Here is a 56,272-nt window from a genome sequence, read left to right on the forward strand (position 1 = left end):
ACCCCGCCGCGCCCGCGCCGCGCTGCCCGGCGTACGGGGTCCTCCCGCAGGGCAGACCGGTCGGCCGACCGGTCTCCGGACCTGTTCCACAGAGCAGCCGTTCCGTCCTCGCTGAGGCGAGGGCGGCCGGCGCCCCCTCGGAGGATTCCCCATGACTCGCGCCACCACGGTGCGAGCGGTTCTGGCTGCCGCCGTACTGCTCGTCTCCGTGTACATCACCCTGACCATGTCACCCGCCCTCGGCCTCGATCTGCGGGGCGGCACCCGGATGGTGCTCCAGGCCAAGGACTCCGGCACCGCCGTCGCGGACCGGGAGAGCACCGACCGGACCCTGGAGGTGCTCCGCCAACGCATCGACTCCCTCGGTGTCGCCGAGCCGACGCTGACCCGCTCCGGCGAGACGCGCGTCATCGTCGAACTGCCCGATGTGCAGGACCCCCGCAAGGCCGCCGACGTACTCGGCAGAACCGCCCAGCTGACCTTCCACCCCGTGCGGGGACCGGGTACGCCGGAGGCGGACGGCGACAAGGGCGGGACGACGCTGCCCGACGAGCGGGGCCGCCCCCTCGCGCTAGGCCCCGCGGAACTCTCAGGGGCGGGCGTGAAGGACGCCACCGCCGTGTTCGACGCCCAGCAGGGCGCGGGCTGGACCGTGGACCTCGCCTTCCACAAGGACGCCGGCCGCGACTGGACCGGGCTCACCGCCCAGGCCGCCTGCCACCCCGCCCAGGACGACCGGCGCCGCGTGGCCATCGTCCTGGACCAGCGGGTGATCTCCTCGCCGCAGGTCGACCCCTCGGTCGGCTGCGACGACGGCATCCCGTCCGCGTCGACCCGCATCACCGGTTCCTTCTCGGCCGACGAGGCCCGCGAACTCGCGCTCCTCGTCAAGGGCGGCGCCCTGCCCGTCCCGGTGGAGATCGTCGAACAGCGGACCGTCGGCCCGACGCTCGGCGCCGAGGCCATCGACGCCGGCGCGGCCGCCGCCCTCATCGGGGCCTCGGCCACCGCACTGTTCATCACCTTCGTGTACCGGCTCTTCGGCGCGCTCGCCGCCGCTGCCCTCGCCGCGTACGGCGTCATCTCGTACGCCGCGCTCGTGGCCCTCGGTGTCACACTCACGCTTCCCGGGCTCGCCGGTTTCGTCCTCGCCATCGGGATGGCGGTCGACGCCAACGTCCTCGTCTTCGAGCGGGCCCGCGAGGAGTGCGCGGAGCGCCCGGGCCGTTCCCTGCGCTCCGCGCTCACCGCCGGATTCCGTAACGCCCGCAGCGCCGTCGCCGACTCGAACGTGACCACCCTCATCGCGGCGGGACTTCTCTTCCTCCTGGGCTCCGGACCCGTCAAGGGCTTCGGCGTCACACTCGCCATCGGCGTGCTCGTCTCGATGTTCTCCGCGCTCGTCATCGCCCGCGTACTCACCGAGACGGCCGCCCGTTCACGGTTCGTCAGCGACTACCGGGGTGTCAACGGCATCGCCAGGCCCGGACGCGTACGGACGTGGCTGACCCGCCGCGACCCCCGCCTGTTCGCCTCACCGCGCCGGTGGCTGTGGGTGTCCACCGCGCTGGTCGCCCTCGCCGTGCTCGGCATCGTCGTGCGCGGCGTCGGTCTCGGCGTCGAGTTCACCGGGGGCCGGCTCGTCGAGTACTCCACGAGCCGGCCCGTCGACGTGGAAACCGCCCGTACGGCCCTCGCCGCCGCCGGTTTCGGCGACGCCGAGGTCACCACCGCGGGCGCGGGCGACCTCTCCGTACGCACCGGAGAGCTCGACAACGACGGGGAGCACGCGCTCCGCGCGGCGCTGGCCGCCGAGGGAGGCGAGACGGCCAAGGTGCGCGACGAGCTGATCGGCCCCAGCCTCGGCGACGAACTGCGGCGCAACGCGCTGATCGCCCTCGCCGTCGCCGTGTGCGTGCAACTCGCCTACCTGGCCGTCCGGTTCCGCTGGACGTTCGCCGTGGCATCGGTCGGGGCGCTGGTCCACGACCTCGTCATTCTCATCGGCGCCTTCGCCTGGCTGGGGCGCACCGTCGACGGCATCTTCCTGGCGGCCCTGCTCACCGTGATCGGCTACTCCGTCAACGACTCGGTGGTGGTCTTCGACCGGGTACGCGAGCTGTGGGCCCGGAACCCGGGCGCGCCGCTCCCGAAGGTCGCCGACCGGGCCGTCCTGCAGACCGTCCCCAGAACCGTCAACACCGGCATGGGCGCGCTCTTCATCCTCACCGCGCTCGCCGTGCTGGGCGGCGACTCCCTGGCGGACTTCGCGCTCGCCCTGCTCATCGGCGTCTGCGTCGGTACCTACTCCTCGGTGCTCACCGCCGTGCCCCTCGCCCTCGTACTGGAAAGGAGCAGCAAGGCCCCGCCGCCGGTCCGCACGGCCGGGCGCCGGACGGCCCCGGCGGCGCGGCGCGGCCCGCTCGACAACGGAGCCAGGGTCTGACCCGGTCGCCGTGTCCATCGCGACAGGGGTCGCACGGGCACCGTAACGTCACGGGCACTGTTGATCCGCCCGTCGCCGGTAGGGAGCCGTGTCATGGCCGATGAGCCGCTGTCGCAGGAAGAGATCGAGGCGCGGCTGGGCGATCTGCCCGGCTGGGCGCTGGAGGGGGGCCGGATCACCCGCGCTTACCGGCTCCCCTCGCACTTCGCCGCCGCCGCCCTGACCCTCCACGTCGCGCGGATCCAGGAGGAGCTGGGCCACCACTCGGACCTCACGCTCGGCTACAACACGGTCGGGCTGTCCGTGAACACCCACTCCGCGGGCGGCGCCGTCACCGAGAAGGACCTGACACTGGCCATGCGGGTGGAGGCCATCGCTCCCGGACACGGCGCCCGGTGAATGCGGCGCCGCGCCCTGTGCCCCGCCTGGTCGTGGCTCAGGGCGCGGCGCCGAACCGGGGATGCGCGGCGAGCCACCCCGTACAGCCGGCGCCGCGCTCCACCGCCTCCGCGTAGGCCGCCCCGGCGTGCCCGCTCACCACGGAGGCCGCACGGCCGACGACCGGTGAACGCGGTTGCCGGCCCGGCGGGTGACGCCGGCTCAGCGGCGGACCGGCGATCGGCCGAGTCACGAGACCCGGCGCCACTGAGCGCGGGCTGCGCCGGCCCCAGGGAGGCAGCGGCCTTGGTGAGGCTTTCGGTGTCGGCGATCGCCCGTACGGCCCGCGGATGGGGTAACTCCAGCTCCATAAACGCACGTTATGGGCCCCGGCGACGCGGCGGCGATACGCGCGTCTCCTTTCTGCCCTGCGATGTCAGCCCCGTGTCCTAGAGTCATTCATGTGCTGGACTACAACATCGAGGCAGCGGTCTACGACACCACGCGCGGCGGAGTGCCCCGTGCCGAGGCCGCGGCCGACGCGGTCCTCGGCCTGATCCCGTCCACCGCCCGCACCCTGCTGGACATCGGCTGCGGTACGGGCCTCGTGACCGAGCGCATAGCGCTGGGCCGCCCCGGGCTCCGGGTGATCGGCGCCGACGCCTCGCCGGGCATGGCGCGGATGGCGCACCAGCGGATCGACGCGGTGACGCTCGCCGATGTACGACAGCTGCCGCTGGCCGACGCCGCGGTCGACGCCGTCACCGCCGTCTGGCTGCTGCATCTGCTGAGGCCCGCCTCAGCCGTGCGGGACGTGGTGGCGGAAGTGGCCCGGGTCCTGAGACCGGGCGGAGTCTTCGTCACCACCGTCGACAAGGACGCCGGGCACGACGTGGGAAGCGACATCGACGAGCTGTTCGCCCCGTACCTCACCTCACATCCGTCGGACGGTGCGGAGACCGTCGGCGGATACGGGGAGCGGTACGGGCTCGAACAGGTGGCGGAGGCCCGGTTCGTCGGCCATGGGCAGGGCCGTTCGCCGCTCACCACGGCGAGGGGTGTGCGCCAGGGGAAGTACGCCTCGCGGCTCGCCCTGCCGGGGAACGCGGCCGAACGGCTCGCGATGCGGCTCACCGGCCTGCCGGAACCGGACCGGCCGCGCCCCGACCCCGAGTACCGCCTGCTGGCCTTCCGCCGCGGCTGACCGCAGCGGAGGTGCCCGGCGGTCCCCGCCGCTCTCCCCTCACACCCGCCAGGCGCCGTCCTCGGCCGCCTCGCGCACGAACGTGCCGAAGTCCTTCGGTTCCCGGCCAAGGGCGCGCTTCACGCCGTCCGTCGTCATCGCGTTGTGCCCGTCCAGCAGCATCGTGAACAGCTCGGCCAGGAAGCCGGCTTCGGGGCCCGGCATGCCGTACCCCTCCAGTGCCGCCGCGTACTGCGGCCCGGACACCGGGACGTACCGCACCGCACGCCCCGTCGCCTCCGCGATCTCCGACGCCACCTCGTCGAAGGTCAGCAGCCGGGGGCCGGTCAGTTCGTGCACCCCCTCCCCGGGGCCGTCCCCCGTGAGTGCGGCGACGGCCACGTCCGCCAGGTCGTCGGCATCCACGAACGGCTCGGCGGTTGCTCCCGCGGGAAACACCAGCTCCCCGCCCAGCACCCCGTCCACCAGAGCGCCCTCGCTGAAGTTCTGCGCGAAGAACGCCGACCGCAGGACGGTGAGTTCCACGCCATGGGCCGCTCCGCGCAACGCCTCCTCCGCGACGACCGCCTGCGGCTCGCCCCGCCCGGAGAGCAGCACCACCCGTCGCACCCCGCTCTCCGCCGCGATCCGGCCGAAGGCCGCCATCGCCTCCGGGGCGCCGGGCGCCGCCAGGTCCGGGTAGTACGCGACGTACGCCGCGTCCGCGCCGCGCAGCGCCGCGCCCCAGCCCGACTCGTCCTCCCAGTCGAACGGCACACCGCCGCCGCGTGAGCCCGAGCGCACCGGGACTCCGAGAGCGGTGAGCCGCTCCACCACCCGGCGGCCGGTCTTGCCCGTGCCGCTCGTCACCAACACTGTGTCCTGCTTCGGGTTTTCCGTGTGCGTTGTCATGACTCAAGGTTCGCCGTGCGGCTCCGTCCGCACCATCCTCGACCGTCTCGCCCGCATGCGTGTGCGTCTACGCTGGCGCGCATGGACGCACTCGCCGGACTGCTGGACGGGCCGAGGGCCCGAGGCGCCTTCCTGCTCCGGATGGTCATGGAGCCGCCCTGGTCGGTACGGATCGAGGACCGGGCCCCGCTCTGCCTGATGTCCATGACCCGTGGCGAGGCATGGATCGTGCCCTCCGCCGGATCTGATCCCGTCCTGCTGCGCCCCGGCGACATCGCGATCGCCCGCGGCCCCAGGCCGTACACCGTCGCCGACGCCCCCGGCACCTCTGCGCGCTCGCGCATCGGCCCGGGCGGCGTCTGCACCACGCTGTACGGGGAGCCGCTCTCCGAGTCCATGCGTCTCGGGGTACGCACCTGGGGCAATGCCCCCGACGGGTCGGCGACGATGCTCATCGGCACCTACCTCCTCGAAGGCGAGATCAGCCGGCGGCTCCTCGACTCCGTGCCCGCCCTGCTCGTCCTGCCCGCTGACGCCAGGACCGGACCGCTGCTGCGCCTGCTCGACGACGAGATCTCCCAGGACGAGCCGGGCCAGAGCGTGGTCCTGGACCGGCTGCTCGACCTGCTGCTGATCGCCGGGCTGCGCACCTGGTTCGCCCGGCCCGGCGGCCGGGCCCCCGCCTGGTACGTCGCCATGGGCGATCCCGTCGTCGGACAGGCGCTGCGGCTCCTTCAGAACGATCCCGCCCGCCCCTGGACGGTCGCCGGACTCGCGGCCGCGACCGGGGTCTCCAGGGCGGCGCTGGCCCGCCGCTTCACCGAACTGGTCGGGGAGCCCCCGATGGCGTATCTGACCGGCTGGCGCTTCGCCGTCGCCGCCGATCTGCTGCGGGGCAGCGACGCCACGGTGGAGGCGGTGGCCCGGAAGGTCGGCTACAGCGGCTCCTTCGCGTTCAGTACCGCTTTCAAGCGCGTACGGGGCATGAGTCCGCAGGAGTACCGGGGGACGCCTGCCGAACCCCTGGACGCGCCGGCCGAACCCCTGGATGACGGCTTGCCGAACCGGCAACAAATTTCGCCGGATGCGTGATTCCCGTGCAGGGTGACGCCATGACCAAGCACACCGAGCACGGCCACGACGGACACCACGGACAGCCGCAGGGGCACGGCCATGCCGCACACGGCCACGGCCACGATGCCGGCGACTTCGACTGGGGCGTACTGGGACCCATGCTGGAGCAGGAAGGCGAGCTCAGCCTCGGACAGTACGGCGAAGCGGCCCGCTGGATCGCCGGTCTGCCGGCCGCTCCCGAGGTGCGCCGCGTCCTGGACATCGGCAGCGGCCCCGGCGTCATCACCTGCCTGCTCGCCGAGGTGTTCCCCGAAGCCGAGGTCATCGCGGTGGACGGCACCCCGGCTCTCCTGGAGCGCGCCCGGGCCCGCGCGGAGCGCCTCGGCCTGGGCGACCGGGTCCGGACCCTGCGCGCCGAACTTCCCGGCGATCTCGACAAGTTGGAGGAGGCCGACCTGATCTGGGCTGGCAACTCCCTGCACCACATGGGTGACCAGCGCGGTGTCCTGGCCGGCTTCGCCGGAGTGCTGCGCCCGGGCGGCGCCGTCGCCCTCGTCGAGGGAGGGCTGTCCACACGTCAGTTGCCGCGCGACATCGGCATCGGCAGGCCCGGTCTGGAGGCCCGCCTCGACGCGCTTTCGGCGGACTGGTTCGCGGACATGCGGGTGGCCCTGCCGGACGCCAAGCGGGAGACCGAGGACTGGAGCGCCCTGTTCGGCGCGGTCGGACTGGAGCCGCAGGGCACCCGCAGCTTCCTGCTCGACCTTCCGGCCCCGCTCTCCGCACGCGCCCGCGAGCACGTCGTGTCGAGTTTCGCCCGGCAGCGCGAGGCGCTCACCGACCGGCTGACGGCCGAGGACATCGTCGTACTCGACCGGCTGCTCGACCCGGCGGACCCTGCCGGACTGCACCGCCGCGACGACGTCTTCGTCCTCGCCGCCCGGACCGTCCACGTGGCAGGGCGGGGCCGGTGACGGCCGGTCAGGGACTCAGTGCCCGCCCCGGGGCTCTACGCAGCCGCCCTCCATGTAGGGACCGTGGGCCTCGACGCTCAGGGGCGGTCCCACGCCGCCGCTGACGCACGGGGCGCCGGGAACCGAGAGGCTGAAGCCGAGCGCGTGGCCGGAGCCGTATACCTGGGTCACTTCGGCCGGATAGCCCAGCCCTTCGAGGACGGCGCGCAGGTCCTGCTCGTTGGAGGGGACGGGCCCGCCGGTCTCGCGCAGGGCGTCGGTGATCCGGTCCGCGTGGGCGTCCCCACGGCACTGCTGTTCGGGACCGAGAGGCGCCTTCTGCTTGAAGGCGTGGTTCTCGCGGTAGCGGGCCGCCTCGGGGTTCTCGGGCTCCGTGGCGCCCTCCGTCGTCCGGTCGGCCGACGGGCTCGGCGCGACGTCCGCGCAACGCGCCGCCACGTCACGGAACTTCTTGTCATGCTGCGCGCGGACGGCCTCCGCCTGCCTCTTCCAGTCCTCCGCCGTGGACGGCCGGGCGCTGGAGGGCGAGGCGGTGCCTGACGGACCGTCGGCCGTGGTCACGCGCGGGGATTCGGTGCCGCAGCCGGTCAGCAGGAGCAGACCGGCCGCGACGGCCAGCGGTAGACGTCTCACGAAGGCACTCCATTCCCGTACGACAGGGGCCTGTCGATTGTGGGACGAGCGGATTGTCGTGGTCATGAGTACGCGTACTCATGACCACGCCCTGTCTACGCGCCGGGGTGCGGCACCGGCTCCAACTGCCACCACTGGCCCGGGGAGTCGGTGTCCTCCCACTGCTGGACGTTGGCCCCGTCCTCGGTGCTTCCTCCGGCCACCTCCAGGACGAGGCCGCTGATGAAGCTGACCAGGGTCACCGTGCCGGGCGCCTCCAGGTGCTGTTCGATCAGCCACTCCTGGGCGCCGAAGTTGTTGGCCCTCCACTGCTGGATGTTGGCACCGTTCTCCGTGGAGGCGTTGGCGACATCCAGCCGTTTGCCGCTGTGGGCGTTGACCAGATGATGCAGTGCCGCGCCGTCGTGCACGGGAGAGATCTGCCAGTGCTGCGAAGGAGACCCGTTCTCCTTGCCCTGCTGCACGTTGGCGCCGCCGCCCTTCGCCGCGCCGTACACCTCCAGCAGGAGGCCGCTGGCCACATTGCGCAGGCGGTACGTGCCCGCTTCGACGACGGGCGCGGTGTCGGCGCTCATGTTCCGTTCTCCTCAGGCGTGTTCGGACGCGGAAGCCAGTATCCACCGGGACCGGACGCACGACGCCGCCACCGGCCCACAGGGGCAGGTGGCGGCGTCGCTTCACCGGTTACCGGGAGGCTCAGGCGTCGTAGTGGAACTCCGCCGGGTCCGGGCCGAGGCGCTTGCCCTCGTCCAGGGCGGCGAACGCGGCCAGGTCGTCGGCGTCCAGCTCGAAGCCGAACACGTCAAGGTTCTCCACGATCCGCGACGGCGTCACGGACTTCGGGATCACCACGTTGCCCGTCTGGATGTGCCAGCGCAGCACCACCTGGGCGGGCGTCCGGCCGTGCTTCCGGGCGATCGCCACGACGGTCGGGACCTCCAGGAGGCCCTTGCCCTGACCCAGCGGCGACCACGCCTCGGTGGCGATGCCGTGCTGGGCGTGGAAGGCACGCAGCTCGGTCTGCTGGAGCTGCGGGTGCAGCTCGACCTGGTTGACCGCGGGGACCACGGAGGTCTCGGCGATCAGACGCTCCAGGTGCGCGGGCAGGAAGTTCGACACGCCGATGGCCTTGGCGCGGCCGTCCGCCTGGATCCTCTCCAGGGCCTTGTACGTGTCCACGTACGTGCCCTTGGACGGCAGCGGCCAGTGGATCAGATACAGGTCGACGTAGTCGAGGCCCAGCTTGTCGAGCGACGCGTCGAACGCGCGCAGCGTCTTGTCGTGGCCCTGCTCGCTGTTCCACAGCTTGGTGGTGACGAACAGCTCGTCACGCGCGACACCGGAGGCGGCGATCGCCTTGCCGGTGCCCACTTCGTTCTCGTAGATCGCGGCGGTGTCGATGCTCCGGTACCCGGACTCGATGGCCGTGGCCACCGCTTTCTCCGCCTCGTCGTCCGGCACCTGCCAGACACCGAAACCGAGCTGCGGCATGTCGACGCCGTTGTTGAGGGTGAGGGAGGGGACCTGGCTCACGAGCAGTCGATCCTTACGTCGTCGGGTGGTACTCCGAGAGTCAACGATCACGGAGGCGTACACATTCCCGCCCGCGTGCGCGGAAATGCGCGACCGGCCCGTGCGGTCAGGTGCTGTGCGACCGTCCTCGGCGAGCGGCTCAGTGATACAGCGCGTCGACCTCGGCCGCGTACGCCGTCTCGATCGCCTTCCGCTTCAGCTTCAGTGAGGGGGTGAGCAGCCCGCGCTCCTCGGTGAACTGGTGCGCCAGTATCCGGAACGTACGGATCGACTCCGCCTGGGACACCGCCGTGTTGGCGGCGACGACCGCGCGGCGGACCTCCATCTCCAGATCCGGGTCGCGCACCAGTTCGCTCGGGCTCAGCAACGGCCGGCCCTGCATGGCGAGCCAGTGCTCCACGGACTCCTGGTCCACGGTGACCAGCGCCGCGATGTACGGACGGTCGTTGCCCACGACGATGCACTGCGCCACCAGCGGATGCGCCCGCACCCGCTCCTCCAGACCGGCGGGCGACACGCTCTTGCCGCCCGAGGTCACCAGGATCTCCTTCTTCCGCCCGGTGATCGTCAGATAGCCGTCCTCGTCGAGCGCGCCGAGGTCGCCCGTGGCCAGCCAGCCGTCGCGGAGCGTCGCGTCGGTGGCCTTCGGGTCGCCCAGATAGCCGGAGAAGATGTTCGCGCCGTGCACCCACACCTCGCCGTCATCGGCGATGTGCACGGTCGTGCCGGGGATCGGCTGCCCGACCGTGCCGTACCGGGTGCGCTCCGGCGGGTTCGCGGTCGCCGCCGCGGTGGACTCGGTGAGGCCGTACCCCTCGTACACGAGCACGCCGGCCCCCGCGAAGAACAGGCCGAGCCTGCGGTCCATCCCGGAACCGCCCGACATCGCGTGCCGCACCCGGCCGCCCATCGCGTCGCGGACCTTCTTGTAGACGATCTTGTCGAAGAACTGGTGCTGCATCCGCAGCCCTGCGGAGGGACCCGGGCCGGTGCCGAACGCACGGTGCTCCATGGCCTCCGCGTACTTCACCGCGATCTCGACGGCCTTCTCGAACGGTCCGAGCCGCCCCTCCGCCTCGGCCTTGCGCCGGGCGCCGCTGAAGACCTTCTCGAAGATGTACGGGACCGCGAGGATGAACGTCGGGCGGAACGAGACCAGGTCCGGCATCAGGGCGCGCGCCGACAGCTCCGGCTGATGGCCCAGCTTCACCCGGCCCCGGAGCGCGGCGATCTCCACCATCCGGCCGAAGACGTGGGCCAGCGGGAGGAAGAGCAGGGTCGCGGCCTCGTCGCCCGGCTTGGAGTGGAACACCGGCTCCCACCGGCTGACCATGGTGTCCGACTCGAACATGAAGTTGGCGTGCGTGATCACGCAGCCCTTGGGGCGGCCCGTGGTGCCCGAGGTGTAGATCACCGTCGCCACCGATTCGGGCGTCACGGCACGGCGGTGCCGGTGCACGACCTCGTCGTCGATCTGCGCGCCCGCCGCGACCAGTTCGCCCACCGCGTCGGAGTCCAGCTGCCACAGCCGCTTCAGATGGGGCAGCCGGTCGACGACCGAGCCGATGGTCATCGCGTGGTCCTCGTGCTCGACCATGACGGCGGTGACCTCGGCGTCGTGGAGCATCCAGAGGACCTGTTCGGCCGATGACGTGGGGTAGACCGGCACGGACTGGGCCCCGACCGTCCACACCGCGAAGTCGAAGAGCGTCCACTCGTAGCGCGTACGGGACATCAGGGCGATGCGGTCCCCGAACCGGACACCGTGCGCGATCAACCCCTTGGCCAGGGCGAGCACCTCGTCGCGGAAGTTCGCGGCGGTGACATCGCGCCAGTGTCCGTCCGCGTCCTTGCGCCCCAGTGCGATCCGGTGCGGATCGTCCTCGGCGTTGTCGAACACGGCATCGGCGAGACCGCCGACGTGGGGGGCGGCCGCCATGGGCGGGACAGTGAATTCGCGCAATGAACTGCTCCTCGTGGCCTCCGCACAGCGCCGCGACGCTACCCCACCGGGCGCCGTCGCGGGAGAGTGTGAAGCCTCCGTAAAGCCTGGCATCTGCTCAGGTCAGCCGCTGAAATCCGGCCAGACGGGCAAGGCCCGGGCAGACTTCCGACCACGGCGTACGGGGCTCGCGCCGGAATCTGCACCGAATCTGTACACCGCGATCACTCCCACTCTGTACGGAGATGCGGCCTTTCCTCACCCGTGCCCAGGCCGTCAGGCGGATTCCCTGCCGCTGATCCCCCGGTGCAGCCGGTCGCCGGCCGCCAGGATCGCCGAGGCCAGCGCGTCCGCCGCTTCCTGTGCCCCGCCCCGGTTCCTGCCGTGCAGCAGGACGAAGTCCACGTCGCCGAGCTCCGGCAGCCCCGCCCTGGCCGGCACCGGCGCCAGTCCGGGCGGGATCAGCCCACGGGTGTGCGCCATGACGCCCAGTCCCGCGCGGGCCGCCGCGATCAGCCCGCTCAGGCTCGTGCTCGTACAGGACACCCGCCAGGACCGGCCGTGCTCCTCCAGGACCTCCAGGGCGCGGGCCCGGGTGATGCCGGGCGGCGGGAAGACGATCAGCGGCACCGGGCGCTCCGGGTCGATCCGCAGCTGCGGCGCGCCGATCCAGGTCAGCGCGTCCCGCCAGACCACCTCGCCGTGCGTGTCGCCGGTGCGCCGCTTGGCCAGCACCAGATCGAGCCGGCCCGCCTCCAACTGCTGGTGCAGGGTCCCCGACAGCTCGACGGTCAGTTCCAGTTCGACTTCCGGGTGGTCGCGGCGGAATGACTCCAGGATCTCCGGAAGCCTGGTGAGGACGAAGTCCTCGGACGCGCCGAACCGCAGCCTGCCGCGCAGCCGGGTGCCGGTGAAGAAGGCCGACGCCCGCTCGTGGGCCCGCAGGATCGACCGGGCGAAGCCGAGCATCGCCTCGCCGTCCTCGGTGAGATCGACGCTGTGGGTGTCCCGGGTGAACAGCTGGCGCCCGGTCGCGTCCTCCAGCCGCCGCACGTGCTGACTGACCGTGGACTGGCGGACGCCGAGCCTGCGGGCAGCCTGCGTGAAGCTCAGCGTCTGCGCGACGGCGAGGAACGTACGGAGCTGGACGGGGTCGTACATGGGCCCAGGTTATCGCGATCCGTGATCACAGTCAGAGCGGTATACCGGATTCCCGATTGCGCTGATCACGAGCACGATGGAGAGGGCACGACCTGACCGAGAGACACGTGGAGCACATGAGCCGCCGCACACCGAAACCGCCGTCCTGGCTGCCGATCGACCCGTACATCCTGGCGCTGATCGGCACGGTCGTGCTCGCGGCGCTGCTGCCCGCGTCCGGAACCGCCGCCGAGGTGGCGGGCGGGGCGTCCACCGGGGCGGTCGCCCTCCTCTTCTTCCTGTACGGAGCCCGGCTCTCCACCGTGGAAGCGCTCGAAGGACTGAAGCACTGGCGCCTCCACCTCACCGTCCTGGTCTGCACGTTCGTCGCGTTCCCGCTGCTCGGACTGGCCGGCGAGGGACTCGTGCCGTACGTGCTGACGCCCCAGCTCCAGGAGGGCCTGCTCTTCCTCTGTCTGGTCCCCTCGACGATCCAGTCCTCGATCGCCTTCACCTCGATCGCCCGCGGCAACGTGCCCGCGGCGATCTGCGCGGGCTCGTTCTCCAGCATCGCCGGGATCCTCCTCACCCCGCTGCTCGCCGCCCTGCTCATCGGGGGGAGCGGCGGGGGGTTCTCGGCCGACGCGCTGCTCAAGATCGTGCTCCAGCTGCTGGTGCCGTTCCTCGCCGGGCAGCTGCTGCGCCGGTGGATCGGCGGCTTCCTCGGCCGGCACAGGAAGGTCCTCGGATTCGTCGACCGCGGCTCGATCCTGCTGGTCGTCTACACGGCGTTCAGCGAGGGCATGGTCGCCGGCATCTGGCACCAGGTCACCCCGGCCCGCCTCGGCGCGCTGCTCGCCACCGAAGCGGTACTGCTCGCGCTGATGCTCACGCTGACCTGGTACGGCGCCAAGCGCCTCGGATTCGACCGGGGGGACCGGATCGCCATCCAGTTCGCCGGCTCCAAGAAGAGCCTGGCGGCCGGACTGCCGATGGCGAGCGTCCTGTTCGGCGCGCACGCGAGCCTCGCGGTACTGCCGCTGATGCTCTTCCACCAGATGCAGCTGATGGTCTGCGCGGTGATCGCGAAGCGGCGCTCACGCGATCCGCTGCCGAAGGACCGGGCGGTGTCGGAGGAGGCCGTCACGGTGGGGTGAGACCGACCACGCTGCCCGGGTAGGAACCATGGCCAGTGGCGACACCGCGTACGAGGACGACTTCCCGGAGTGACCCCACTGGGTGAGCGGGCGCGCGGGGAGGGTCCGGCCGGCGCAGGGGGCGCTCCCCGCCGGCCGGACCCCTGACCCGTGCAGCGGGCAGGACCGCGTCAGCCCTTGTCGGTCGTCGCCTCCAGGGCGATGCGGTGCTCACCCGCGTACACGTTCATGGACGGACCCCGGAGGAAACCGACCAGGGTCAGTCCGGTCTCGGCCGCCAGATCGACGGCCAGCGACGACGGCGCCGAGACGGCGGCGAGCATCGGGATGCCGGCCATCACCGCTTTCTGCGCCAGCTCGAACGACGCCCGCCCCGACACCAGCAGAATCGCCCGTGAGAGCGGCAGCCGGTGGTCGGTGAGGGCCCGGCCGACGAGCTTGTCGACGGCGTTGTGCCGGCCGACGTCCTCCCGGATGTCGAGCAGCTCGCCCTCCTCCGAGAACAACGCCGCCGCGTGCAGACCCCCGGTCCGGTCGAACACCCGCTGTGCCTCGCGCAACCGGTCGGGGAGGCCGGCGAGTAGTCCGGGCGTCACCCGGACCGGGGGAGTATCGGCGACGGGGTGACGCGTCGTGGTGCGGACGGCGTCGAGGCTCGCCTTGCCGCACAGACCGCACGACGACGTGGTGTAGACGTTGCGTTCGAGCGTGATGTCGGGGACCACGACGCCCGCCGCGAGTTTCACGTCGACCACGTTGTACGTGTTGACCCCGTCGGCCGTCGCCCCGGCGCAGTACACGATCGACCGCACCTCGGAGCCTTCACCGATGACGCCCTCGCTCACCAGGAAGCCCGCCGCCAGCGCGAAGTCGTCGCCGGGGGTGCGCATCGTGATGGCGAGCGGCTTGCCGTTCAGCCGGATCTCCAGCGGTTCCTCGGCGACCAGTGTGTCGGGGCGGGTGGAGACCGCTCCGTCCCGGATGCGGATGGTGCGGCGGCGCTCGGTGACCCGTCCCATGGCGCTTAAACCCGATTCTGTACGTGTTGGTAGCCGAAACGGCCCTTGATGCAGAGGTTGCCGCGGGTCCCCGGATTGTCGTGCGGCGAGGTGACCTTGACGATCTCATTGTCCTGCACATGGAGGGTGACGTTGCAGCCCACGCCGCAGTACGCGCAGACGGTGGTGGTCTCGGTCTGGGCCGGCTCGGGTGCCGGCCGCGCGCATGTCGAACTCGCTCTTGAAGGAGAGCGCCCCGGTGGGGCAGACCTCGATGCAGTTGCCGCAGTAGACGCACGCGGAATCGGTCAGCGGGGCGTCGTGCTCGGTGGAGATACGGGCGTCGAAACCGCAGGGTCGGGATGTGGTGAAGTCACCGCGCGGGCTGAGGACGCGTACACCGTCACGGCGCATGGCCGCGAGATGTGGTCCCCGGGCGATCAGATGGACCTCGGCGCCGGCGCGGTGGAGCGCGGCCCCGACATAGGCGCCGATGGCTCCGGCACCGACAACTGCGACTTTCACGGGGCTCTCCGTTCGGTGAGAGGACCGAGCGAGGGTGTCAAGTCGACAGAATATTGTCTACAGTATGCCTTCTGGAGGGTCAAGGCTGTTGTCAAGGCTCCAACCCCTGGCCCGGAATCCTGTGGGGTTACGTGTCCTCGTACCGGGCGGTAGCGACCAAGACTGGATGGTTCCTGCCATACGTAACGAGGGGAACCCGTACATGACCGGCTCACGTGTCGTGGCGCTCGGCCACTATCAGCCCGCCAAGGTGCTCACCAATGACGATCTGGCCGCCATGGTCGACACCAGCGACGAGTGGATCACCAGCCGGGTCGGCATCAAGACCCGCCACGTGGGGGGTCCCGACGAGCCGGTGGACGAGATGGCCGCACACGCGGGAGCCAAGGCACTGGCCGCGGCCGGCCTGCAGCCCTCGGACATCGATATGGTCCTCGTGGCCACGTCCACGGCCATAGACCGCTCGCCGAGCATGTCCGCACGGGTCGCGGCGCGGCTCGGTATGGGCTCGCCCGCGGTGATGGACATCAACGTGGTCTGTTCCGGCTTCACGCACGCCCTTGCGACCGCGGATCACGCGATCAGGGCCGAGGCCGCCACCCGGGTCCTCGTCATCGGCGCCGACAAGATGGCCGACATCGCCGACTGGACCGACCGCACCACCTGCGTCCTGCTCGGCGACGGGGCGGGCGCGGCGGTCGTCGTCGCGGATTCCGGGACGACTGACCGGCCAGGGATCGGCCCGGTCCTCTGGGGCTCGGTGCCGGAGATGGGCAACGCCGTACGCATCGAGGGCACGCCCCCGCGCTTCGCCCAGGAGGGGCAGTCCGTCTACCGCTGGGCCACCACGCAGCTGCCGCCGATTGCCCGCAAGGTGTGCGAAAAGGCAGGAATCGCCCCCGAGGACCTCGCCGCGGTAGTGCTGCATCAAGCCAATTTGAGGATCATCGAACCGGTCGCGAAGAAGATCGGTGCGGTCAACGCGATCATCGCCCGGGATGTGGTGGATTCAGGCAACACGTCCGCCGCTTCCATCCCGATGGCACTGTCCAAGCTGGTGGAGCGCGGGGAGATCGAGAGCGGTGCTCCGGTACTGCTTTTCGGCTTCGGTGGCAATCTCTCGTACGCCGGTCAAGTGATCAGCTGCCCCTGACCCGCATTGTGCTCGGTAGACTGTAGACGATAAGCAATTGCTCGTCGCCTGGAGGGGGACCGCGATGTTGTCCACAGGACTGCCGCAAGGGGCCGTGCCGAAGCTGGAACGGCCCGGTCCGCTGCGCGAGCGCGTCTACGAGGCGCTGCTCGAACTGATCACCACGCGAGCGCTGCGACCCGGCCAGCACCTGGTCGAGAGCGAACTCGCGGGGCATCTCGGGGTGTCCAGGCAGCCGGTGCGCGAAGCGCTCCAGCGGCTGAACACCGAGGGCTGGGTCGACCTGCGCCCCGCGCAGGGTGCCTTCGTCCACGAGCCGACCGAGCAGGAGGCGGATCAACTGCTGTCGGTCCGTACGCTCCTGGAGGCCGAGGCGGCCAGACTCGCCGCCGCCAACTCGGGCACGGCCGGCATCGCGGTGCTCGAAGAGCTCTGCGCCAAGGGCGAGCAGGCCGCGGCCGACGACGACGTGGACCTGGCGGTCGCCACCAACGCCGCCTTCCACGCCAAGGTCATGGAGCTGGCCGGCAACGTCGTGCTCGCCGAACTGGCCGGTCAGGTGGACCGCAGGGTCCGCTGGTACTACACGCCGGTGGCCCGTCAGCGCGGTACCCAGTCGTGGATCGAGCACCGCGCGCTGATCGCGGCGATCTCCTCGCGGGACGAGCGGCGGGCCACGGAGGTCATGCGCGCGCACACGGAGCACACGCGGGAGACGTACCACCGGCGCGAAGAGGCATAGAAGAGTCGTGGTGCGGGTGTGCGGCGCAACGCCGTAGCGCGCTCGCGGCACACCGCCGGACCTGACTGATGGGGCATCGGGACCTCCCGGTGCCCCATCGGCGTGTCCGAACCCGTACCGCCCCGCCCGGGGAGCGGTCGCCTCCTTTGTCCTGGGTGTGGAGAAAGTTGGAGCGGATTGCTGCGCAACTTCTTCCCACTCCGGGAAAGCGCTGCTACGTTCCCCTCCAAAGCCCGACGGACTGTCCGATGTGGCGGGGAGGGACGTGTGAGACGCATGACGGCTCGGCCCGCGAACGCGCATCAGGCGCGACTGCTACGGCTGTTGCGCGACGGCGGTCCCAACTCCCGTGCTCAGCTGGGCGACGAGGTCGACCTCTCGCGCTCCAAGCTCGCCGTCGAGGTGGACCGGCTGCTGGAGACCGGCCTCGTGGTGGCCGACGGACTCGCCGCCTCGCGCGGCGGGCGCCGCTCCCACAACATCCGGCTCGCTCCGGCACTGCGGTTCCTCGGTGTCGACATCGGCGCCACGTCCATCGATGTGGCCGTCACCAACGCCGAGTTGGAGGTCCTCGGGCACCTCAACCAACCCATGGACGTACGCGAAGGTCCCGTCGCCGTCTTCGAGCAGGTGCTGTCGATGGCGGCCAAGCTCCGGGCCTCCGGGCTCGCCGAGGGCTTCGACGGCGCGGGCATCGGCGTACCAGGACCCGTCCGCTTCCCCGAAGGCATACCGGTCGCGCCGCCGATCATGCCCGGCTGGGACGGTTTCCCGGTCCGCGAGGCGCTCAGCCAGGAACTGGGCTGCCCCGTCATGGTCGACAACGACGTGAACCTCATGGCGATGGGGGAGCAGCACGCGGGCGTCGCACGCTCCGTGGGCGACTTCCTCTGCGTCAAGATCGGTACGGGTATCGGCTGCGGCATCGTCGTCGGCGGCGAGGTCTACCGCGGTACGACGGGCAGCGCCGGGGACATCGGCCACATCCAGGTGGAACCGGACGGCCGGGCCTGCGCCTGTGGCAACCGGGGCTGCCTGGAGGCCCACTTCAGCGGCGCGGCGCTCGCCCGCGACGCGGAGGACGCGGCGCGCTCCGGGCAGTCGGCGGAGCTCGCGGCCCGGCTGGAGGCGGCCGGGAGACTCAACGCCGTCGACGTCGCCGCCGCCGCGGCGGCCGGTGACGCCGCCGCCCTCGACCTGATCCGTGAGGGTGGCAACAGGGTCGGCCAGGTCATCGCCGGACTCGTCAGCTTCTTCAACCCGGGCCTGGTGGTGATCGGCGGCGGAGTGACCGGCCTCGGGCACAACCTGCTCGCCAGTGTCCGTACCCAGGTCTACCGGCAGTCGCTGCCGCTCGCCACCGGCAACCTCCCCATCGTCCTGGGGGAGTTGGGACCGGCCGCCGGAGTCATCGGCGCCGCCCGGCTCATCAGCGACCACCTGTTCTCACCGGCCTGATCCCCGGACCGGTCGCACGACAGCACGTCCGCACGAGAGCACGTCCAGTACCTCCCGTATCCCCCGTACCTCGCCCTGCCCGCTCACCGGTCCCGCACCGAGGGGATTTGTCATGGCACCAGAACCGGCATCAGCGTCGGTACCGGCACCGGAACCAGCACGTGTTCCGAACCCGGAAACAGCAGCGGAACCAGCACCGGAACGCCCCCTGCTCACCATGTCCGGCATCACCAAGTCCTTCCCCGGCGTGCGCGCCCTCGACGGCGTGGACCTGGAAGTACTGGCCGGCGAAGTCCACTGCCTCCTAGGGCAGAACGGCGCCGGCAAGTCCACCCTCATCAAGGTGCTGGCCGGGGCCCACCAGCCCGACGGCGGCGAGATCACCTGGCGCGGCGCACCCGTCGCGCTCAGGTCGCCCATCGCCGCCATGCGCCTCGGGATCGCCACCATCTACCAGGAACTCGACCTGGTCGAGGGCCTGTCGGTGGCCGAGAACATCTTCCTCGGGCACGAACCGACGACCGCGGGCTTCGTCGTCCGCACCCGCGAAGCGCGCACGGCGGCGGGCGAACACCTCAAACGGCTCGGCCACCCGGAGATCGACCCCGCCCGCGCGGTCGGCGAGCTCTCCGCCGCCCAGCAGCAGATCGTCTCCATGGCGCGGGCGCTCTCCCACGACGTACGCCTCATCGTGATGGACGAACCGTCGGCCGCCCTCGACCCGGACGAGGTCGACAACCTCTTCCGTATCGTCGACGGGCTCACCGCCGAAGGCGTCGCCGTCGTCTACATCTCCCACCGGCTGGAGGAGATCCGCCGGATCGGCGACCGGGTGACCGTCCTCAAGGACGGCCGGGCCGTCGCCGTGGGGCTCCCCGCCAAGTCCACACCGACGCGCGACATCGTTGCCATGATGACCGGCCGCAACGTCGAGTACGTCTTCCCCGAACGGACCGGGACCCCGGCCGGGCGCACCGCCGCCCAGCCCGTGCTGACCGTCGAAGGGCTGTCCAGGGAGGGCGAGTTCGAACCGCTCGACCTCGAACTGCGGCCCGGCGAGATCGTCGGCCTGGCCGGACTCGTCGGCTCGGGACGTTCCGAGATCCTGGAAACGGTCTTCGGTGCACGCAGGCCCACCACGGGCCGGGTCACCGTCGACGGAAAGCCGCTGCGTCCCGGCAGCGTCCGCGCCGCGGTGGCCGCCGGAATCGGTCTGGCCCCCGAGGAACGCAAGGCGCAGGCCCTCCTGCTGACCGAATCGGTCACCCGCAACGTCTCCGTCTCCTCCCTCTCCCGTTTCGCCCGCGCCGGCTGGCTCGACCGGGGCGCCGAACGGCGGGCGGCCAGGACCGCCACCCGGGAGCTCTCCCTGCGGCCCGACAACCCGGACGCGGCCGTCCGTACCCTCTCCGGCGGCAACCAGCAGAAAGCGGTCCTGGCCCGCTGGCTGCTGCGCGGCTGCCGGGTCCTGCTCCTCGACGAACCCACCCGCGGTGTCGACGTCGGCGCCCGCGCCGAGCTGTACGCCGTGATCCGCCGGCTGGCCGACGACGGCCTCGCCGTCCTGCTCGTCTCCAGCGAGGTACCCGAAGTGCTGGGCCTCGCCGACCGGGTGCTGGTGCTCCGCGAGGGACGCGTCGTGCACGCGGCCGACGCGCAGGAGCTCGACGAGCACCGCGTACTCGATCTCGTGATGGAAGGGAGCCCGGCATCATGACGCAGCCCGTCTCTTCGGCGCAGCACAACGGGCCGGACAAGGGGGTCCTGACCGGCCCGGCCGCAGCCCCGCCCTCGAAGAAGGAGGGAGGGCCGCGCGCGTTCGGTCTGCGCGCCGACGTCCGCAACCTGTCGCTGCTCGGCGTACTCGCCGTACTGATCGCCGTCGGCGGCATCACCGAGCCCGAAGCCTTCCTGGACACCGGGAACCTTCAGCTGATCCTCACGCAGGCGTCCGTCATCGGAGTCGTCACCGTCGGCATGACCTTCGTCATCACCAGCGGCGGCATCGACCTGTCGGTCGGTGCGATGGTGGCGCTCGCCTCCGTCTGGGCGACGACCCTGGCCACCCAGGAGTACGGCTTCGCCGGCATCCTCTTCACCGCCGTGATCGTCGGACTCGCGGCCGGACTCGTCAACGGGCTCCTCATCGCGTACGGCGGTATGGTCCCGTTCATCGCGACGCTGGCCATGCTCGCCTCGGCCCGCGGGCTGGCGCTCCAGATCACCGACGGCAAGACACAGATCGTCACCGTGCAGTCCGTCCTCGACCTGGGCCTGCCCGACTCCTACATCCTGGGAATCCCGCCGCTGGTCCTGGTCTTCGCCGCGGTCACCGTCGTCGGCTGGCTGATCCTTAACCGGACGACCTTCGGACGGCGTACGGTCGCCGTCGGCGGCAACGCGGAAGCGGCCCGGCTGGCCGGCATCGACGTGCGCCGCCAGCGGCTCTACCTCTACCTGCTCTCCGGACTCTGCTGCGGCATCGCCGCCTTCATGCTGATCATCCTGTCCGGCTCGGGCCAGAACACCAACGGCAACCTCTACGAGCTCGACGCCATCGCCGCGGCCATCATCGGCGGCACCCTCCTCAGCGGCGGGCGCGGCACCATCGTCGGCTCCGTGCTGGGTGTCCTCGTCTTCACCACGATCACCAACATCTTCGCGCTCAACAATCTGCAGAGCGATGTCCAGCAGATCGCCAAGGGCGCGATCATCGTCGCCGCCGTCCTGGTCCAGCGCCGCACGCTGCGCAACGGAGAGACCTGATCCAGGGGTTCTCCCCACCACCACCCGCTGTTCCGTACGCACCGCCCGGATGAAGGGTTTGACAGCCATGCCAGAAACCAGCCGCAGAGGACTGCTCTTCGGCACCGCAGCCGTCTCCGCGGGCGCCCTCCTCACCGCCTGCACCAGCAACGAGCCCAAGTCCACCGGCAACGCCGCCGCCCAGAGCAATCAGCCCGCCGCCGACGACAAGCCGGGCAAGGCCGTCACGATCGGCTTCGCAGGACCGCAGGCCGACCACGGCTGGCTCAACGCGATCAACGTGAACGCCAAGTCGCGGGCGGAGAAGTACTCCGAGGTGACCCTGGAGATCACCGAGGGGTCCAACGACACGGCCGTCCAGATCGGCCAGGTCAAGACCCTCATCAACAAGAAGGTCGACGTCCTCGTCATCCTGCCCGCGGACGGCAAGGCGCTCACCCAGGTGGGCCTCGAAGCGATGAGGGCGGGCATCCCCGTCATCAACCTCGACCGCATCTTCGCCTCCCCGCAGGCGTACCGCTGCTGGGTCGGCGGTGACAACTACGGTATGGGGCTGAACGCCGGTCACTACATCGGCGAGCAGCTCAAGGGGAAGTCGAGCGCCAAGGTCGTCGAGCTGGCCGGCATCGACAGCCTGGAACTCACCAAGCAGCGCAGCCAGGGCTTCGCCGACGCGCTCAAGAACTACTCCAACATCGAGCTGGTGGCCCGTCAGGCCGCCGACTTCACCGTCGAGTCGGGGCAGGCCAAGATGGCCCAGCTCCTCCAGGCGCAGAAGAAGATCGACGCCCTGTGGAACCACGACGACGACCAGGGGGTCGGAGCGCTGCGGGCCATCCAGCAGGCGGGCCGCGACGAGTTCGTCATGGTCGGCGGGGCCGGGGCCAAGTCGGCGATGGACGCCATCAGGGCCGACAACAGCGTCCTCAAGGCCACCGTCCTGTATCCGCCGACGATGGCCGCGTCCGCCATCGACCTGGCGCGCGCCCTGGGGCAGAGCAAGGGCATCGGGGGCCTGTCCGAACTGGAGATCCCGACCTCGCTCACCCTCTACTCGGCCGTGGTCACCAAGGAGAACATCGACCAGTACCTGCCGACGGGCTTCAGCTGATCCGGACGTAGGAGGGGGCTGACCGCCCCTCCTGCCGCGCCCACCGAACGACCGACGAGGAGGAAGCCCGGATGGCCCGTAGGGAAGAGACGGAGCAGGAGGCCGCAGCGCCGCCGAGACAGGCGCCGGACACGGCGACGCTCGGAGTCGGCATGGTCGGATACGCGTTCATGGGCGCCGCCCACTCACAGGGGTGGCGCACTGCAGGACACGTCTTCGACCTGCCGATGCGGCCCGCTCTCGCCGCGATCTGCGGACGCGACCGGAGCGCGGTCGACGCCGCCGCCGCCAGACACGGCTGGGCGGCGGCGGAGACCGACTGGCGTGCGCTGATCGCCCGGGACGACGTGCAGCTCGTGGACATCTGCACGCCGGGCGACAGCCATGCGGAGATCGCCATCGCCGCCCTGGAGGCGGGCAAGCACGTGCTGTGCGAGAAGCCGCTCGCCAACACGGTCGCCGAGGCGGAGGCCATGGTGGCGGCCGCGGAACGGGCCGCCACGCGGGGGCAGGTGGCCATCGTGGGCTTCAACTACCGCAAGGTGCCCGCGATCACCTACGCCCGCACACTGATCGCGGAGGGCCGGCTCGGCGCCCTGCGGCACGTACGGGCCACCTACCTCCAGGACTGGCTGGTCGACCCCGAATCGCCCCTGACCTGGCGGCTCAAGCGCGAGCGCGCCGGTTCCGGCGCGCTGGGGGACCTGGGGGCGCACATCGTGGACCTCGCCCAGTACCTGACGGGGGAACTGCTGGTAGGGGTGTCGGCGGTCAGCGAGACGTTCGTACGCAGCCGGCCCGTCCTGGCCGGTCCGGGGGCCGGGCTTTCGGGGGCCGGTGACAGTACCGCGCGGGGGGCGGTCACCGTCGACGACGCGGCTCTGTTCACCGGCCGGCTCGCCTCCGGGGCGCTGGCCTCCTTCGAGGCGACCCGGATGGCCGCGGGCCGCAAGAACGCGTTGCGCCTGGAGATCAACGGAGAGCTCGGCTCGCTCGCCTTCGATCTGGAACGGCTCAACGAACTCTCCTTCCACGACCACACCGAACCGGCGGTCAGTGCGGGATTCCGGCGCATCCTCGTCACCGAACCCGAGCACCCCTACCTGGAGGCGTGGTGGCCGCCGGGCCACGGCCTCGGCTACGAGCACACCTTCGTCCACCAGGCCGCGGACGTCGTGCGCACGATCGCCGCGGGGTCGGCGCCCATGCCGTCCTTCGCGGACGGGCTCCAGGTGCAGCGGGTGCTCGCCGCCGTCGAGGAGAGCGCCGAGAAGAACTCCGTCCACACCCCGGTTTCGTTCTAGGAGGTCCTGCGCATGCCCCGTCCCTTCACGCTCTTCACCGGTCAGTGGGCCGACCTGCCGCTGGAGGAGGTCTGCCGCCACGCCAGGGACTTCGGTTACGACGGGCTCGAACTCGCCTGCTGGGGCGACCACTTCGAGGTCGACAGGGCGCTCGCCGACCCCGGCTACCTGGACGGGCGGCACGAACTGCTCGAGAAGTACGGACTCACCTGCTACGCGATCTCCAACCACCTGGTCGGGCAGGCCGTCTGCGACAACCCGATCGACGAGCGTCACCAGGCGATCCTGCCGGCCAGGATCTGGGGCGACGGCGAGCCCGAAGGCGTACGCGGGCGGGCAGCCGAGGAGATCAAGAACACCGCGCGCGCCGCCGCGGCCTTCGGCGTGCAGACCGTCATCGGCTTCACCGGGTCGTCGATCTGGCACCTGGTCGCGATGTTCCCGCCCGTACCGCCGCACATGATCGAACGCGGCTACGAGGACTTCGCCGAGCGCTGGAACCCGATCCTCGACGTCTTCGACGCGGAGGGGGTGCGCTTCGCCCACGAGGTGCATCCCAGTGAGATCGCGTACGACTACTGGACGACGAAGCGTGCCTTGGAGGCCGTGGACCACAGGCCGGCGTTCGGGCTGAACTTCGACCCGAGCCACTTCGTGTGGCAGGACCTCGATCCGGTCGGGTTCCTGTACGACTTCCGGGACCGGATCTACCACGTGGACTGCAAGGAGGCGCGCAAGCGCCTCGACGGGCGCAACGGCAGGCTCGGCTCGCACCTGCCGTGGGGCGATCCCAGGCGCGGCTGGGACTTCGTCTCGGCGGGTCATGGCGACGTCCCCTGGGAGGACGTCTTCCGGATGCTGCGGTCCATCGGGTACGACGGGCCCGTCTCCGTCGAGTGGGAGGACGCGGGGATGGACCGGCTGACGGGCGCCCCGGAAGCGCTTGCTTCGCTGAAGCGGTTCGATTTCGACCCGCCGGCCTCGTCGTTCGACGCGGCGTTCGGCAGCGCGGACTGAGTCACCCCGGGGGTGCCGCCCACCGGGGGCGCCGCCCCCGGACCCCCGCTCCCCAATCGCCTGAGCGGCCCAGAAGACGTCCTCGAACGCCCGTTCAAGCCGGCCCGGCGATCGAGGGCATCCTTCGCTCCGTGCTGCCCGGAACCCGCTTTGTCCTGCCGCGGGAAGAAGGTCAACTTACTTGCTGCGCAAGGGCTTTCCGTCCCGGACGAACAGGTCTACCGTCCCATTGGTGTACACGACACGACTCGCGTCGGTGGAGCCCGTCCGGCCCCACTGACATGCGCGGCAGTCCCCGCGCTGCACGGCCACGGCTCCACCCGCCCGTACAACCGGCACTCTCCGGAGGACACTCGTGCACAGAACCCGAACCCGATATCGAGGCCGACAGCACACCGGATTCCGCAAGTCCCTCGCCCTGCTGACCGGCGGTCTGCTGACCGCGACGACCCTCGCCCTCGGAGTCGCCCCCGGCGCCTCGGCCGGACCGCGTACCCAGCACGCCGCCGCCGACGCGGCCGCCGAGGACTTCCAGCAGGTCACGCTCGCCAAGGGCGGCGCCGAGACCGGTGAGCCCATGTCGCTGGCCGTCCTCCCCGACCGCAGCGTCCTGCACACCTCGCGCAGCGGCGAGCTGCGCATCACCGACAGTGCGGGCAACACGAGGGTCGCCGGCACCATCCCCGTCTACTCGCACGACGAGGAAGGGCTCCAAGGCGTCGGAATCGACCCCGACTTCAGCGACAACCGGGCGATCTACCTCTACTACGCGCCGCCGCTGGACACCCCCGCCGGTGATGCCCCGGCCAACGGGACCGCCGCGGAGTTCGCCAAGTACGACGGGGTGAACCGGCTCTCGCGCTTCGTGCTCAACGCGGACGGAACCCTCGACAACGCCAGCGAGAAGAAGATCATCGACATCCCCGCCACCCGCGGGATCTGCTGCCACGTGGGCGGCGACATCGACTTCGACGCGCAGGGCAACCTCTACCTCTCGACGGGCGACGACTCCAACCCGTTCTCCTCGGACGGCTTCACCCCCATCGACGAGAGCCCGGACCGCAACCCGGCGTACGACGCGCGGCGCACCTCCGGCAACACCAACGACCTGCGCGGCAAGATCCTCCGGATCAAGGTCGCCGCGGACGGTTCGTACACCGTGCCCGAGGGCAATCTCTTCGCACCCGGTACGGACAGGACGCGGCCCGAGATCTACGCGATGGGTTTCCGCAACCCGTTCCGCTTCTCCGTCGACAAAGCGACCGGCATCCTCTACGTCGGTGACTACGGCCCCGACGCCGGTGCCGCCGACCCGGCGCGCGGACCGGCCGGACAGGTCGAGTTCGCCAGGGTGACGAAGCCCGGAAACTTCGGATGGCCGTTCTGTACGGGTGACAACGACCCCTACGTCGACTACGACTTCGCCACCAGGACATCCGGCGCCGCCTTCGACTGCGCCGCACCGAAGAACACCTCGCGGCACAACACGGGACTGGTCGACCTGCCGCCGGCGGAGACCGCCTGGATTCCGTACGACGGTGGCTCCCTGCCCGAGTTCGGCAGCGGCTCCGAGTCCCCGATGGGCGGGCCCGTCTACCACTACGACCCGGACCTGGACTCGCCGGTGAAGTTCCCCGAGGCGTACGACGGGGACTTCTTCGCCGGAGAGTTCGGCCGCCGCTGGATCAAGCGCATCGAGCACGACAGCAACGGTGCCGTCCAGTCGATCAACCCCATTCCGTGGACCGGCACGCAGGTCATGGACATGGCCTTCGGACCGGACGGGGCGCTGTACGTCCTGGACTACGGCACCGCCTGGTTCGGCGGGGACGAGAACGCCGGTCTCTACCGCATCGAGAACGCCACCGGCGGACGTTCACCCGTCGCCGAGGCGAGCTCGAACAAGACCTCCGGCACCGCGCCGCTCAGGGTCGCCTTCTCCTCGGCCGGCACGGCCGACGCGGACGGCGACGCCCTCACCTACGCCTGGGACTTCGGCGACGGCGGAAAGTCGACCAGCGCCAATCCCACGTACACGTACAAGAAGAACGGAACCTACACCGCGACCGTCACCGCCAAGGACCCGAGCGGCCGAACCGGTTCGGCGAGCGTCCACGTGACCGTCGGCAACACCGCCCCGACCGTGAAGCTCCAACTGCCGGCCGAAGGACAGCTGTTCACGTTCGGTGACGAGATTCCCTTCAAGGTCACCGTCACCGACCCCGAGGACGGCACCGTCGACTGCTCCAAGGTCGCGGTCCGGTTCATCCTCGGCCACGACAGCCACGGCCACCCCGTCACCACGGTCAACGGCTGCACCGGCGTCATCAAGACCGAGGCGGACGGCGGGCACGACCCGAACGCCAACATCTTCGGAGTCATCGACGCCTCCTACACCGACGGCGGAGGCGGCGGCCAGGCCGCGCTGACCGGCAGCGACCAGGCCCAGCTCCAGCCGCGCCACCGCCAGGCGGAGCACTACAGCGCCCAGTCCGGTGTCGCACCGCAGGACAAGGCGAGCGCGCACGGCGGCAAGACCGTCGGGGACATCCACAACAACGACTGGATCTCCTTCGAGCCCTACCTGCTGACCGGCTCCACCAAGCTCACCGCCCGGATCTCCTCCGCCGGAGCGGGCGGCTCCCTCGAAGTGCGCACGGGCTCGCCCAGCGGCACCCTGCTGGGCTCCACCACCGTCCCGGTGACGGGCAGCTGGGACACCTTCCAGGACGTCGACGTCTCCCTGCGCAACGTCCCCAAGCGGACCACGGAACTCTTCCTGGTCTTCAAGGGCGGCAGCGGAGCGCTCTACGACGTCGACGACTTCCAGCTGTCGTCGGCCGCACCCGGCGCGGGCGCCAAGCGGGTCCTGGTCTTCTCCAAGACCGGCGGCTTCCGCCACGACTCCATCCCCGCGGGTATCACCGCGCTGAAGGAGATCGGCGCCGAGAGCGGCATCACCGTCGACGCGACCGAGGCGGCCGGGCAGTTCACCCCGGCCAACCTGGCACGCTACGACTCCGTCGTCTTCCTCTCCACGACCGGTGACGTCCTCAACAGCGACCAGCAGAAGGCGTTCGAGGACTACGTGGCCGACGGGGGCGGATACATGGGCGTCCACGCCGCCGCCGACACCGAGTACGACTGGGAGTTCTACGGCGGGCTCGTCGGCGCGTACTTCGCCTCGCACCCCCAGATCCAGCCCGCCACCGTACGGGTGGAGAACCACGACCACCCGGCGACGGCCCACCTGGACGAGGCGTGGGACCGCACCGACGAGTGGTACGACTACCGCACCAACCCCCGGGACAAGGCCCAGGTGCTCGCCACGCTGGACGAGACCAGCTACACCGGCGGCACGATGAAGGGCGACCACCCGATCTCCTGGTGCCAGACCTACCAGGGCGGCCGCTCCTTCTACACCGGGCTCGGCCACACCAAGGAGTCGTACGCCGAACCGGACTTCCGCAAGCACCTCCTGGGCGCCATGCGCTACACCACCGGTCAGGCCACGGCCGACTGCAGGCCCGACACCGGCTACCGGACGATCTTCAACGGGAAGACGCTCGACGGCTGGAAGCAGGCGGGCCCCGGAACGTTCGACGTCGCCGACGGCGAGCTTCGCACCGAGGGCGGCATGGGGATGCTCTGGTACCAGGCCAAAGAGCTGAAGTCCTACTCCCTGAAGCTCGACTGGAAGATGGCCGGCGACGACAACTCCGGAATCTTCGTCGGCTTCCCGGCCTCCGACGACCCCTGGTCCGCCGTGAACAACGGCTACGAGGTCCAGATCGACGCCACCGACGCGGCCGACCGCACCACGGGAGCCGTCTACGGCTTCAAGTCAGCCGACCTCGCCGCCCGTGACCGGGTCCTCAAGCCGCCGGGGGAGTGGAACAGCTACGAGATCCGGGTCGAGGGCGAACGCCTCCGGGTCTTCCTCAACGGCGTGAAGATCAACGACTACACCAACACCGATCCGGTCCGCAGCCTGAAGAACGGCTACATCGGCCTCCAGAACCACGGAGCCGACGACCAGGTGTCCTTCCGCGACATCCGGCTGAAGCAGCTGCCCTCGACGTAGGGCCGCCCCGACCGACGGCGGGCGGGGGAGTCCGAGGCCCCCGCCCGCCGTCCTCCACCCGGCACCGCAGCCCCGCCTCGTACACCGTCCCAGCTCCACCGTGCTCCACCCCGTCAGGAGCCCCAGCCAGGGAGTCAGCCCGTGACCGCACAAGCCGTCCGTACCGGAGTCTGGTTCATCGGAGCACGCGGCTCCGTCGCCACCACCGCCACCGCGGGGTGCGCCGCCATCGCGGCCGGGCTCCACCCGGCGACCGGCATGGTCACCGAGACGCCCCCCTTCGCCGACAGCGGACTGCCCCCGCTGAACTCCCTGGTCTTCGGCGGCCACGACACCATCGACTGCCCCCTGCCGAAACGGGCCGAGGCACTCGCCGCCGGGGAGGTCCTGCCGTACGGTCTGCCGTCGGCGGTGCGCGCCGAACTCACGGCGGCCGACGCGGAGATACGGACCGGCGGCCCCCTCCCCGGGGACACGCGCACCGACGAACAGCTCATCACCGCGTTCGCCGCGGACCTCGCCGACTTCGCCCGGCGCCACGACCTGGCGCGCACGGTCGTGATCAACGTCGCCTCCACGGAGCCCCTGCCGCAGGAGGGCGAGGCCCGCCTCCCCGCCAGCTCCCTCTACGCGGCGGCGGCGCTGCGGGCCGGCTGCTCCTACGCCAACTTCACCCCGTCCACGGGCCTGCGCACCCCGGCCCTCCAGGACGCCGTCGACGCCTGCGGACTTCCCCACGCGGGCCGCGACGGCAAGACAGGCCAGACGCTGCTCCGTTCCGTCCTCGCCCCGATGTTCGTGCAACGCGCCCTGCCCGTACGGGCCTGGTCGGGCACCAACCTCCTGGGCGGCGGGGACGGAGCGGCGCTGGCCGACCCGGCGGCGGCAGCGGCCAAGAACGCCGGCAAGGAACGCGTGCTCGCCGACACCCTGGGTACCGCTCCCGAGGGCGAGGTGCACATCGACGACGTGCCGGCGATGGGCGACTGGAAGACGGCGTGGGACCACATCGCCTTCGACGGCTTCCTCGGCTCGCGCATGATCCTCCAGACGATCTGGCAGGGCTGCGACTCGGCGCTGGCCGCCCCCCTGGTCCTCGACCTGGCCCGGCTGCTGGCCCGCGCCCACGAGAACGGCCTCACCGGCCCGCGCCCCGAACTGGGTTTCTACTTCAAGGACCCGGACGGCGGACCGGCCGCCCTCTCCGAGCAGTACGCGGCGCTGCTGGCCTTCGGCGAGCGGCTGCGGGGCGAGCGATGAGGCTCAGCCGCTGGGGCGGCGCGGCCGGCCTGCTGCCGGCCCTGACAGCCGTGGGCGCTGCCCGTGGCGCTCGCGCCGCGCGGTCCGGCTCCGTGCCGGAGACCGCCGCGGCCACAGACGGCCTGTCCGGTGCGGGTGGGACTGCGCCCGCACCGGATAGGCCCCCCACCCCGAACGGCCGGGGCGGTGCCGGGCCCGGCCCGGCCGGGTTCCGCGAACGGGCGGGCGCGTGGGCGGAGCTGCTGAGGGTGTCGGCCCTCTTCACCGTGCCGGGTGACGCCCTGGCCGGAGCAGCCGCGATGGGCCGCAGGCCCGGCCGGGGCACCGCACTGGCCGTCGCCGCCTCCCTGTGCCTGTACGAGGCGGGGATGGCGCTCAACGACTGGGCGGACCGCGAGGAGGACGCCGTGGACCGCCCGCACCGTCCGATTCCCTCCGGCCGCGTCGCCCCCGGTGCGGCTCTCGCCGCGGCGGGCGCGCTGACAGCGGCGGGCCTGGCCCTGGCCGCACGAGCCGGCCGTCCCTCGTTCGTGGTGGCCTCGGGTCTCGCGGCCACGGTGTGGTCCTACGACCTGTACCTGAAGCACACAGGAGCTGGCCCGGCCGCCATGGCGACGGCCCGCTCCCTGGACCTGCTCCTGGGCGCGACAGCGACTGCGACGGCGGCAGCAGCGCCTGCGCCTGCGCCTGCGACGAGGGTGCCGGTGTCGACGGGAACGCGAGCGGCCCCCATCACCCCGCCCGCACACCCGTCCCCGTCCCCGCTCACCGCGCTCCCCGCCGCCGTGCTCCTCGGCGCGCACACCTACGCCGTCACCGTCGTATCCCGGCACGAGGCGCACGGCGGCTCAACCGTCGCGCCGCTCGCCGCGCTCACCGCGACCGTGGCGCTCGGCGCCACCGTCGCGAGCGCGCCCAGGCGACCCCGGGGCTTCGGCCCGGACCCGGAGCCGCCTCCCCGGCGCGCGCCAGGGGGTCCCGTCGGCGCCCCCGCCCGCCTCCTCCTCACCGCCTTCGCCGGCGCCTACCTCCGTACCGCCGGGCGCCCCCAACTCCACGCCGCGCTCAACCCGTCCCCGCCCCTCACACAACGCGCCGTCGGCGGCGGCATCCGCGCCATGATCCCGCTCCAGGCCGCTCTCGCCGCCCGCGCCGGAGCGCCCGTCACCGGGCTGGTCCTCATGGGGCTCGTCCCCCTGGCGCGCAAGCTCGCACGGAAGGTGAGCCCGACATGACGCTCCACTTCGGTTACGGCACCAACGGGCTCACCGACCTCCGGCTCGACGACGCCCTCGGGCTGCTCGCCGACCTCGGGTACGAGGGCGTCGGGCTGACCCTCGACCACATGCACCTCGACCCCCTCGCCCCCGACCTGGCCACCCGCACCCGGCACGTGGCGCGGCGGCTCGGCGACCTCGGACTCGGCGTGACCATCGAGACCGGCGCCCGCTACGTCCTCGACCCGCGCCGCAAGCACGGCCCGTCGCTGCTCGACCCGGACCCCGAAGCCCGGGCGGCCCGTACCGCCCTGCTCGTCAGTGCCGTCGACATCGCCGCGGATCTCGGTGCGCACGCCGTGCACTGCTTCAGCGGCATCACCCCGCCGGGGCCCGGGGACGGGGCCACGGCCACCGTCGCCTGGCAGCGGCTCGCCGACGCGCTCACCCCCGTCCTCGACGCCGCGACCCGCACCGGAGTACCGCTCGCCATCGAGCCCGAGCCCGGTCATCTCCTCGCCACTCTGGCCGACTTCCACCACCTCCGTGCTCTTCTCGGCGACCCGGAGCCGCTCGGGCTCACCCTCGACATCGGCCACTGCCAGTGCCTGGAGCCCGCCTCGCCCGTCGACTGCGTGAAAGAAGCCGCACCCTGGCTGCGCCACGTCCAGATCGAGGACATGCGCCGGGGGGTGCACGAACACCTGCCCTTCGGTGACGGCGAGATCGACTTCCCGCCCGTCCTCGAAGCGCTCGCCGAAGCGGACTACCGCGGCCTCACCGTCGTCGAACTGCCCCGCCACTCGCACGCCGGTCCCGAGCTCGCCCGCACCTCGATCGAGTTCCTGCGCAAGCACAGTCCGTCGAGCCGCTGACCCGCCGAAGGGAGCAACGCCATGCCGATGACCCCGCTGCTGACCCGCAAGGAGCTCGACGCACAGCTCGGCGGAGCCGCACGTGCCTGGTTGGACGAAGCCCTCGCCGAAGCCGAGCACGCAGCCGAGCACCCGGACCCCGAGCACCCGGACCCCGAGCACCCGAACGCCACGCACACCGCCGCGCCCCCGTGGGAGCTGCGGTACGCCGCCGCCGGCCGGTACTGCGGACTCGACCACGCCGACTCCGTACGCGTCCTGCTGCTCCTGGAGGCCCGGGCCGGGCTGCCCGCCCTGACCAGGATCTACGAACAGGGCACCGCGGCCGAACGGCGCGCCGTACTCCGCGCCCTGCACCGGCTGGACATCGGCTCCGCCGCCCTGCCGCTCGTCGAGGACGCCCTGCGCACCAACGACACCCGGCTCGTCGCGGCCGCCGTCGGCCCGTACGCCGCCGCGCACCTCGACGCGCACCAGTGGCGCCACGCCATTCTCAAGTGTCTCTTCACCGGCGTCCCCGTGGACTGCGTCGACGCACTGGCCGGCCGGTCGCGGGGCGACGCGGAACTCGCCCGCATGCTCGGCGACTTCGCGGCCGAGCGCACCGCGGCCGGACGGAACGTCCCCGCCGACCTCGCGCACGTACTCGGCTTCACCGCTCCCGCCCCCACGGTCCCCCCGGAGGAGTCCTGATGCGCATCTTCGACCCCCACATCCATATGACCTCCCGCACCACGGACGACTACCGGGCGATGTACGACGCGGGTGTCCGCGCCCTCGTCGAACCCTCCTTCTGGCTCGGCCAGCCCCGTACCTCGCCCGCCAGCTTCTTCGACTACTTCGACGCCCTGCTCGGCTGGGAGCCCTTCCGTGCCTCCCAGTACGGCATAGCCCACCACTGCACGCTCGCCCTCAACCCCAAGGAGGCGAACGACCCCCGCTGTGTCCCCGTCCTCGACGCGCTGCCCCGCTACCTCGTCAAGGACTCGGTCGTCGCCGTCGGCGAGATCGGCTACGACTCCATGACCCCGGCCGAGGACATCGCCCTGGCCACGCAGCTCCAGCTCGCCGCGGACCACGGCCTGCCCGCCCTCGTCCACACCCCGCACCGCGACAAGCTCGCCGGTCTGCACCGCACCATCGACGTCATCCGTGAATCCCACCTCCCCCCGGAGCGGGTGCTGCTCGATCACCTCAACGAGACGACAGTGAAGGACGCCATTGACAGTGGCTGCTGGGCCGGTTTCTCCATCTACCCGGACACCAAGATGGACGAGGACCGCATGGTCACGATCCTGCGGACGTACGGAACCGAGAAGATCCTCGTCAACTCGGCCGCCGACTGGGGCCGGAGCGACCCGCTGAAGACCCGCAAGGTGGGCGACGCGATGCTGAAGGCCGGCTTCACCGAGGACGACGTCGACCAGGTCCTCTGGCGCAACCCCGTCGCCTTCTACGGGCAGAGCGGCCGGCTCCAGCTCGACATCGCCGCCCCCGACCCCCTGCACGAGGGGAACTCCATCCTGCGCGGCGGGGAGTGAGGCGATGCGCTTCCGCCACCCCGACGGCTCCACCGTCCACCTCTCGTACTGCACCAACGTGCACCCCGCGGAGACCCTCGGCGGTGTGCGGGCGCAACTGCGCGACCACTGCGAACCGGTACGCAGACGTCTCGGCCGTGACCGGCTGGGCATCGGCCTGTGGCTCGCCAGGGACGCCGCCCGCACCCTGATCAACGACCCCGCCGAACTGCGCTCCCTGCGCGCCGAACTGGACCGCCGCGGACTGGAGGTCGTCACGCTCAACGGCTTCCCGTACGCGGGATTCGGCGCCGAAGAGGTCAAGTACCGCGTCTACCGGCCGGACTGGACCGATCCCGAGCGCCTCGCCCACACCACGGACCTCGCCAGGCTGCTCGCCGCCATGCTCCCCGACGATGTCACCGAAGGCAGCATCTCCACCCTGCCGATCGCCTGGCGCACCCCGTACGACGGCGACCCCGACGCTGCCCGCACCGCCCGCGCCGCCCTCACCACCCTCGCCCAACGCCTCGACGCCCTCGCCGAGCTGACCGGAAAGTCCATCCGGATCGGTCTCGAACCCGAACCGGGCTGCACCGTCGAGACCACCGCCGACGCCATCGCCCCGCTCACCGCGATCGGCCACGACCGCATCGGCATCTGCATCGACACGTGCCACCTCGCCACGTCCTTCGAGGACCCGGACACCGCGCTCGACGCCCTCGCCGGGGCCGGGGTCCTCGTCGCCAAGGCCCAGCTCTCCGCTGCCCTGCACGCCGAACACCCGCATCTGCCCGACGTGCGCACCGCCCTCGCCGCCTTCGCCGAACCCCGCTTCCTGCACCAGACCCGGATGAACTCCGCCACGGGCCTGCGCGGCACCGACGACCTCGACGAGGCGCTCAACGGCCACGCCCTGCCCGACAGCACCCCGTGGCGCTCCCACTTCCACGTACCGCTGCACGCCCCTCCGGCGCCCCCGCTCACCTCCACCCTCCCGGTACTCGCGTCCACGCTGACCCGGCTCGTCGGAGGCCCCCGGCCCCTGACCCGGCACCTGGAGGTCGAGACGTACACCTGGCAGGCGCTGCCGGCCGAGCTGCGCCCCCGTACCCGCACCCAGCTCGCCGACGGCATCGCCGCCGAACTCACCCTCGCCCGCGATCTCCTGGTCGACCTCGGGCTCAAGGAGCTCCCGTGACCGCACCCGAAGCAGTGACCGACGCAGGCCCCACCCCCACCCCGACGCCCCTCCTCGTCCTCGACGTCGTCGGGCTCACCCCGCAGCTCCTCGATCACATGCCCCACCTCAAGGCCATGGCCGGCAGCGGCGCCCAGGCACCGCTCACCACCGTGCTCCCCGCCGTCACCTGCGCCGCCCAGTCCACCTTCCTCACGGGCACGACCCCCGCCGAGCACGGGATCGTCGCCAACGGCTGGTACTTCCGCGAGCTGGGCGACGTCCTCCTGTGGCGCCAGCACAACGGCCTCGTCGCGGGCGACAAACTGTGGGACGCGGCCCGTCGCGCCCACCCCGGCTACACCGTCGCCAACATCTGCTGGTGGTACGCCATGGGCGCGGACACCGACTTCACGGTCACCCCGCGCCCCGTGTACTACGCCGACGGCCGCAAGGAACCCGACTGCTACACCCGGCCGCCCGCCCTGCACGACGAGCTCACCGAGAAGCTCGGCACCTTCCCGCTCTTCCACTTCTGGGGCCCGGGCGCCGACCTGGTCTCCTCCCGGTGGATCATCGACGCGACCCGGCACATCCTCGCCACCCGCGCCCCCGACCTGGCCCTCTGCTACCTGCCGCACCTCGACTACGACCTCCAGCGCTACGGCCCCGACGACCCGCGCTCCCACCGGGCGGCGACCGAACTCGACCGGGCCGTCGCGCCCCTGCTCGAGGACGCCCGCCTCCAGGGACGCACCGTCGTGGCGCTCTCCGAGTACGGGATCACCCGCGTCGAGCGGCCCGTCGACATCAACCGCGCCCTGCGCCGTGCCGGCCTGCTGGAGGTCCACACCCAGGACGGCATGGAGTACCTCGACCCGATGGCCTCCCGCGCCTTCGCCGTCGCCGACCACCAGATCGCGCACGTCTACGTACGCCGCCCCGAGGACCTCGAAGCCACCCGGGAGGCACTAGCGGGGCTGCCCGGCATCGAGCAGCTCCTCGACGACGAGGGCAAGAAGGCCCACCACCTCGACCACCCCCGCTCCGGGGAGCTGGTCGCCGTCGCGGAGCCGGACGCCTGGTTCACGTACTACTACTGGCTCGACGACGACCGCGCCCCCGACTTCGCCCAGCTGGTCGAGATCCACCGGAAGCCGGGCTACGACCCCGTCGAGCTCTTCATGGACCCCCAGGACCCCTACGTCCGGGTCAAGGCCGCCGGCGCCGTCGCCCGGAAGAAGCTCGGCATGCGCTACCGCATGGCCGTCGTCCCGCTCGACCCCTCACCCATCCGCGGCAGCCACGGCCGCCTGCCCACGAGCGACGAAGAAGGTCCGCTCATCCTCTGCTCCACCCCCCACGCGTTCACCGGCCGCGTCCAGGCCACCGAAGTGAAGTCCCTGCTCCTCCGGCTTGCCGGACTGCACTAGCAACCCCCGCTCACTCATCGAGGGAGTCACCTGATCATGAGCCGCACCCCCAAGGACGCCGAACTCACGCGCAGACTCAGCCGCCGTAACGTTCTGGGCGTCGTCGCCGGAGCCACCGCCGCCACCCTCCTGGGCACCGCGACCGCCGAGGCCCACGGCAGGAACCGTGCCGTCCTGCCCCCCGGCCGCCTCGGCATCCAGCTCTACAGCCTCCGCGACAAGGTCTCCACGCTCGGCTTCGCACCGGTCTTCACAGAGCTGGAGAAGTACGGCTACGACGAGATCGAGTTCGCCGGGTACTCCCAGGGCTCGGCCGGCGCCATCACCCTCGCCCAGTTGAAGCGCCTCGCCCGGGACCACGGGCTGAACCCCATCGGCAGCCATGTCGGCTACTACGACAACAACAACCCCGGTGCCTACACCTTCGCCCAGAACCTCACCAAGGTCCTGGACGACGCCGAGGCCCTCGGCCTCAAGCACATCGGCACGGCATCGGGCCCCTTCCGCTACGGCTCGACCGTCGACGGCTGGAAGCGTGCCGCCGAGGATTTCAACACCTACGGAGCGGCGGCCCGCAAGCGCGGGATGAAGTTCTACCAGCACAACCACGCGGAGGAGTTCTCCTTCGCGACCGACCAGCCCGACGTACGCCTCTACGACGTCCTGCTCGCCGAGACCGACCCCGACCTGGTGTACCTGGAGATGGACATCTTCTGGGCCTACGCCGCGCAGTTCCGCTTCGGCAAGAAGGCGGACGGCACACCGGCCCCCTTCGACCCACTCGACTACGTGCTCAGGCAGCCCGACCGCTATCCGCTCTTCCACGTCAAGGACGGCATCCGGGACGACACGGCGCGCGACGGATACCGCATGTCGGACGTCGGCGACGGTGACATCGACTACAAGACGTTCCTCAGCCGTGTCACCGCGCGGACCCCCCGCGGCCGTGCCTACCACCACTGGCAGACCGAGCACGACAACCCGGTCGAGTCCTTCGCGTTCGCCCGCAAGTCCAGCGAGCACCTGCACTCGCTGCGGGAGAGGTGCGGCGAGTAGCCGCCCGGTCGCCGTGTGACGGCCCCGGGGCGCTTGTGAAGCTCCCCGGGGCCGGCCTCGGTCCGTCTCCCGGCTGATGGGCATCGGATTGGGCTCGACTGCCTTCTTCGGCCGGCCCGGTGCGGTGAGGAAGAGTGCGATGAACGCCGCGAACAGGGAGATCGAGCCCGCCAGCGTGAAGGCCCCGCTGTGGCCCCAGTTGTCCACCACGACCTTGCCCATGCCCGCTCCGTCATGGCCGCGAACATCGGGAAGATCGCGCCGCCGCCGAATAATTCCCCGCCGCGCCGAACGGCGGGATGAACGCCTTGAACGCCGCGTCCAGGTCCGGCGGGATCTCCATCAGCGACAGGCCGTTGTCCACGATCGCGTCCGAGAGGAGCACGCCCGAGCCGCCCGCCCCGGTGATGACGACGACGTTGTCGCCCTTCGGCGTCGGCAGGACCGGCAGCGCACGCGTGCCGCGACGAACTGTTCGGCGGTTTCGGCGCCTCCTGGCGCGGCGCATTCGCGGGCGGCGAACTACTCGTCCGGGCCGTCACCGAAGGCCCTGGCACTGAACGGCTCCCGGGCAACTTCCCGGACCACCACCTCATGCCGTAACCCCCGTTCCCCACCTGCCCCCTCAGCCGATCCCCTGATGGTCCGGGAACAACGCGAACTCCCGCTCCGCCGCCTCCGGCACCGTGCGCTCCACCGACTGCACCAGGAGCGCACGGTGTCTGACCAGCGGCTTCCTACGCTCCTCGGGGGCCAGCAGCATCAGATCCCCGATCCCGGCCAGCAACCGCCGCGAAACCTGCGGACTGCCGACCGAGCACCAGCGGATCTCCTCGAAGGCGAGATCGACCAGATCCGTCCAGCCGGGCACGTCCTGAACGAGCCTGACCTCGCCCCGGCCGTCACGGTGATGCACGGTTCCCAGCGGCCGGTCCACCACCGCGGCGAGGAACTGCACGATCCGGTCCAGGCACTGCACGGCGGTCGTCGGATCGTTGACCGCCGCCGACAGGGCCCGCAGAGCGATGTCCGAAAGCTGCCGCAGCCCGAACGACAGATCCTGGTGCAGCGTGCGCTCGACCCCGACGGAGATCGTGTACCGCAAGGCGCGCCGGGGCGGCGCGGCTCCACCGTGGACGGCGAGCACCGGTGTGCCCGGCACCACGAAGTCCCCGATGCGCGGGATCAGCCGCAGTACGACGCCCTGGCGCCGAGCGGCCCGCACCAGCCGCGCCACGTTCACGTCCTGGAGGACCCCCGCCCGGCCCCAGTGCATGATCCGCGCCGTCTCGGCCGCGAGCGGAGCCCCCTCCGATGCTCCGACCGGCATCCGTCCGAGCACCCGGAACGAATGGCGGGTGATGTGGTCGACGACGGGCCCGACCTGCATGAGCCGCAGCGTGGAGCTCACGTAGGCGATGAACAGCAGCAGGCTCAGCCCGACCATCCCCAGCGTCAGCAGACTCTGCAGCAGGGGTACGGACGTGACCCGCCGGGGATCGGTCTCGCTCTCGTAGGAGGTCAGGACCAGCAACGAGAAGGAGAACGTCGCCAGGAACACCGTGAGCGTGAGCTTGCTGATCCGGCTCCGTACGAAGATCCGCACCACTCGGGGCGTCAACTGCCCGCTGGCCATCTGTACGGCCACCAGCGAGATGCTGAAGACCACACCGATGAAGGTCATCATCGCCGAGCTGATCGTGGTGACGATCGTCCGGGCATCCGCGGCGAACGAGATCAGCTCCCTGATCTCGTCGTACGCCCGCGCGTCCTGGAGGTGCCCGACGATCTCCGTATCAAGGGTGGACGCCACCCACCACAGCACGAAGGTGCTGAGCAGCCCCAGCGTCGGTGCGAACCAGAACGTGTCGCGCAGATGCTCACGCACGGGGGACAGCGGGCGGGGCCGCCGGTAGGCGCGATCACTCATGGACGCGAAGGTAGCCGGGACCACCCGCCGTACACGGCAGGCGACGGACCGTACGCGCGTCGGAACATAGGGGTACGCATCGGATGCGGAAGGACCTCCCCGTGTCCGCCGCGCGCCACTGACCACCGAAAACGCAGGTGAGGGGCACCCCAAACCCCTGGTATTGTTTTCTTTGTCGCCGCGGGGAAACAACCGCGAACGACAGACACCTTGTCCGGGTGGCGGAATGGCAGACGCGCTAGCTTGAGGTGCTAGTGCCCTTTATCGGGCGTGGGGGTTCAAGTCCCCCCTCGGACACCAGCAGGAGTGAAGACAACTCCCGGAGCGGATCTATCCGCTCCGGGAGTTGTTTTTTTGTGCCCGCACGGCCGCCGGGTCCGCACAGCCGTGCCCGGCGGGCCGGGCGCGCGCCTTCGTGCCGGCCTTCTTGACCGTCGATCGGCCGCTGCCGGCTACAGCAGCGGCTTCGTGCACACCGTGCTGGTGCCGTCGCTGATGCAGGCGCGTACCGACTGCCCGCTCGTCGCCTTCATGATCTTCTCGGCGGCCACCTTCGTGTACGTCCCTCCAGGCGCCTTGTCCTCCAGCCACACCGTCGTACCCGTGGCGGTCGTGTGGGCCCAGGCGTAGTAGTCGGAGACCGACCAGGACGGACGCGAGCCGCTGAGTGTGACCTTCTGTCCGCCGGGCAGTGCGGCCGTCGACCAGTCGGTGGCGACCGAAGCCCACTGCGTGACCGTCGAGGGCGCCACGCCCTCGCAGATCTCGCCGGGGGCGCAGGGGCCCATGGTTCCTTCCTTGTCGGTCATGTAGAGGTTGTTGCCCTGGTGGGTGGCGAACGCCCACGTCCTGCCGTCCACGACGAGCCCGGCGATCTCCTTGCCGCCCAGCGGGTCCAGGGCGATCATCTTCGTCCTGCCCGTCGCCGTGAGCCGGGTCCCGGGCACGGGTACCGGCCGCTCGGGGCGCGAACCGATGGTGGCGTTGGTGTGGGTCATCAGGGTGGCGAAGACGCCCGTGCGACCCGTGGGCAGCTCGGCCTCGCCCCAGTAGTACATGTGGTGCGGGTCCCAGGCCGGACGGCCTTCCCAGATCTTCAGTCGGCCGCCCTGGTAGACGTTGGCGTCCTCGACGAGGCGCGGCTCGTAGTTCGGCATCCACTCGGTCACGGTCGACGAGTCGACGCCCGCACAGGGCAGCGTGGCGCAGGGTGCCTGGGTCGGAGCGGTCGTCGTGGCCTCCGGGTCCCGGGTGCACGCGGTGCCGCTGCTGTCGCTGACGCAGGCGCGCAGCTCGGGCAGCCACGAGTACGCGCGGGTCGATCCGGACGTGGTGCGCGAGGCACCTGCCGGCGTGAACTCGGTGTAGACCTCACCCCAGCGGCCCGCGCCCTGCCACGCTTCCAGCCAGAACCTGCCGCCGGAGCCCGCGAGTTGGCCCTCGGCCCAGCCGAGGTAGCTTCCCTGCTTCAGTCGCCCGTCGACCTTCTGGACGGAGGCGCCGGAGGGCAGTGCCACGCGGTCGAGGTCGGAGCGGTCCACGTACGACCAGTCGGATGCGGCGATCGCGGTCGGATCGGCTTCGGAACACCAGCCCGCGCACGGCCCGTTGGGTACCACCGTGGCCACGGTGGCGTTGACGCACCCCGTCTCCTTGCCGTCCGTGATGCACGCGCCGTTGGCGTACACGACCCCTGACCTGATCGTGTCGTACAGGAACATGCCGGTGGTGCCGGTGGTGTCGCGGTACGAACGGGGGTGTTCCAGCGACGTCCTGATATCGATGCCGTCACCGAGGTTCTCCTCGGTCCGCAGCCAGCCGCGCCCCTTCGTCGCTCCGGTGAGGGTCACCTCGGCCCATGAGTAGACCGTCCCCACGGTGTCCCAGGCCGGTTTGCCCGTGTACAGCCTGAGCCGTGATCCCGAGGCGAGGACGGCCTCCTTGACGAGCTTGGGCGCACCACCCGTCTGCCATGCCGTGACGCTCCCGGGGTCGGAGCCCTCGCACGGCAGCGCCGGACACGGCGCCGCCTGGGCGGCCGCCGCTTTCGCCGGAGGCGAGGCTCCGGCGGCCGTCGCCGTCGGAGCCGTCATCAGTGCGGAGGCGGTGACCGCCACGGCGACGGGCACACACCATGCCCATAACCGTCTCCACCGCCCTCCGCCCGTCGTGCCCCGTACATCCCCGTTTCGCATGCGATCTCCTCCGCCGAGTATCTCTGTCGGGCCGTGACGGAAGCGATGCAATGTGCCGTGACTCTTCCGCCTGTCTCTGCGGGGTCTTCGCGATGGGGAGGATGGCTCGTTACGCGCCATCCGTGGAAGGGCCGGGGCCGCTCAGGGGCGTGGCCAGGGGTGTCCGTCCAGCCGCTCGATGTCGCTGTTGAAACGGGTGAGGAAGCCGGCGAACGTGGCGACCTCCTCGGGCGTCCACGCCTCCAGGACCTTGTCCAGCCCCTGGGTGTACTCGGCGCGGTCGGCGTCGAGCCGGTGCTCGCCCTCCGCGGTGATGCTGAACTTACGGGCCATCCCGCCGTCCGGGTCCGCGATCCGCTCGACGACCCCGGCGCGCAGCATGGCGGCGGTCTGGCGGTTCAGCGTGGAGGCGTCCAGGCCGAAGGCATCGCTGAGCTGGCCGATGGACATCGGGCCGTCCATCTGGATGCGGCTCAGCAGGACGTAGGCGCTGCGGTCCAGGCGCCCGCCGGACTGCCGGGCGCGGGGGTTGAACAGGTGCGCATGCCGTCCGAGCAGCATGGTCTCGAATTCGATCAGATGAACGGGTTTGTTCACGCGAGGCATCCTTCGGCTCCTGGCTCGCTCCGGACGGGCTGCCCTCGCCAGCCCTGCCGCACATGATGCACGGTAATCGGAATATGCATGATGCATGCCATGTGTATAGTGCACACCTTGGTCGGCGACAGGCGATCCGAGAACAGCCGAGGGAGAAACACAGTGGTCAGCTCCAAGCCCGACGTGCGCCATGGGCGCGTCGTCGGGGTACTCGCCCTCGCGGGCATCGTGGCCGCGATCATGCAGACCCTGGTGGTCCCGCTGATCGGGGATCTCCCGAACCTGCTGGACACCAGCGCATCCAACGCCTCCTGGGTGATCACGGCCACGCTGCTGTCGGCCGCGGTCGCCACGCCCGTGGCCGGGCGGCTCGGCGACATGTACGGCAAGCGGCGCATGCTGCTCGTCTCCACCGTGCCGCTCGTCCTGGGCTCGGTCGTCTGCGCACTCGCCTCCTCCGTGGTGCCGATGATCGTCGGGCGCGGGTTGCAGGGCCTCGGGATGGGCGTGGTGCCGCTGGGCATCAGCCTCCTGCGCGACGTGCTGCCGGCCGAGCGGCTGGGTGCCTCCATCGCGCTGATGAGCGCGTCCATGGGTGTGGGAGGCGCACTCGGCCTGCCGTTCTCCGCGGCCGTCGCCGAGCACGCTAGCTGGCGTGTGCTGTTCTGGGTCGCCGCCGCACTGAGCGTTCTGGTCGCCGTTCTCGCCTGGCTGTTCGTGCCGGACGGGCGGGTCGGAACCGGCTCGGCACGCTTCGACGTACTGGGCGCCGTCGGCCTGGGCGGCGGGCTCGTCTCGCTGCTCCTCGCCGTGTCGAAGGGCTCCGACTGGGGCTGGACGAGCGGCACCACGCTCGGCCTTTTCGCCACCGCGGTCGTCGTCCTGGTGGCCTGGGCGTGGTGGGAACTGCGCAACAGTGAGCCGCTGGTCGACCTCCGGGTCGCCGGACGCCCGCAGGTGCTCATGACCAACGCGGCCTCGGTCCTGGTCGGCTTCGCGATGTACGCCCAGTCGCTGGTCGTGCCCCAGCTGCTCCAGCTGCCCGAGGCCACCGGCTACGGGCTGGGCCAGTCGATGATGGCCATGGGCCTGTGGATGGCCCCCGCGGGTCTGATGATGATGGTGCTGGCGCCGCTGGGCGCCACGCTCTCGGCGGCCCGCGGCCCCAAGGTCACCCTCGCCGTGGGAAGCCTGGTCATCGCCATCGGCTACGCGTCCTCGCTGCTGCTCCTCGGCTCGACCTGGGGCCTGCTCGTCGTGACCATCATCTGCAACGCGGGCGTCGGCCTGGCCTACGGGGCGATGCCGGCCCTGATCATGGGAGCGGTGCCGCCGGAGGAGACCGCGTCGGCCAACAGCTTCAACACGCTGATGCGCTCGATCGGCAGCTCGGTCTCGGCCGCCGTGATCGGAGTGGTCCTCGCCCAGATGACGACGGACTTCGGGGGATTCCTCCTGCCGTCCGAGGACGGCTTCCGTGCGGCGATGCTGATCGGCTGCGGTGTCGGCCTCACGGCAGCGGTCGTCGCCTCCCTCATCCCCGTACGCCCCGCCGCCGCGGCTTCCGAGCCGCGGGCCGCGACCGAGCCGCTTCCGGCGGCCGAGGTCAAGGCGTGACGTGACCGGCCGATGAGTCAGTCACCAGGAGGGCAGACGGCGGGCATCCGTGGATACGGCATGTGACCGCGGGAGTTGACCAGTCAGGCGGGGCCCGGCAGCAGCTGCGTGCCGGGCCCCGCCGGCGTTTCGAAGCGGGACGGGGAGGCCGTCGGCTCCGGCGAGTCCCGCGAAGCGGCCGGCGGCGCCCGTTACTGCGCCTGGTGCCCATCAACTCCCGTGATCTGAAGCGTACTTCCGGCTGAGGATGGCCCGAACTCGCCTTCCGCGGTTTGGGGTGCGGCCCGTGACCCGTTACGGACCTCCGTCAAGGCAACTCCTCGTAGCCGTCATCCTCCCGCTCTCCGTCATCCCGTTCCGCCTCGCGCCCTGGCTGCCCTCCGGCACCGCCAGGCAGCCCGGCCTCTTCGTCACGATCCGATCTCGGACGGTCGGAGAGGTCTTGTTTTCAGCCGTGTAATCGATTCCAATCATCCGTGTAATCGATTCCACGGCCATCGGCCGGTGGTTTCGAGGCTTACGGAAACCACAAGGAGGTGGTCCGGAAAATGGCGAGCATCAAAGATGTCGCGGCCCGGGCAGGAGTGTCTGTCGCCACGGTCTCCCGTGTCCTCAACAGCCATCCCTCCGTCAGCCCCGACGCGCGCAGACGCGTCCTCGCCGCAGTCGACGTCCTCGGCTACCGGCCCAATGCCGTGGCCAGATCGCTGCGCACCGATCAGACGCGCACCCTCGGCCTGGTCATCAGTGACGTACTCAATCCGTACTTCACCGAGCTGGCCCGCTTCGTCGAGGAGGAGGCCCGCGCGCACGGCTACAGCGTCATCATCGGAAACGCCGACGAGCGGCCCGAGCTGCAGGACCACCACGTCCGCACGCTGCTCGACCGCCGGATCGACGGACTTCTCGTCTCCCCGGCGGACGGCGGCACCCCGCTCATGCTGGACGTCGCGCGCGGCGGTACGCCGATGGTCTTCGTCGACCGCTGGATCCCGGGCGTCGATGTCCCCGTGGTGCGCGCCGACGGCCGCGAAGCCATCCGGGACCTGGTCGCCCACCTGCACCGCCTCGGCCATCGCCGGCTCGCGATCATCGCGGGCCCCGCCGCCACCACCACGGGCAACGAGCGCGTCGAAGCGTTCCGTGAGGCGCTGCGCGAGCACGGACTGGCGCTGCCCGACACCTACATCGGCCAGGGTGACTTCCAGGCCGACAGCGGCCGTCGCGCCACCGAGAGCTTCCTCGCACTTGCCGAACCGCCCGAGGTCGTGTTCGCCGCCGACAACCTGATGGCGCTCGGCGCGCTGGACGCGATCCGCGCACGCGGGCTGCGCGTCCCGCAGGACATCGGCCTCGCGGCGTTCGACGACATCCCGTGGTTCGTGCACACCGATCCGCCGATCACGGCGATCGCCCAGCCGACCGGCGAGCTGGGCCGCGCCGCCGTACGGGCGCTCGTCGACCTCATCGAGGGACGGTCCCCGCGGTCCGTCACCCTCCCCGCCCGCCTTGTCGTACGCAGCTCCTGCGACGAGCACGCTTCGAACCGGAGGAGCAAATTGTGAGCATCCCCGACGAGTTGCTGCGCATAGAAGGCGTACGCAAGTCCTTCCCCGGCGTCGTCGCGCTCGACAGCGTCGACTTCGACCTCCGACGCGGCGAAGTGCATGTCCTGCTCGGTGAGAACGGAGCGGGCAAGAGCACTCTCATCAAGATGCTCTCCGGTGCCCACCGCCCGGACAGCGGGCGGATCCTCGTCCAGGGGCGGGAGGTCCGCATCCACTCCGCGCAGGACGCCGAACGGCTCGGGATCGCTACCATCTACCAGGAGTTCAACCTGGTGCCCGACCTGACGGTCGCCGAGAACATCTTCCTCGGCCGGCAGCCGCGTCGCTTCGGGCTCATCGACCGCAGGCGGATGGAGGCGGACGCCGAGGAACTGCTCCGCCGGGTCGGCGTGCGGGTCTCTCCGAAGACCAAGGTGCGCGAACTGGGCATCGCCCGGCTCCAGATGGTGGAGATCGCCAAGGCCCTCAGCCTCGACGCGCGCGTCCTGATCATGGATGAGCCGACGGCCGTTCTCACCTCCGAGGAGGTCGAGAAGCTCTTCCGGATCGTGCGGCAGCTCCGCGAGGAGGGGGTGGGGATCGTCTTCATCACCCATCACCTCGAAGAGATCGCGGCGCTCGGCGACCGCGTCACCGTCCTGCGCGACGGCCGCAGCATCGACCAGGTGCCGGCCTCGACGCCGGAGGCGGAGCTCGTGCAGCTGATGGTGGGACGCAGCATCGAGCAGCAGTATCCGCGGGAACGTCCGAAGGCGGGGGAGCCCCTGCTCTCCGTCCGCGGACTGACCCGGAACGGCATCTTCCATGACGTCGGCTTCGAGGTCCGTGCGGGTGAGGTCGTCGGACTGGCGGGCCTCGTCGGCGCCGGGCGTACCGAAGTTGCCCGCGCCGTGTTCGGCGCCGACCCCTATGACGCCGGCACCGTCGACGTACTCGGCGAACGGCTGGCCAAGTACGACGTGACCGCCGCCATGAGCGCCGGGATCGGCCTCGTACCCGAGGACCGCAAGGGCCAGGGCCTGGTCCTCGACGCGTCCGTGCAGGAGAACCTCGGCCTGGTCACGCTGCGCTCGGCGAGCCGCTCGGGTCTCGTGGACCTCAAGGGGCAGCGCACCGCGGCAGCCCGGATCGCCGAACAGCTGGGCGTACGGATGGCCGGGCTCGGCCAGCATGTCCGCACCCTGTCCGGCGGCAACCAGCAGAAGGTCGTCATCGGCAAATGGCTGCTGGCCGACACCAAGGTGCTCATCCTCGACGAGCCGACCCGCGGCATCGACGTCGGTGCCAAGGTCGAGATCTACCAGCTCATCAATGAACTGACGGCCTCCGGGCACGGGGTCCTGATGATCTCCAGCGACCTGCCCGAGGTCCTCGGCATGAGCGACCGGGTGCTGGTCATGGCGCAGGGCCGCATCGCCGGTGAACTTCCCGCGCACGAAGCGACCCAGGACGCGGTCATGGCCCTCGCAGTCAGCGCTCCGACCCCCACGACCATCCCCGCAGTGAACGAAGTGGAGGGCCCCCGTGGCCACTGACACGCTCAAGAGCAACACGGGCGGGAGTGGCGCCGCGGTCCGAGCGGGCCGCCGCATCCTGCTCGACAACGGCGCGCTGAGCGCCCTCGTGGTCCTGGTGGTGGCGATGTCGCTGCTCTCCGGAGACTTCCTGACCACTCAGAACCTGCTGAACGTCGGTGTGCAGGCCGCCGTCACCGCGATCCTCGCGTTCGGCGTCACCTTCGTCATCGTCTCGGCGGGCATCGACCTGTCGGTCGGCTCCGTGGCCGCCCTCTCCGCGACCGTCCTGGCATGGTCGGCGACGTCCGAGGGGGTGCCCGTCTGGCTGGCGGTCATTCTCGCCGTCGCCACCGGCATCGCTTGCGGCTTCGTGAACGGCGCCCTCGTCTCGTACGGCAAACTGCCGCCGTTCATCGCGACGCTCGCCATGCTCTCGGTCGCTCGCGGCCTGTCCCTGGTCATCTCTCAGGGCAGCCCGATCGCTTTCCCCGACTCGGTCTCCGTACTCGGCGACACGCTCGGCGGCTGGCTGCCGGTCCCCGTCCTCGTGATGATCGCGATGGGACTCGTCACCGCGCTCATCCTGGCCCGCACCTACATCGGCCGCTCGATGTACGCGATCGGCGGCAACGAGGAGGCGGCCCGCCTCTCCGGCCTGCGCGTCAAGCGGCAGAAGCTCGTCATCTACGCCCTGTCCGGCCTCTTCGCCGCTGTCGCGGGCATCGTCCTGGCCTCCCGTCTCGTCTCCGCGCAGCCGCAGGCAGCACAGGGATACGAGCTCGACGCGATCGCCGCGGTCGTCATCGGCGGCGCGAGCCTGGCAGGCGGCGTCGGCAAGGCGTCCGGCACCCTGATCGGCGCGCTCATACTCGCCGTGCTGCGCAACGGCCTCAACCTGCTCTCGGTATCCGCCTTCTGGCAGCAGGTCGTCATCGGCGTCGTCATCGCACTCGCCGTACTCCTCGACACCCTGCGCCGCCGGGCCGGCTCCGGAGCCGCACCCGCGTCGGCGTCCGGTGCCCCGGGTCCGGGCCGGAAGGGGCCGGGGGCAGCCAAGCTCGCGGTCGGTGCCGTGTGCGTGGCGGCCGTCGTCGCCGCCGTGTCGTTCTTCAACTCCGGTACGTCCGGTGTGACCACCAAGGTGGGCATGTCGCTCTCCACCCTCAACAACCCCTTCTTCGTCCAGATGAAGGCGGGCGCACAGGCGGAGGCCAAGGCCGCCGGGATCGACCTCACCGTCACCGACGCGCAGAACGACGCGTCCCAGCAGGCCAACCAGCTCCAGAACTTCACGAGTTCGGGGATGAAGTCGATCATCGTCAACCCGGTGGACTCGGATGCGGTCGGCCCCGGGGTGCGGAGCGCGAACAAGGCGGACATCCCGGTGATCGCCGCGGACCGCGGCGTCAACAAGGCGGACACCGCGACCCTCGTCGCCTCGGACAACGTGGCCGGCGGCAGACTCGCCGCCAAGGCGCTGGCCGACAAGCTCGGCGGCAAGGGCAGCATCGTGATCCTCCAGGGGACCGCGGGCACCTCCGCCAGCCGCGAGCGCGGCGCGGGCTTCGCCGAGGGCATCAAGGCATACCCGGGCATCAAGGTCGTCGCACGACAGCCCGCGGACTTCGACCGCACCAAGGGGCTGGACGTCATGACCAACCTGCTCCAGTCCCACGCCGACGTCACCGGTGTGTTCGCCGAGAACGACGAGATGGCGCTCGGCGCGGTCAAGGCGCTCGGAAGCAAGGCCGGCACGTCCGTGACCGTCGTCGGCTTCGACGGGACTCCCGACGGTCTCAAGGCGGTCGAGGCAGGCACGCTGTACGCGTCCGTGGCTCAGCAGCCGAAGGAACTGGGCAGGATCGCCGTCCGCAACGCGGTCAGGGCCGCGCAGGGCAAGGAGGTCGACAGCATGGTGAAGGTACCGGTCAAGGTCGTCACCGAGAAGAACGTCGCCGACTTCTCCTGAGCGCCCCGCACTCCCGAACAGACCTGACCACGGAAAGCAGGAGAGATGCACGAGTACGACCACGGCCGGTACGACCTGTTGGTCGTGGGGTCGGCCAACGCCGACCTGGTGATCGGCGTCGAGCGCCGCCCCGCACCGGGCGAGACAGTGCTCGGCTCCGATCTGGCCGTCCACCCGGGCGGCAAGGGCGCGAACCAGGCGGTCGCCGCCGCCCGGCTGGGCGCCGGCGCCGCCCTGCTGGCCCGGGTCGGCGACGACGCCCACGGCAGGCTGCTGCTGGAATCACAGCGCGCGGCGGGCGTCGACACCGCCGGCGTCCTCGTCGGCGGGGCACCCACCGGGGTCGCGCTGATCACCGTGGACCCCTCGGGCGACAACAGCATCGTGGTGTCGCCCGGGGCCAACGCCCGGCTGACCCCGCAGGACATCCGGGCCGCCGGGTCCCTGCTGGCCGCGGCGCGGGTCGTCTCCGTACAACTGGAGATTCCCCTGGAGACCGTGGCCGAGGTGGCCCGTACGCTCGCGTCGGACACCCGGTTCGTGCTCAATCCCTCGCCGCCCGCACCCCTGCCCGATCAGGTGCTCGCGGTCTGCGATCCCCTGGTCGTGAACGAGCACGAGGCACTGTTCATCCTGGGCGACGCGGCGGGGCACACACCGGAGGACCGGGCGCGGGCCCTGCTCGCTCTCGGCCCGAGGTCGGTAGTGGTCACGCTGGGGGCGGCGGGCGCACTCGTCGCCGACAGCCGTACGGGTGAATTCGTACGCGTACCGAGTCCGAAGGTGGATGCCGTGGACACCACCGGGGCCGGTGACGCCTTCACCGCCGCGCTGGCCTGGCGGCTCGGTCAGGGCGAAGCATTGGTGGAGGCTGCGGAGTTCGCCGTAAGGGTGGGCGCAGCCGCGGTCACCCGCAAGGGCGCGCAGGATTCCTTCCCGACTGCCGACGAGGTCTCCGCGCTGTGAAGAAGTCAGGCATTCTCAACCGTCATCTGTCGGGCGCGCTGGCCGAGTTGGGCCACGGCGACGGAGTCCTGGTCTGTGACGTGGGGATGCCCATCCCGGACGGCCCCCGGGTCGTCGACCTGGCGTTCCGGGCCGGGACCCCGTCGTTCGCCGAGGTGCTCGACGGGCTGCTGGCCGAACTCGTGGTGGAGGGAGCGACGGCCGCGTACGAGGTACGGGAAGCCAACCCGGCGGCCGCACGGCTACTGGACGAACGGCTCCCGGACCTCGCTCTCGTTCCGCACGACGAGCTGAAGGCACTCTCCGCGGGTGCCCGGCTGGTGGTGCGGTCCGGGGAGGCCAGGCCCTATGCGAATGTGCTGCTGCGCTGCGGGGTCTTCTTCTGACGCCGCTTCATGGCCGCGCCACCTGCTCGTCGCGCCGGGACAGCGCGTCCACCAGTGCGGCCAGCGCCGCGGCCAGGGTGGTCAGGCCGGAACCGGCCGGGCCCCCTGGCTCCCGCATGTACACATCGCGCCGGACCTCGATCATCAGCGCGGTGACGCGCGGGTCCTCGCCGTAGTGCTTCAGCGGGACGTACGTACCGGGGAACGGGCTGTTCAGCCCCGTCCCGCCGAACCCGGCGAACGCCTTCTCGGCCTCGGCCAGGAGCCCCGGCGGCGTGTGGAAGGCGTCGGTGCCCAGGCAGACCGGCGGGCGCGGCCCCGCGCCGTGCAGTTCATAGGGCAGCGGGGCGGTGGGGTAGGAGTGGACATCGATGACGACGGCCCGCCCGGTGGCTGCGAGCCGTGCGTCGACGGCCGCGGTCATCGCCTCCGCGTACGGATGGAAGTAGCGGTCGATCAGGGGCTGAGGATCGGTGTCCGGGGCGCGCAGCCGCTCGCGATGCGTCGTGTGCGTGTAGACCGCCCCCATGCCGACGGCCAGCATCTCCTCGCGCTCGTCAGGGAAGCGTTCGGGGTCGGTAACGAGCCTCGACAGCCCGTTGACGAACCGCCAGGGCGCCACAGCGGAAGCGATCGCCGCACGCTCCGCCAACTCCGCCGTGTGGGAGTCGGTGATGTGGTCGATCTCCCGCTCCAGGGCCTCGTCGTCCAGCACGATCCCGGCCCGCACCTCCGTTGGGACGATGCGCGACGCGTGCGGCACGTGGAGCAGCACCGGCGAATCGGCCGCTCCCGGCAGGAGGTGGAACGGCTGGCGGGCGGGGGCCATGGGAGGTTCCTTCGAGGTCGCACGCGGCAGGCGGACAGCGGCGGGGGAACGTCGGCGCGCTGTGCCGATTCCCCCGCCGTGCCCGATTATTCACCGGGTGCCGTCACCGCCCGGACGCGACCACCGGGTAGTGATCCGAGAGGTTCGTGTACGTGTACGTCGTGCCCCAGCTGGAGACGGACCAGGGGGCGCTCTGCTCCTTGATCACCTCGTTCGTCCAGCCGGACGGCTTCACGTGCCCGGCGCGGTGCAGGACGTAGTCGAGGTCCTCGCGCGGGTCGTCCGGGTAGCGCTCGGCGGCGATCGAGTTGTCCTGGGTGTCGAAGGAGTAGAGGTGCCCCGTCCGGGCGTCCGCTCCGGCGAGCCCGGCGTCCGCGAGGAGGGACGCGTATTCGGCGGAGCGCGAGTCGACGTTCAGGTCGCCCGCCACGATGACCTGTTCGGACGCCGGGATGTTCTTCGCGTCGAGGAACGCGTCGATCTGCTTGAACTGAAGACCGCGCTTCTGCGCCGCCTCACCGGCCTTGCAGCCGGGGTCGGTCGACTGCGCGTGGGTTCCCACGACGTGTACGCGGGCGCCGGCGACGTTCAGCACGGCATACGCGAAGCCCTTGTTGGACCACCAGTCGGCACCGCAGGCGTCCTTGAAGATGTGCTGCTCCTTGCGGATGACCGGCCACTTGCTCAGCACGGCGACGCCGCCGTCCTCCGGAGTCGTCGAGGAGTAGGCGCCGCCCGTCGCGTCCCACCCGCTCGTGCTCCGGCCCACCACCGGAGTGCGGTACGGGTACTCGGCCGAAGCGTTCCGCATGAGCGCGTCCGAGGCTCCGTTGTCGAACGCCTCCTGGATCACGACGACGTCGTTGCCGCGGAAGAACGCAGTTTTCGGTATCTCCACCGCCCGGTGGTCCTGACCCCAGTTGGGGTAGAGGTTCTTGCTGAAGATGAACGTGTTGTACGAGAGCACGCGCAGCGACGGCGTCTCGGCGGCCGAGGCGGGAGGGGCGCCGACGCCGAGCGTGACCGCGGCGAGCGCGGCGGACAGCGTCATGCCCGAGAGGCGGCGGAGCGAGGAGTGCGGCACGAGGGTCTCCAGGTTCTGCTGAGGTGGGGTGAACCGGCGACACACATCAAATCAGCGGGAGTTACTTGCGGGTAGACCTTGGGTGGACCCGGTCTGTCGATCGGCGCACAACCCCGCCAGGTCGGTCAGCAGCTCCTCGGCCACATGCTCTTCCAGGACGGCCGTCCCTCGTGCCGCGAGGGCCGGAGCCAGGCCGGCGTCCCACGGTGCGTCGGTGATCCGGCCGGCCGGTGGACCCGAAGGAGCGCGGAGGTGCGCCGCGAGGAAGTCGGCCGCGGACATGCGCCAGAGCGTGGCCGTGCTCCGCGCCAGGACATGGGCGGCGATGCGCAGTCCCTCGCCGTCGAAGTCGCCGTGGTAGCGCAGAGGCGCGCCCGCCTCGGTGAGCCGGTCGAGCAGGAGGACCACCGCGCTGTTCGGCCAGCCCGAGGTGCAGACCAGCGGTGGGCAGGCGGACCCGAAGCGCTGGAGGGCCAGGGCCGGGATACTGGGATTCTCCGTGATGTGCACGGTGGTCCGGGGGAAGTGGAGCTCACCTGGATCGCGCAGTTGGGCCAGCGTGAGGTGGGTGGCGTGACCGGCGGCGGAGAAGGCGGCCAGGGAGTGGGCCACCGGACCCCGGCCCGTCGGGTGCATGCCCGCCGTGAGCACCGTCGCGGACAGCGCGTCGTCGGCGAGACCGGCGCGCGACCACAGGGCGCGCCGGTCCGCCGCGGTCTCGGGGGCCGCGACACCGTAGAGGGCCGACAGGGCTCGCAGGACCAGGGACGAGAGGCGGGTGCCGTCGTCGAGCGCGTGGGAGTCGTCGAGTATCCGGGTGGCGAAGACCGGCAACGGCTCCCCGCAGGCGGGTAGTCCGGCCAGGACACCGAGGGCGTCGCCGAGCGCGCGCCGGGTGGCGGGGACGGACCCGCCGATCAGCCCGGACCGTCGGACCGCGGCGACCCAGACGCCCAGTGCGGGCTGCGCCAGGACGACCGGGTGGGTGGCCAACCACTCCCACAGGGCGGCACGGTCGGCGGTGTCGGAGGCGCGGTCGGCTGCCCGGTCGCCGAGCGGTCCGACGATGGTGGCCACCACGGAGCGGGTGTCCTCGCCGCAGCTGTCGAGAAGGGCCTCGTCGAGCCGCGCCAGTGCAACCGTGGGCTGCGGTCCGGGAAGCCGGTCGAGCCCGAGGAGGTCCGCGAGCGCACTTCGGGCGGCCTCGTCCAGCGGCCCGGTCCGTACCCGCGTGACCTGCTGGCCGGCGGACAGGCGGGTGTGGAACGCCTGCCAGAGCGGGGTCAGTTCGGGACGGTCGAGGGGGTGCTTCACGGCTGCTCGTCGCGCGGCGACGGCACGGGCGCGCCGGATGCGGGTACCTCGGGTGCGGGTGCCCCGGGAGCCTCGTCCGCCACCAGGTCCGCGCCGTTCCACACGAAGCGCGCCGTGGTCACCGCGTCGTCGTCGGGACCGCCGCCCCCGGTGATCAGCTGGTGCACGGCGATGCCGTCGAGCTCCCGGTACGTGCACCACTCGTGGTCCGACGTGAGCATGAGGTCGAGGTCGAGCGAGCACAGCAACGCGAAGACCTGCCCCCGGTTGGTGGAGTCGACCCCGACGAAGACCTCGTCCAGCAGGATCAGCCGGGGAGCCCTCGGCACCGCCTGATAGTGCGCGGCCACCGCCGCGAACAGCGGCAGATGCAGAGCGATGGCCTTCTCCCCGCCGGACAGCGCGCCGTGCAGCTTCTTGGTGAGCAGCTGCCAGCCCTGACCGTTGGCCCGGTCGAGCTTCACCACGAACTGGTGCCACGCCGTGTAGTCCAGCACCCGGGTCAGCTGCTCCTCCCAGTTCTTCGCGGTGTCGGACGCCTTGGCCTCCTCGATCCGTTCGCGGAAGAAGCGGTGCAGTGCCTCCCGGTCACCGTCCGACATCCGCACCGGGTCCTTCAGCAGCAGGTCGCGGGCGGCCCTGGTGCCCGGCGGCAGCCCCGGATCGACCTGCCACACCAGACGTACGGCCACCCGGGACGCCGTACGCACCCGCTCCAGCCGGGCGTTCATCGCGTCGACCAGCTCGTTGGCCTGCCTGATCCGTGCCGCGAGATGGCGCCGCGTGTTGCCTGTGAGCGTGCGGTCGAACAGCTCGCGCTCGTCGCTGGTGATCTCGTCCCGGCTGCGGTCGCGCTCCGCGGTGAGCGCGGCGAGCAGGCCCGCCGCGCCCATGCGTACGCCGTCCATGGCGGCGGACAGCACCTGCACGTCGTCGTGTGTCTCCATCGCGAGGTCGGCCCGCTCGCCGAGCGCCTGGCGGCTCACGTGAACGGTCTCGCTGAGCCGCCCGAGCGCGTCCGCGACGTTCTTCGGCTCGTACGGTACGGACGGCCACAGCGCCCCCAGGGCGCGCGCGGTCTCCAGCGTGGCCTTGGTCCCCTCGCCTGCCCGCACCCCGGCCTCGGCGCCCGCGTCGGCGGGGAAACCCAGCCGCAGCAGATAGCGGAAACGGTCCGCGGCCGCGTCGCGAGCCGTCACCGCGGCGTCGCGGCGTGCCGCCGCCACGGACCGCTCACTGTTCAGCGCTCCTATGCGCCCCTCGACCGTCCGCAACAGCGCCGTGATGTCGCGCAGTCGGGACTGGGCGTGCCGGTGGGCCGCCCGCATCTCCTCGATCCGGGCGAGCGTCTCCTCGTACTCCGCACCGATGGTGTGCTCGATCTCCTCCAACTGCGCGGCCAGCGCCCGCGCCGACGACGCCGCGCGGTCCGCCTCCGCCTCGTGCTCCTGGGCGGCCCGGCCGGAACGCTCGGCCCGGGACCGCAGCTCCAGGGCCGTACGCCGCTCCGAGGCCAGCTGCACATGGGCGAGGAGCCACTGACCGCCGGTGTCCTGAAGCCCCTGGACCGTCTCCGCCACCGCGCGCAGCGCCTGGGCGTCGGCTGGCAGCCCGTGCTCGGACGCCACGTGGTCCAGTCCGTCCTGCGCCGCCCGGGCGGCGGACTCGCACCTCGTGAGCCGAGCGACCGCGTCCCGTACCGCGTCGTCCCGGGCCTCGGTGTCGCACTGGGCCCGGTCGAGCTCGCGTTCCGCCGCGGTGACGGCACGGTGATCGGGGCGGCACTGCCGGTCGAACTCCAGCGTGTCCCGGCGGGCGGCGACCGCTGCGAGCTCGGCCGCGAGCCCGGCCAGCGTGTGATCCAGTGCCCCGATCGCCCCGGCCAGTTCGGCTACGCGGCGCTCCCGGGACCTCGCCCGCGCCGAGGCCCCGATGTAGACGACGTCCGGCTTGGCCCAGCTTCCCGTGGCACTGGCCAGCCGCCAGGTGCCGTCCGCACCGACCGCGGCGCCGTGCTCAGGGGGCAGCGTGTCCCCGTACGCGACACCTGTCAGCAGCTGACCGATGCGCTCGGCCGAGACGGGCGCCCCCGGCTCCGGCCGCAGCACCTCGCCGAGATGGCGGCCCGGGGCGGGATCGGCCCACTCGGCCTCGGCGAACGTGTCGTGGCCCAGCGCGAACGCGCCGCCGTACGGCGCGACCCACGCGTCCAGCAGGCCGCTGGCCTCCAGTGCCGCTTCGACCGCGTTGCGCGTGGCCGCGGGCACCGCGTCGTGGAAGGCCACCAGCTTCCACAGGGGCGCACCGGGCAGCCGGGAGCGGTCGGCGGTTCGGAACAACGGGGCCGGAGGCGGCAGTTCTGCCGTGTGCTGCAAGCGCTCGGCCTCCGCCGCCAGAGTCTCGCGCTCCGCGCGGGCCGTGGCGACGCGGGCGGTGAGCGTGGCCTCGGCCGTGGTCAGGGCGTGCTCGATCCCACGAGCCGCGGTGTCGACCAGCGCCAGCACCTCGGCCTCGCCGGTGGCCCGGCCGGCCAGTTCCTCCACGGCGCCCTCGTCGAAGGAGAGCTCTCCGCACTGCCGGGCCCAGCTCCGCAGCCGCTCCGCCTGCGCCGAGGCCGCCTGCTGATACCGGGCAGCGGCCTCCGCGCGCCGTTCGGATGCCGCGGCGAGCCCGGCCCGGGAAGCCTCCACGCGCTCTTCGGCGGACGTGCGTTCGGCGAGGGCGGCGCGCAGCACGTCGAGCGCTTCGCGTACGTCCTCCACCTGACCCCTCCGCCCCCGCACCGCACCGTGCAGAATCTGCCTGGCCCGGTCGGCGTTGCCCGATTCGAGCGCGCCGCTCACCTCCGTACAGGCGGCGGACATGCCGGCTCGCCGGGCGACCTGCCACGAGTCGCTTTCGGCGACGCGGACCCGCTCCGCCTGCGCGTCCGCCGCGTCCAGGGCCTGGGTGTGGCGGGCCTCGTCCTGGTCCGCGGTGGTCCGGGCCGCACCGGCCGCCAGATGCCGCGCCTCCGCTTCGCGGTGCGCATCGGCCGCCCGCTGACGGCGCTGGTCCAGGTCCCGCCCCTCCCGGTACGCGTCGGACTCCGTCAGCACCTCGATCCGCGCGACGAGCTCCGAGCCCGACGCCTCCGTCTCACGCTGCTGCTCCTCGGCCTTCTCGCGCTCGGCCACGGCGGCGCGGAGATCCTCTTCGCTCTCCGTGGCCGTGCGGGTCCGGTTGTCCA

General features: G+C 71.3%; 43 protein-coding genes, 1 tRNA gene and 5 pseudogenes. 30 read left to right on the forward strand and 19 right to left on the reverse strand.

Going from position 1 to position 56,272, the window contains the following annotated elements; genetic code table 11:
• Positions 1–151: 151 nt before the first annotated feature.
• Together secD and ACFWSK_RS19620 are read left to right on the forward strand one after the other, a co-directional pair.
• Positions 152–2,446 carry a protein translocase subunit SecD gene (gene secD, locus ACFWSK_RS19615; RefSeq protein WP_383787604.1) on the forward strand — a complete coding sequence of 765 codons (2,295 nt, stop codon included), beginning with the start codon at positions 152–154 and terminating at the stop codon, positions 2,444–2,446.
• 93 nt (positions 2,447–2,539) lie between these two features.
• Complete coding sequence (locus ACFWSK_RS19620; RefSeq protein ID WP_383787607.1) at positions 2,540–2,845, forward strand: 4a-hydroxytetrahydrobiopterin dehydratase; 306 nt, start codon at positions 2,540–2,542, stop codon at positions 2,843–2,845.
• A gap of 238 nt (positions 2,846–3,083) precedes the next feature.
• Here the strand turns inward: ACFWSK_RS19620 and ACFWSK_RS19625 are convergent.
• Positions 3,084–3,195, reverse strand: a pseudogene (locus ACFWSK_RS19625) (LysR family transcriptional regulator); the annotation flags it as partial.
• Between the two features lie 92 nt (positions 3,196–3,287).
• Here ACFWSK_RS19625 and ACFWSK_RS19630 point away from each other — a divergent pair.
• On the forward strand, positions 3,288–4,028 hold the full coding sequence (locus tag ACFWSK_RS19630; protein ID WP_383787610.1) for a class I SAM-dependent DNA methyltransferase: 741 nt from the start codon (positions 3,288–3,290) through the stop codon (positions 4,026–4,028).
• A 39-nt stretch (positions 4,029–4,067) separates the two neighbouring features.
• Here the strand turns inward: ACFWSK_RS19630 and ACFWSK_RS19635 are convergent, their stop codons facing one another.
• On the reverse strand, positions 4,068–4,919 hold the full coding sequence (locus ACFWSK_RS19635) for an NmrA family transcriptional regulator (RefSeq protein ID WP_383787612.1): 852 nt from the start codon (positions 4,917–4,919) through the stop codon (positions 4,068–4,070).
• A gap of 81 nt (positions 4,920–5,000) precedes the next feature.
• Here ACFWSK_RS19635 and ACFWSK_RS19640 point away from each other — a divergent pair, with 81 nt between their 5' ends.
• Positions 5,001–6,011: an AraC family transcriptional regulator gene (locus tag ACFWSK_RS19640; RefSeq protein WP_383787615.1), complete on the forward strand. Its 1,011-nt coding sequence runs from the start codon at positions 5,001–5,003 to the stop codon at positions 6,009–6,011.
• A gap of 20 nt (positions 6,012–6,031) precedes the next feature.
• On the forward strand, positions 6,032–6,967 hold the full coding sequence (locus ACFWSK_RS19645; RefSeq protein WP_383787618.1) for a class I SAM-dependent methyltransferase: 936 nt from the start codon (positions 6,032–6,034) through the stop codon (positions 6,965–6,967).
• Positions 6,968–6,982: 15 nt separating this feature from the next.
• On the opposite strand, the gene ACFWSK_RS19650 is transcribed toward ACFWSK_RS19645, so the two are convergent.
• The 5 genes from ACFWSK_RS19650 to ACFWSK_RS19670 all read right to left on the reverse strand — a co-directional run bounded on the left by ACFWSK_RS19650 (position 6,983) and on the right by ACFWSK_RS19670 (position 12,236).
• Positions 6,983–7,600 carry a hypothetical protein gene (locus tag ACFWSK_RS19650; RefSeq protein WP_383787620.1) on the reverse strand — a complete coding sequence of 206 codons (618 nt, stop codon included), beginning with the start codon at positions 7,598–7,600 and terminating at the stop codon, positions 6,983–6,985.
• A 95-nt stretch (positions 7,601–7,695) separates the two neighbouring features.
• Positions 7,696–8,175: an RICIN domain-containing protein gene (locus ACFWSK_RS19655; protein WP_383787623.1), complete on the reverse strand. Its 480-nt coding sequence runs from the start codon at positions 8,173–8,175 to the stop codon at positions 7,696–7,698.
• 121 nt (positions 8,176–8,296) lie between these two features.
• Positions 8,297–9,133, reverse strand: coding sequence for an aldo/keto reductase (locus ACFWSK_RS19660; RefSeq protein WP_383787625.1), 837 nt, complete (start codon positions 9,131–9,133; stop codon positions 8,297–8,299).
• Between the two features lie 139 nt (positions 9,134–9,272).
• Entirely contained in the window at positions 9,273–11,072 is a 1,800-nt protein-coding gene (locus ACFWSK_RS19665) for an AMP-dependent synthetase/ligase (protein ID WP_383787719.1), read from the reverse strand.
• A gap of 279 nt (positions 11,073–11,351) precedes the next feature.
• The gene (locus ACFWSK_RS19670; RefSeq protein WP_383787628.1) at positions 11,352–12,236 is read right to left on the reverse strand and encodes a LysR substrate-binding domain-containing protein; all 885 of its coding nucleotides are present in this window, start codon (positions 12,234–12,236) and stop codon (positions 11,352–11,354) included.
• Positions 12,237–12,352: 116 nt separating this feature from the next.
• Here ACFWSK_RS19670 and ACFWSK_RS19675 point away from each other — a divergent pair, with 116 nt between their 5' ends.
• Positions 12,353–13,372, forward strand: a complete 1,020-nt coding sequence (locus ACFWSK_RS19675; protein WP_383787630.1) for a bile acid:sodium symporter family protein — start codon at positions 12,353–12,355, stop codon at positions 13,370–13,372.
• Between the two features lie 170 nt (positions 13,373–13,542).
• On the opposite strand, the gene fdhD is transcribed toward ACFWSK_RS19675, so the two are convergent.
• The 3 genes and pseudogenes from fdhD to ACFWSK_RS19690 all read right to left on the reverse strand — a co-directional run.
• Positions 13,543–14,391, reverse strand: a complete 849-nt coding sequence (fdhD, locus tag ACFWSK_RS19680) for a formate dehydrogenase accessory sulfurtransferase FdhD (protein ID WP_383787633.1) — start codon at positions 14,389–14,391, stop codon at positions 13,543–13,545.
• A gap of 5 nt (positions 14,392–14,396) precedes the next feature.
• Positions 14,397–14,721, reverse strand: a pseudogene (locus ACFWSK_RS19685) (4Fe-4S binding protein); the annotation flags it as partial.
• 18 nt (positions 14,722–14,739) lie between these two features.
• Positions 14,740–14,949: pseudogene (locus tag ACFWSK_RS19690) on the reverse strand (ketopantoate reductase family protein); the annotation flags it as partial.
• Between the two features lie 148 nt (positions 14,950–15,097).
• Between ACFWSK_RS19690 and ACFWSK_RS19695 the strand changes: the two are divergent.
• The 17 genes from ACFWSK_RS19695 to ACFWSK_RS19775 all read left to right on the forward strand — a co-directional run bounded on the left by ACFWSK_RS19695 (position 15,098) and on the right by ACFWSK_RS19775 (position 37,071).
• The gene (locus ACFWSK_RS19695; protein WP_383787636.1) at positions 15,098–16,048 is read left to right on the forward strand and encodes a beta-ketoacyl-ACP synthase III; all 951 of its coding nucleotides are present in this window, start codon (positions 15,098–15,100) and stop codon (positions 16,046–16,048) included.
• Positions 16,049–16,112: 64 nt separating this feature from the next.
• The gene (locus ACFWSK_RS19700; protein ID WP_383787639.1) at positions 16,113–16,790 is read left to right on the forward strand and encodes a GntR family transcriptional regulator; all 678 of its coding nucleotides are present in this window, start codon (positions 16,113–16,115) and stop codon (positions 16,788–16,790) included.
• Positions 16,791–17,066: 276 nt separating this feature from the next.
• A complete protein-coding gene (locus ACFWSK_RS19705) occupies positions 17,067–18,248 on the forward strand; it encodes an ROK family protein (RefSeq protein ID WP_383787642.1) in 1,182 nt (393 codons plus the stop codon).
• A gap of 217 nt (positions 18,249–18,465) precedes the next feature.
• Positions 18,466–19,965, forward strand: coding sequence for a sugar ABC transporter ATP-binding protein (locus ACFWSK_RS19710; protein ID WP_383787644.1), 1,500 nt, complete (start codon positions 18,466–18,468; stop codon positions 19,963–19,965).
• Positions 19,962–21,014: an ABC transporter permease gene (locus ACFWSK_RS19715; protein ID WP_383787646.1), complete on the forward strand. Its 1,053-nt coding sequence runs from the start codon at positions 19,962–19,964 to the stop codon at positions 21,012–21,014. Before ACFWSK_RS19710 ends, ACFWSK_RS19715 begins: the two co-directional genes overlap by 4 nt.
• A 67-nt stretch (positions 21,015–21,081) precedes the next feature.
• Positions 21,082–22,125: a substrate-binding domain-containing protein gene (locus ACFWSK_RS19720; protein ID WP_383787649.1), complete on the forward strand. Its 1,044-nt coding sequence runs from the start codon at positions 21,082–21,084 to the stop codon at positions 22,123–22,125.
• Positions 22,126–22,196: 71 nt separating this feature from the next.
• Positions 22,197–23,429 (forward strand): Gfo/Idh/MocA family protein, encoded by a 1,233-nt coding sequence (locus ACFWSK_RS19725; protein ID WP_383787652.1) that lies wholly within the window; start codon positions 22,197–22,199, stop codon positions 23,427–23,429.
• Between the two features lie 12 nt (positions 23,430–23,441).
• Positions 23,442–24,446: a sugar phosphate isomerase/epimerase family protein gene (locus ACFWSK_RS19730; protein ID WP_383787654.1), complete on the forward strand. Its 1,005-nt coding sequence runs from the start codon at positions 23,442–23,444 to the stop codon at positions 24,444–24,446.
• Positions 24,447–24,801: 355 nt separating this feature from the next.
• A complete protein-coding gene (locus tag ACFWSK_RS19735) occupies positions 24,802–28,530 on the forward strand; it encodes a ThuA domain-containing protein (RefSeq protein ID WP_383787656.1) in 3,729 nt (1,242 codons plus the stop codon).
• Positions 28,531–28,671: 141 nt separating this feature from the next.
• Complete coding sequence (locus ACFWSK_RS19740; RefSeq protein WP_383787658.1) at positions 28,672–29,790, forward strand: inositol-3-phosphate synthase; 1,119 nt, start codon at positions 28,672–28,674, stop codon at positions 29,788–29,790.
• Positions 29,787–31,025 carry an SCO3242 family prenyltransferase gene (locus tag ACFWSK_RS19745; RefSeq protein ID WP_383787661.1) on the forward strand — a complete coding sequence of 413 codons (1,239 nt, stop codon included), beginning with the start codon at positions 29,787–29,789 and terminating at the stop codon, positions 31,023–31,025. The genes ACFWSK_RS19740 and ACFWSK_RS19745 overlap by 4 nt, the downstream gene beginning before the upstream one ends.
• Entirely contained in the window at positions 31,022–31,882 is an 861-nt protein-coding gene (locus ACFWSK_RS19750; protein WP_383787664.1) for a sugar phosphate isomerase/epimerase family protein, read from the forward strand. The genes ACFWSK_RS19745 and ACFWSK_RS19750 overlap by 4 nt, the downstream gene beginning before the upstream one ends.
• A gap of 21 nt (positions 31,883–31,903) precedes the next feature.
• Positions 31,904–32,575, forward strand: a complete 672-nt coding sequence (locus tag ACFWSK_RS19755) for an EboA domain-containing protein (RefSeq protein ID WP_383787667.1) — start codon at positions 31,904–31,906, stop codon at positions 32,573–32,575.
• Entirely contained in the window at positions 32,575–33,423 is an 849-nt protein-coding gene (locus ACFWSK_RS19760; protein ID WP_383787670.1) for a TatD family hydrolase, read from the forward strand. The genes ACFWSK_RS19755 and ACFWSK_RS19760 overlap by 1 nt, the downstream gene beginning before the upstream one ends.
• Positions 33,424–33,427: 4 nt before the next feature.
• Positions 33,428–34,603: a metabolite traffic protein EboE gene (gene eboE / locus ACFWSK_RS19765; RefSeq protein ID WP_383787672.1), complete on the forward strand. Its 1,176-nt coding sequence runs from the start codon at positions 33,428–33,430 to the stop codon at positions 34,601–34,603.
• On the forward strand, positions 34,600–36,015 hold the full coding sequence (locus ACFWSK_RS19770; protein WP_383787675.1) for an alkaline phosphatase family protein: 1,416 nt from the start codon (positions 34,600–34,602) through the stop codon (positions 36,013–36,015). Before eboE ends, ACFWSK_RS19770 begins: the two co-directional genes overlap by 4 nt.
• 36 nt (positions 36,016–36,051) lie before the next feature.
• Positions 36,052–37,071: a TIM barrel protein gene (locus tag ACFWSK_RS19775; protein ID WP_383787678.1), complete on the forward strand. Its 1,020-nt coding sequence runs from the start codon at positions 36,052–36,054 to the stop codon at positions 37,069–37,071.
• Positions 37,072–37,137: 66 nt separating this feature from the next.
• Here ACFWSK_RS19775 and ACFWSK_RS19780 read toward each other — a convergent pair.
• The 3 genes and pseudogenes from ACFWSK_RS19780 to ACFWSK_RS19790 all read right to left on the reverse strand — a co-directional run.
• A pseudogene (locus tag ACFWSK_RS19780) lies at positions 37,138–37,343 on the reverse strand (MFS transporter); the annotation flags it as partial.
• Between the two features lie 2 nt (positions 37,344–37,345).
• Positions 37,346–37,528, reverse strand: a pseudogene (locus ACFWSK_RS19785) (acetyl CoA synthetase); the annotation flags it as partial.
• Positions 37,529–37,696: 168 nt separating this feature from the next.
• The gene (locus ACFWSK_RS19790) at positions 37,697–39,001 is read right to left on the reverse strand and encodes a DUF2254 domain-containing protein (protein WP_383787681.1); all 1,305 of its coding nucleotides are present in this window, start codon (positions 38,999–39,001) and stop codon (positions 37,697–37,699) included.
• A gap of 212 nt (positions 39,002–39,213) precedes the next feature.
• Here ACFWSK_RS19790 and ACFWSK_RS19795 point away from each other — a divergent pair.
• A tRNA-Leu gene (locus tag ACFWSK_RS19795) sits at positions 39,214–39,301 on the forward strand.
• 152 nt (positions 39,302–39,453) lie between these two features.
• Here the strand turns inward: ACFWSK_RS19795 and ACFWSK_RS19800 are convergent.
• Both ACFWSK_RS19800 and ACFWSK_RS19805 read right to left on the reverse strand, forming a co-directional pair.
• Positions 39,454–41,130 carry a hypothetical protein gene (locus tag ACFWSK_RS19800; protein ID WP_383787684.1) on the reverse strand — a complete coding sequence of 559 codons (1,677 nt, stop codon included), beginning with the start codon at positions 41,128–41,130 and terminating at the stop codon, positions 39,454–39,456.
• Positions 41,131–41,337: 207 nt separating this feature from the next.
• Complete coding sequence (locus tag ACFWSK_RS19805) at positions 41,338–41,802, reverse strand: MarR family winged helix-turn-helix transcriptional regulator (protein WP_383787687.1); 465 nt, start codon at positions 41,800–41,802, stop codon at positions 41,338–41,340.
• Between the two features lie 153 nt (positions 41,803–41,955).
• Here ACFWSK_RS19805 and ACFWSK_RS19810 point away from each other — a divergent pair, with 153 nt between their 5' ends.
• The 6 genes from ACFWSK_RS19810 (at position 41,956) to rbsD (ending at position 49,816) form a co-directional block, all read left to right on the forward strand.
• Positions 41,956–43,410, forward strand: a complete 1,455-nt coding sequence (locus ACFWSK_RS19810; RefSeq protein WP_383787690.1) for an MFS transporter — start codon at positions 41,956–41,958, stop codon at positions 43,408–43,410.
• Between the two features lie 548 nt (positions 43,411–43,958).
• Positions 43,959–44,975 (forward strand): LacI family DNA-binding transcriptional regulator, encoded by a 1,017-nt coding sequence (locus ACFWSK_RS19815; protein ID WP_383787693.1) that lies wholly within the window; start codon positions 43,959–43,961, stop codon positions 44,973–44,975.
• The gene (locus ACFWSK_RS19820; RefSeq protein ID WP_383787696.1) at positions 44,972–46,513 is read left to right on the forward strand and encodes a sugar ABC transporter ATP-binding protein; all 1,542 of its coding nucleotides are present in this window, start codon (positions 44,972–44,974) and stop codon (positions 46,511–46,513) included. Before ACFWSK_RS19815 ends, ACFWSK_RS19820 begins: the two co-directional genes overlap by 4 nt.
• The gene (locus ACFWSK_RS19825; protein WP_383787699.1) at positions 46,503–48,464 is read left to right on the forward strand and encodes a substrate-binding domain-containing protein; all 1,962 of its coding nucleotides are present in this window, start codon (positions 46,503–46,505) and stop codon (positions 48,462–48,464) included. The genes ACFWSK_RS19820 and ACFWSK_RS19825 overlap by 11 nt, the downstream gene beginning before the upstream one ends.
• A gap of 45 nt (positions 48,465–48,509) precedes the next feature.
• Positions 48,510–49,430, forward strand: coding sequence for a ribokinase (locus ACFWSK_RS19830; RefSeq protein ID WP_383787702.1), 921 nt, complete (start codon positions 48,510–48,512; stop codon positions 49,428–49,430).
• Complete coding sequence (gene rbsD / locus ACFWSK_RS19835; RefSeq protein ID WP_383787705.1) at positions 49,427–49,816, forward strand: D-ribose pyranase; 390 nt, start codon at positions 49,427–49,429, stop codon at positions 49,814–49,816. The genes ACFWSK_RS19830 and rbsD overlap by 4 nt, the downstream gene beginning before the upstream one ends.
• A 7-nt stretch (positions 49,817–49,823) precedes the next feature.
• Here rbsD and ACFWSK_RS19840 read toward each other — a convergent pair whose 3' ends face one another.
• From ACFWSK_RS19840 to ACFWSK_RS19855, 4 genes are all read right to left on the reverse strand, one after another.
• Positions 49,824–50,645: an N-formylglutamate amidohydrolase gene (locus ACFWSK_RS19840; protein WP_383787708.1), complete on the reverse strand. Its 822-nt coding sequence runs from the start codon at positions 50,643–50,645 to the stop codon at positions 49,824–49,826.
• 103 nt (positions 50,646–50,748) lie between these two features.
• Positions 50,749–51,696, reverse strand: a complete 948-nt coding sequence (sph, locus tag ACFWSK_RS19845; protein ID WP_383787722.1) for a sphingomyelin phosphodiesterase — start codon at positions 51,694–51,696, stop codon at positions 50,749–50,751.
• Positions 51,697–51,780: 84 nt separating this feature from the next.
• The gene (locus ACFWSK_RS19850; protein ID WP_383787711.1) at positions 51,781–53,043 is read right to left on the reverse strand and encodes a TIGR02679 family protein; all 1,263 of its coding nucleotides are present in this window, start codon (positions 53,041–53,043) and stop codon (positions 51,781–51,783) included.
• A partial coding sequence (locus tag ACFWSK_RS19855; RefSeq protein WP_383787714.1) for a TIGR02680 family protein occupies positions 53,040–56,272 on the reverse strand: 3,233 nt, incomplete at its 5' end. The genes ACFWSK_RS19850 and ACFWSK_RS19855, both read right to left, overlap by 4 nt.

The sequence above is a fragment of the Streptomyces sp. NPDC058620 genome, assembly GCF_042717135.1.
GTDB lineage: Bacteria > Actinomycetota > Actinomycetes > Streptomycetales > Streptomycetaceae > Streptomyces.

Coding starts and splice junctions, on each gene's coding strand:
- ACFWSK_RS19710 (WP_383787644.1), top strand. CDS start 18,466: ATGTCCGGCATCACCAAGTCCTTCCCCGGCGTGCGCGCCCTCGACGGC.
- ACFWSK_RS19840 (WP_383787708.1), bottom strand. CDS start 50,645: ATGGCCCCCGCCCGCCAGCCGTTCCACCTCCTGCCGGGAGCGGCCGAT.
- ACFWSK_RS19715 (WP_383787646.1), top strand. CDS start 19,962: ATGACGCAGCCCGTCTCTTCGGCGCAGCACAACGGGCCGGACAAGGGG.
- ACFWSK_RS19640 (WP_383787615.1), top strand. CDS start 5,001: ATGGACGCACTCGCCGGACTGCTGGACGGGCCGAGGGCCCGAGGCGCC.
- ACFWSK_RS19675 (WP_383787630.1), top strand. CDS start 12,353: ATGAGCCGCCGCACACCGAAACCGCCGTCCTGGCTGCCGATCGACCCG.
- ACFWSK_RS19730 (WP_383787654.1), top strand. CDS start 23,442: ATGCCCCGTCCCTTCACGCTCTTCACCGGTCAGTGGGCCGACCTGCCG.
- eboE (WP_383787672.1), top strand. CDS start 33,428: ATGCGCTTCCGCCACCCCGACGGCTCCACCGTCCACCTCTCGTACTGC.
- ACFWSK_RS19700 (WP_383787639.1), top strand. CDS start 16,113: ATGTTGTCCACAGGACTGCCGCAAGGGGCCGTGCCGAAGCTGGAACGG.
- ACFWSK_RS19790 (WP_383787681.1), bottom strand. CDS start 39,001: ATGAGTGATCGCGCCTACCGGCGGCCCCGCCCGCTGTCCCCCGTGCGT.
- ACFWSK_RS19775 (WP_383787678.1), top strand. CDS start 36,052: ATGAGCCGCACCCCCAAGGACGCCGAACTCACGCGCAGACTCAGCCGC.
- ACFWSK_RS19745 (WP_383787661.1), top strand. CDS start 29,787: ATGAGGCTCAGCCGCTGGGGCGGCGCGGCCGGCCTGCTGCCGGCCCTG.
- ACFWSK_RS19645 (WP_383787618.1), top strand. CDS start 6,032: ATGACCAAGCACACCGAGCACGGCCACGACGGACACCACGGACAGCCG.
- ACFWSK_RS19705 (WP_383787642.1), top strand. CDS start 17,067: ATGACGGCTCGGCCCGCGAACGCGCATCAGGCGCGACTGCTACGGCTG.
- ACFWSK_RS19755 (WP_383787667.1), top strand. CDS start 31,904: ATGCCGATGACCCCGCTGCTGACCCGCAAGGAGCTCGACGCACAGCTC.
- ACFWSK_RS19655 (WP_383787623.1), bottom strand. CDS start 8,175: ATGAGCGCCGACACCGCGCCCGTCGTCGAAGCGGGCACGTACCGCCTG.
- ACFWSK_RS19720 (WP_383787649.1), top strand. CDS start 21,082: ATGCCAGAAACCAGCCGCAGAGGACTGCTCTTCGGCACCGCAGCCGTC.
- ACFWSK_RS19760 (WP_383787670.1), top strand. CDS start 32,575: ATGCGCATCTTCGACCCCCACATCCATATGACCTCCCGCACCACGGAC.
- fdhD (WP_383787633.1), bottom strand. CDS start 14,391: ATGGGACGGGTCACCGAGCGCCGCCGCACCATCCGCATCCGGGACGGA.
- ACFWSK_RS19665 (WP_383787719.1), bottom strand. CDS start 11,072: ATGGCGGCCGCCCCCCACGTCGGCGGTCTCGCCGATGCCGTGTTCGAC.
- ACFWSK_RS19725 (WP_383787652.1), top strand. CDS start 22,197: ATGGCCCGTAGGGAAGAGACGGAGCAGGAGGCCGCAGCGCCGCCGAGA.
- ACFWSK_RS19695 (WP_383787636.1), top strand. CDS start 15,098: ATGACCGGCTCACGTGTCGTGGCGCTCGGCCACTATCAGCCCGCCAAG.
- ACFWSK_RS19670 (WP_383787628.1), bottom strand. CDS start 12,236: ATGTACGACCCCGTCCAGCTCCGTACGTTCCTCGCCGTCGCGCAGACG.
- ACFWSK_RS19620 (WP_383787607.1), top strand. CDS start 2,540: ATGGCCGATGAGCCGCTGTCGCAGGAAGAGATCGAGGCGCGGCTGGGC.
- secD (WP_383787604.1), top strand. CDS start 152: ATGACTCGCGCCACCACGGTGCGAGCGGTTCTGGCTGCCGCCGTACTG.
- ACFWSK_RS19830 (WP_383787702.1), top strand. CDS start 48,510: ATGCACGAGTACGACCACGGCCGGTACGACCTGTTGGTCGTGGGGTCG.
- sph (WP_383787722.1), bottom strand. CDS start 51,696: ATGACGCTGTCCGCCGCGCTCGCCGCGGTCACGCTCGGCGTCGGCGCC.
- ACFWSK_RS19750 (WP_383787664.1), top strand. CDS start 31,022: ATGACGCTCCACTTCGGTTACGGCACCAACGGGCTCACCGACCTCCGG.
- ACFWSK_RS19805 (WP_383787687.1), bottom strand. CDS start 41,802: ATGCCTCGCGTGAACAAACCCGTTCATCTGATCGAATTCGAGACCATG.
- ACFWSK_RS19635 (WP_383787612.1), bottom strand. CDS start 4,919: ATGACAACGCACACGGAAAACCCGAAGCAGGACACAGTGTTGGTGACG.
- ACFWSK_RS19815 (WP_383787693.1), top strand. CDS start 43,959: ATGGCGAGCATCAAAGATGTCGCGGCCCGGGCAGGAGTGTCTGTCGCC.